The organism is Vibrio sp. 1F255, assembly GCF_041439145.1.
Classification (GTDB): Bacteria; Pseudomonadota; Gammaproteobacteria; order Enterobacterales; family Vibrionaceae; genus Vibrio; species Vibrio crassostreae_C.
In genome coordinates this window covers 1-44,683 of the sequence record NZ_JBGONQ010000036.1, presented here as the reverse complement: position 1 = coordinate 44,683, position 44,683 = coordinate 1, and the positions used below count along the sequence as shown (strand labels likewise).

Annotated in this window: 35 protein-coding genes and 2 pseudogenes; 14 read left to right on the top strand and 23 right to left on the bottom strand. The window is 43.0% G+C overall.

Annotation, left to right across the window (positions count from 1 at the left end; translation table 11 throughout):
* Nucleotides 1–234: 234 nt before the first annotated feature.
* Entirely contained in the window at nucleotides 235–780 is a 546-nt protein-coding gene (gene orn / locus ACED41_RS18320; RefSeq protein ID WP_010434065.1) for an oligoribonuclease, read from the bottom strand.
* A 150-nt stretch (nucleotides 781–930) separates the two neighbouring features.
* Here orn and rsgA point away from each other — a divergent pair, with 150 nt between their 5' ends.
* The 4 genes from rsgA to ACED41_RS18300 all read left to right on the top strand — a co-directional run bounded on the left by rsgA (nucleotide 931) and on the right by ACED41_RS18300 (nucleotide 5,757).
* Entirely contained in the window at nucleotides 931–1,986 is a 1,056-nt protein-coding gene (gene rsgA / locus ACED41_RS18315; RefSeq protein WP_017061306.1) for a small ribosomal subunit biogenesis GTPase RsgA, read from the top strand.
* A 125-nt stretch (nucleotides 1,987–2,111) separates the two neighbouring features.
* Nucleotides 2,112–3,032: an archaetidylserine decarboxylase gene (gene asd / locus ACED41_RS18310; protein WP_017063172.1), complete on the top strand. Its 921-nt coding sequence runs from the start codon at nucleotides 2,112–2,114 to the stop codon at nucleotides 3,030–3,032.
* Between the two features lie 308 nt (nucleotides 3,033–3,340).
* Entirely contained in the window at nucleotides 3,341–4,756 is a 1,416-nt protein-coding gene (locus tag ACED41_RS18305) for a DASS family sodium-coupled anion symporter (RefSeq protein WP_017061303.1), read from the top strand.
* 113 nt (nucleotides 4,757–4,869) lie between these two features.
* On the top strand, nucleotides 4,870–5,757 hold the full coding sequence (locus ACED41_RS18300; RefSeq protein WP_371725429.1) for a DMT family transporter: 888 nt from the start codon (nucleotides 4,870–4,872) through the stop codon (nucleotides 5,755–5,757).
* 85 nt (nucleotides 5,758–5,842) lie between these two features.
* On the opposite strand, the gene epmA is transcribed toward ACED41_RS18300, so the two are convergent.
* Nucleotides 5,843–6,814 (bottom strand): elongation factor P--(R)-beta-lysine ligase, encoded by a 972-nt coding sequence (gene epmA, locus ACED41_RS18295; RefSeq protein WP_371725427.1) that lies wholly within the window; start codon nucleotides 6,812–6,814, stop codon nucleotides 5,843–5,845.
* A 450-nt stretch (nucleotides 6,815–7,264) separates the two neighbouring features.
* Here epmA and frdA point away from each other — a divergent pair, with 450 nt between their 5' ends.
* From frdA to frdD, 4 genes are read left to right on the top strand one after another with little or no spacing between them, the layout of a single operon-like run.
* Nucleotides 7,265–9,106, top strand: coding sequence for a fumarate reductase (quinol) flavoprotein subunit (gene frdA, locus ACED41_RS18290; RefSeq protein WP_102332660.1), 1,842 nt, complete (start codon nucleotides 7,265–7,267; stop codon nucleotides 9,104–9,106).
* Nucleotides 9,106–9,870, top strand: coding sequence for a succinate dehydrogenase/fumarate reductase iron-sulfur subunit (locus ACED41_RS18285; protein ID WP_009847917.1), 765 nt, complete (start codon nucleotides 9,106–9,108; stop codon nucleotides 9,868–9,870). The genes frdA and ACED41_RS18285 overlap by 1 nt, the downstream gene beginning before the upstream one ends.
* 1 nt (nucleotide 9,871) lies before the next feature.
* Nucleotides 9,872–10,255: a fumarate reductase subunit FrdC gene (gene frdC / locus ACED41_RS18280; protein WP_048607793.1), complete on the top strand. Its 384-nt coding sequence runs from the start codon at nucleotides 9,872–9,874 to the stop codon at nucleotides 10,253–10,255.
* A gap of 12 nt (nucleotides 10,256–10,267) precedes the next feature.
* Nucleotides 10,268–10,654: a fumarate reductase subunit FrdD gene (gene frdD, locus ACED41_RS18275; RefSeq protein WP_017067166.1), complete on the top strand. Its 387-nt coding sequence runs from the start codon at nucleotides 10,268–10,270 to the stop codon at nucleotides 10,652–10,654.
* Between the two features lie 74 nt (nucleotides 10,655–10,728).
* Here the strand turns inward: frdD and ACED41_RS18270 are convergent, their stop codons facing one another.
* Nucleotides 10,729–16,545 carry a hypothetical protein gene (locus ACED41_RS18270; RefSeq protein ID WP_371725426.1) on the bottom strand — a complete coding sequence of 1,939 codons (5,817 nt, stop codon included), beginning with the start codon at nucleotides 16,543–16,545 and terminating at the stop codon, nucleotides 10,729–10,731.
* A 416-nt stretch (nucleotides 16,546–16,961) separates the two neighbouring features.
* Nucleotides 16,962–17,528: an elongation factor P gene (efp, locus tag ACED41_RS18265; RefSeq protein ID WP_017067165.1), complete on the bottom strand. Its 567-nt coding sequence runs from the start codon at nucleotides 17,526–17,528 to the stop codon at nucleotides 16,962–16,964.
* Nucleotides 17,529–17,561: 33 nt separating this feature from the next.
* Between efp and epmB the strand changes: the two genes are divergently transcribed.
* Together epmB and ACED41_RS18255 are read left to right on the top strand one after the other, a co-directional pair.
* Complete coding sequence (epmB, locus tag ACED41_RS18260; protein ID WP_104216255.1) at nucleotides 17,562–18,584, top strand: EF-P beta-lysylation protein EpmB; 1,023 nt, start codon at nucleotides 17,562–17,564, stop codon at nucleotides 18,582–18,584.
* Between the two features lie 203 nt (nucleotides 18,585–18,787).
* Nucleotides 18,788–19,276: an MgtC/SapB family protein gene (locus tag ACED41_RS18255; RefSeq protein ID WP_102270925.1), complete on the top strand. Its 489-nt coding sequence runs from the start codon at nucleotides 18,788–18,790 to the stop codon at nucleotides 19,274–19,276.
* 65 nt (nucleotides 19,277–19,341) lie between these two features.
* Here the strand turns inward: ACED41_RS18255 and ACED41_RS18250 are convergent, their stop codons facing one another.
* Nucleotides 19,342–20,820 carry a diguanylate cyclase gene (locus tag ACED41_RS18250; protein ID WP_371725425.1) on the bottom strand — a complete coding sequence of 493 codons (1,479 nt, stop codon included), beginning with the start codon at nucleotides 20,818–20,820 and terminating at the stop codon, nucleotides 19,342–19,344.
* Nucleotides 20,821–21,057: 237 nt separating this feature from the next.
* Nucleotides 21,058–21,615 (bottom strand): VC2662 family protein, encoded by a 558-nt coding sequence (locus ACED41_RS18245; RefSeq protein ID WP_017061293.1) that lies wholly within the window; start codon nucleotides 21,613–21,615, stop codon nucleotides 21,058–21,060.
* 507 nt (nucleotides 21,616–22,122) lie between these two features.
* On the opposite strand from ACED41_RS18245, the gene ACED41_RS18240 reads away from it, so the two are divergent.
* Nucleotides 22,123–24,477, top strand: coding sequence for an ATP-binding protein (locus tag ACED41_RS18240; RefSeq protein WP_241823902.1), 2,355 nt, complete (start codon nucleotides 22,123–22,125; stop codon nucleotides 24,475–24,477).
* Between the two features lie 152 nt (nucleotides 24,478–24,629).
* Here ACED41_RS18240 and groL read toward each other — a convergent pair whose 3' ends face one another.
* Both groL and ACED41_RS18230 read right to left on the bottom strand, forming a co-directional pair.
* Nucleotides 24,630–26,276, bottom strand: coding sequence for a chaperonin GroEL (gene groL, locus ACED41_RS18235; protein WP_017061290.1), 1,647 nt, complete (start codon nucleotides 26,274–26,276; stop codon nucleotides 24,630–24,632).
* Between the two features lie 206 nt (nucleotides 26,277–26,482).
* Complete coding sequence (locus tag ACED41_RS18230) at nucleotides 26,483–26,773, bottom strand: co-chaperone GroES (RefSeq protein ID WP_010433998.1); 291 nt, start codon at nucleotides 26,771–26,773, stop codon at nucleotides 26,483–26,485.
* Nucleotides 26,774–26,991: 218 nt separating this feature from the next.
* On the opposite strand from ACED41_RS18230, the gene ACED41_RS18225 reads away from it, so the two are divergent.
* The 3 genes from ACED41_RS18225 to ACED41_RS18215 all read left to right on the top strand — a co-directional run bounded on the left by ACED41_RS18225 (nucleotide 26,992) and on the right by ACED41_RS18215 (nucleotide 29,236).
* The gene (locus ACED41_RS18225; protein WP_371725424.1) at nucleotides 26,992–28,341 is read left to right on the top strand and encodes an MATE family efflux transporter; all 1,350 of its coding nucleotides are present in this window, start codon (nucleotides 26,992–26,994) and stop codon (nucleotides 28,339–28,341) included.
* A 112-nt stretch (nucleotides 28,342–28,453) separates the two neighbouring features.
* On the top strand, nucleotides 28,454–28,939 hold the full coding sequence (locus tag ACED41_RS18220; protein ID WP_371725423.1) for a methylated-DNA--[protein]-cysteine S-methyltransferase: 486 nt from the start codon (nucleotides 28,454–28,456) through the stop codon (nucleotides 28,937–28,939).
* A gap of 171 nt (nucleotides 28,940–29,110) precedes the next feature.
* Nucleotides 29,111–29,236, top strand: a complete 126-nt coding sequence (locus ACED41_RS18215) for a hypothetical protein (protein ID WP_260302023.1) — start codon at nucleotides 29,111–29,113, stop codon at nucleotides 29,234–29,236.
* A gap of 15 nt (nucleotides 29,237–29,251) precedes the next feature.
* Here ACED41_RS18215 and ACED41_RS18210 read toward each other — a convergent pair whose 3' ends face one another.
* The 15 genes and pseudogenes from ACED41_RS18210 to ACED41_RS18140 form a co-directional block, all read right to left on the bottom strand.
* Entirely contained in the window at nucleotides 29,252–29,575 is a 324-nt protein-coding gene (locus tag ACED41_RS18210; protein WP_371725422.1) for a nucleotidyltransferase family protein, read from the bottom strand.
* The gene (locus ACED41_RS18205) at nucleotides 29,565–30,011 is read right to left on the bottom strand and encodes an HI0074 family nucleotidyltransferase substrate-binding subunit (protein ID WP_017093683.1); all 447 of its coding nucleotides are present in this window, start codon (nucleotides 30,009–30,011) and stop codon (nucleotides 29,565–29,567) included. Before ACED41_RS18205 ends, ACED41_RS18210 begins: the two co-directional genes overlap by 11 nt.
* Before the next feature lie 350 nt (nucleotides 30,012–30,361).
* Nucleotides 30,362–31,894: a 2,3-bisphosphoglycerate-independent phosphoglycerate mutase gene (gpmM, locus tag ACED41_RS18200; RefSeq protein WP_017067156.1), complete on the bottom strand. Its 1,533-nt coding sequence runs from the start codon at nucleotides 31,892–31,894 to the stop codon at nucleotides 30,362–30,364.
* A gap of 226 nt (nucleotides 31,895–32,120) precedes the next feature.
* Complete coding sequence (locus ACED41_RS18195; RefSeq protein WP_017063154.1) at nucleotides 32,121–32,303, bottom strand: hypothetical protein; 183 nt, start codon at nucleotides 32,301–32,303, stop codon at nucleotides 32,121–32,123.
* A 137-nt stretch (nucleotides 32,304–32,440) separates the two neighbouring features.
* Nucleotides 32,441–34,378 carry a polysaccharide biosynthesis protein gene (locus tag ACED41_RS18190; RefSeq protein ID WP_371725421.1) on the bottom strand — a complete coding sequence of 646 codons (1,938 nt, stop codon included), beginning with the start codon at nucleotides 34,376–34,378 and terminating at the stop codon, nucleotides 32,441–32,443.
* A gap of 306 nt (nucleotides 34,379–34,684) precedes the next feature.
* Entirely contained in the window at nucleotides 34,685–35,851 is a 1,167-nt protein-coding gene (locus ACED41_RS18185; RefSeq protein WP_371725420.1) for a nucleotide sugar dehydrogenase, read from the bottom strand.
* 97 nt (nucleotides 35,852–35,948) lie between these two features.
* Complete coding sequence (locus ACED41_RS18180; protein WP_371725419.1) at nucleotides 35,949–37,124, bottom strand: DegT/DnrJ/EryC1/StrS family aminotransferase; 1,176 nt, start codon at nucleotides 37,122–37,124, stop codon at nucleotides 35,949–35,951.
* 11 nt (nucleotides 37,125–37,135) lie between these two features.
* Nucleotides 37,136–37,561: a MaoC family dehydratase gene (locus ACED41_RS18175; protein WP_371725418.1), complete on the bottom strand. Its 426-nt coding sequence runs from the start codon at nucleotides 37,559–37,561 to the stop codon at nucleotides 37,136–37,138.
* A pseudogene (locus ACED41_RS18170) lies at nucleotides 37,558–38,184 on the bottom strand (NeuD/PglB/VioB family sugar acetyltransferase); the annotation flags it as partial. The pseudogene ACED41_RS18170 and the gene ACED41_RS18175, both read right to left, overlap by 4 nt.
* A 36-nt stretch (nucleotides 38,185–38,220) precedes the next feature.
* Nucleotides 38,221–38,808, bottom strand: a pseudogene (locus tag ACED41_RS18165) (sugar transferase); the annotation flags it as partial.
* Complete coding sequence (locus tag ACED41_RS18160) at nucleotides 38,789–40,027, bottom strand: glycosyltransferase family 4 protein (protein ID WP_371725417.1); 1,239 nt, start codon at nucleotides 40,025–40,027, stop codon at nucleotides 38,789–38,791. The pseudogene ACED41_RS18165 and the gene ACED41_RS18160, both read right to left, overlap by 20 nt.
* Nucleotides 40,028–40,038: 11 nt before the next feature.
* Nucleotides 40,039–40,611: a hypothetical protein gene (locus tag ACED41_RS18155; protein ID WP_371725416.1), complete on the bottom strand. Its 573-nt coding sequence runs from the start codon at nucleotides 40,609–40,611 to the stop codon at nucleotides 40,039–40,041.
* Nucleotides 40,612–40,635: 24 nt separating this feature from the next.
* Nucleotides 40,636–41,769, bottom strand: a complete 1,134-nt coding sequence (locus ACED41_RS18150) for an O-antigen ligase family protein (RefSeq protein WP_371725415.1) — start codon at nucleotides 41,767–41,769, stop codon at nucleotides 40,636–40,638.
* The gene (locus ACED41_RS18145) at nucleotides 41,770–43,203 is read right to left on the bottom strand and encodes a hypothetical protein (protein ID WP_371725414.1); all 1,434 of its coding nucleotides are present in this window, start codon (nucleotides 43,201–43,203) and stop codon (nucleotides 41,770–41,772) included. It lies immediately after the preceding gene.
* Nucleotides 43,196–44,467 carry a lipopolysaccharide biosynthesis protein gene (locus ACED41_RS18140; RefSeq protein WP_371725413.1) on the bottom strand — a complete coding sequence of 424 codons (1,272 nt, stop codon included), beginning with the start codon at nucleotides 44,465–44,467 and terminating at the stop codon, nucleotides 43,196–43,198. The genes ACED41_RS18145 and ACED41_RS18140 overlap by 8 nt, the downstream gene beginning before the upstream one ends.
* Nucleotides 44,468–44,683 lie beyond the last annotated feature (216 nt).

Here is a 44,683-nt window from a genome sequence, read left to right as displayed (position 1 = left end):
ACCGATGACCTCAACCTTGGCAAGGTTGCGCTCTACCAACTGAGCTAGTATCGCAATCTGAAAACGTCTTTCTCCGTTCAGGGCTGCGAATTATAAGAGCATTTTTTTGTGATGCAAGTCCTTAATGCAAAATTACGAAACTTTTTACTCAACTGCTGTAAAAGCACACAGATTTGCAAAAAAAACGGCTCTTATGTCCCTGAAAAGTTAGATAAACGTGATCATTTTATTCGACTAGATGTTAATAATCGTTTTTCGGTAGTACTGCAGCTCGGCGATCGACTCTCGAATATCGTCTAACGCAAGGTGACTTCCCGACTTAGAAAAACCATCTAACACTTCAGGTTTCCAACGACGAGTCAGCTCTTTCAGAGTGCTTACGTCAACATAGCGGTAGTGGAAGTACTCTTCTAACTCTGGCATGTGCTTGTATAGGAAACGACGGTCTTGACCAATGCTGTTGCCACAAATTGGTGACTTACCTTTTGGTACCCATTTTTCAAGAAACTCAATGGTTTGTTGGATGGCATCTTGCTCTGAAACCGTGCTTTCTTGAATTCGCTTCACGAGGCCGCTGCCAGTGTGAGTCGTTGTACACCACTCGTCCATCTTGTCCAATTCACTCTGAGGTTGGTGAATAGCCAAAACAGGTCCTTCAGCCAGGATGTTAAGCTCACTATCAGTAACGATAGTAGCAATTTCAATGATTTTATGAGTTTCAGGATCAAGTCCTGTCATCTCTAGATCAACCCAAATAAGGTTCTGATCGCTAAAGGACATAAGGCGTCGCCTATTTGTTTATGTGTAAAAGAGGTACTATACCCAAATAACTATACTCAAACTAGCTTTAGGACCATCGAAATCACGTGGTACCAGCAACATCCTGTTTGAGTCCCCAATCATCAAGTTAGATGTGTTAAGTGAAAAATTGTGGCTAAAAAAAAGAAGTTAACCAAAGGTCAAGTACGTCGTGTACGTAGCAACCAGAACAAGCGACTCAAGAAAGAAGATTCTATCCAATGGGATGAGAACATGCTTGGCGGAACCAAAAGCGGACTCGTGATTACGCGCTTTGGCCAACATGCTGATATCGAAGATCTTGAAACTAACGAAGTTCATCGTTGTAACTTACGCCGTAGTATCGAGACTTTAGTTTCTGGTGACCGAGTGACTTGGCGCGCAGGCTTAGAATCAATGGCCGGTATTTCTGGCGTTGTGGAAGCGGTTGAGCCGAGAACTTCAATGCTGACTCGCCCTGATTACTACGATGGCCTAAAGCCAGTAGCTGCGAACGTCGACCAAATGGTTATCGTATCGGCTGTGCTACCAGAGCTATCACTTAATATTATCGACCGTTACCTAATTGCTTCAGAAACGGTAAACATCGCGCCGCTTGTTGTACTGAACAAGGTCGATCTACTGACTGATGAGCAGATTGCTGAATACCGTGAAACACTTAAAGAGTACGAGAAGATCGGCTATAAAGTGATGTTCGTGAGTAAAGAGTCTGGCTACGGCATCAAAGAGCTGGAAGCTGAACTCAAAGACCGCATCAACATCTTTGTTGGTCAATCGGGTGTGGGTAAATCAAGCCTAGTGAATGCATTAATGCCTACGCTAGACATTGAAGAAGGCGAAGTCTCTGAGAACTCAGGTCTTGGTCAGCACACAACCACGGCAGCTCGTTTATACCACTTCCCTTCTGGTGGTGATCTGATTGATTCACCAGGAGTGCGTGAATTCGGCCTATGGCACCTAGAGGCCGACGAAATCACTGAAGCCTTTATCGAGTTCAAGCCTTACCTTGGCGGTTGTAAGTTCCGTGACTGTAAACACATTGATGACCCAGGCTGCATCCTGCGCGAAGCGGTAGAAAACGGAAAGATCAGTCGATTACGTTTCGACAACTACCACCGCATCATTGAAAGCATGGCGAGTAACAAAGATAACCGTCAGTATTCACGCAACAAAAAAGCCGATCTCTAATCGCGTTTTTGTGAACAAATGTGTGCATTTACTGACAATTGGCGCGAATTTAAGTAACATCTCGCGCCCTAAACCGTCATCGACAGATTTAATTGAAAAACAATTAGCATTGGAAAATTAATACAATGGATAAGATTAAAGTTGGATTGCAGTACTGGATTCCACAACATGGATTAACTCGCCTAGTCGGCAAACTTGCGTCTGCTAAAGCGGGCGGCTTAACGACAGCGATCATCAACTGGTTCATCAAGCAATACAAAGTGAACATGGATGAAGCTCTGCATAGCGATCCAAAACACTTTAAAACATTCAATGAATTCTTCGTGCGTGAATTGAAAGAAGGCATGCGTCCTATCGCTGAAGGTGAGTCTGTTATTGTTCACCCTGCAGATGCACGTGTGAGCCAATTTGGCCCAATTACTGACGGTCAACTGATTCAAGCGAAAGGCCATAACTACTCAGCTCGCGAGCTATTGGGTGGTGATGCTGCGCTAGCGGATGAATTTAAAGACGGTGAATTCGCAACGCTTTACCTGTCTCCAAGTGATTACCACCGCGTGCACATGCCATGCGACGGCACACTGCGCCAGATGATCTACGTTCCAGGTGACCTTTTCTCAGTTAACCCGTTAACGGCAGAAAACGTTCCAAACCTATTCGCACGTAATGAGCGTGTCGTTTGTATCTTCGATACGGAATTTGGCCCAATGGCACAAGTGCTGGTTGGCGCAACGATCGTAGGTAGCATCGAGCAAGTATGGGCAGGTACCATCACCCCACCTCGTGGTAACTCGGTTTACAAATGGGATTACCCTGCACAAGGTGACAAAGCAATCATCTTGAAGAAAGGCGAAGAGATGGGCCGCTTTAAGCTTGGTTCAACCGTTATCAACCTGTTCGCTAAAGATGCGATCAAGTTTGACGACACTATGCAAAATGGCGAGAAAACGGTTCTTGGTACACCTTTCGCGCACATTGCTGGCAAAGAAGCGCAAGCAAATGACGATGTTGTTACCGATTCTGCTGAGAACACTGACCAAGCTTAACAATTTGAGTTAACTCATTTAAGCTTTCAAGGCGCGTTACTTTTTCTATTTCAGAGAAGAACGCGCCTTTTTCTTAACTCTACCGATTCATTTGCTACTCAAGCTCTAACAACTCAATCTTTCAAACCCTGCCCAGCCACCTGCTGCTTCTCACTCTTGTCTCTAATTGCCCAGATAAAAGATTGACCAAAAACAAAACAACTGTCGAAACCTTAAACAACTTTTTGATTTTCCAACCCGTCTCCAAGTACCAGAAATCCAGATAACTTACTCTATTTGAAGATATTTTATTTATAGGGTCTTTGTACATGCCTAAACTCAATGTTGGCGTTCTGGTCAAGCTGTTGATTTGTTTTGCGATTCCCTTAGGCGTGTTATTCATGCCGATAGATTCAATACCAATCGATGATCTCACGCTGATTCAACACCGCCTGTTGGCGATATTCTTATTAGCAGCCCTGCTGTGGGTGCTTGAACCTGTTCCGGTATTCGCCACTTCCATTTTGATCATTGCGCTTGAACTGGTGATGATATCTGACAAAGGTTTACACCTATTTAGAAATCCACCAGCGGGGCACGATCTCGGTGAGTTAATCAAATATACCGACATCTTCGGTGCATTTTCGTCACCGATCATCATCCTTTTCATGGGTGGTTTTGCTCTTGCGATATCCGCATCCAAGTACGAACTCGATAACAACCTAGCTCGAGTGCTTCTCAAACCATTTGGTACAGAGCCGCGCTTCATTATGCTCGGCTTAATGCTGATCACCGCCGTGTTCTCAATGTTCATGTCAAATACCGCAACGACGGTAATGATGCTTGCGCTGCTCGGCCCTATCGTGGCATCTGCACCAAAAGGCGATATGGGTATCAAAGCGCTCGTGTTGTGTATTCCCATTGCTGCCAATACTGGCGGTATCGCAACCCCAATCGGTACACCGCCCAATGCCATCGCGCTGCAATACCTAACGGGTGAAAATACCATCGACTTCCTCAGCTGGATGATGATGGGCTTACCCTTTGTGATCATCCAACTCACCATCGCTTGGTTTCTTCTACAAAAACTCTTCCCTTCTAAAGAAAGAAACATGGTGCTCAAGCTTGATGGACAATTTAGAAAGAGCTGGCGAGCGATTGTGGTTTACATCACCTTCGCTGCGACAATCTTATTGTGGATGACCACCAAACTGCACGGCATGAACACCTATGTCGTGTCTATCATTCCACTGGCTGTGTTTACGCTCACTGGCATCATGGGCAAAGAAGAACTCAAGCTGATTAACTGGGATGTGTTGTGGCTGGTCGCAGGTGGTATTGCGATTGGTATTGGCTTAGATAAAACAGGCTTAGCCGCTGCACTCGCACACGCAATTGACTATGAATCGCTGTCACCTGCAGCTGTGGTACTGACATTGTCTATCGTGTGTTGGTTAATGGCGAACTTCATGTCAAACACTGCGACGGCCAACTTGCTGATGCCGATAGCCGCTGCAATTGGTGCTTCCATGGAAAGCCTAGTTGCGATTGGTGGTCTGCAAGGCTTGCTGGTTGTGGTCGCCTTCTCTGCGTCACTTGGCATGATTCTGCCCGTATCGACACCACCAAACTCACTGGCCTACTCGACCGGGCTTATCGAAAGCAAAGACATGGCGAAGATGGGCATCATCTTAGGTATTGTGGGCTTGCTGATGGTTTACCTCGCCCTGTTTATCATCACCTAGCACGTTAATCCCTACTAATGCCCTTCCAGATAGTAATCACGTCTTTGCTATCTGGAAGGTTTAGTGCATATTGAATCCCCCACTTCTACATTTTGACACGGACGTACACTTCAATGGGATTCGAATGGCTGGCTCTTGCTGCCGCTTTTCTTTGGGCCATCGCGAGCCTGATGTCAGTAAAGCCTGCTCAACACTTAGGTTCTTTCGCCTATAGCCGTTGGCGCATGGGTTGCACCGCTATCATCTTATCGAGCATGGCTTGGTTTACTGGTGGCTGGTCAACTGTCGAAGCAGACCTAGTCACGCCGATGATGCTATCTGGGCTAATTGGCATCTTCATTGGTGATACCGCTCTATTTGCCTGTTTGAATCGAATGGGACCGCGCCAAGCAGGTTTGCTATTCTCTTGTCACGCCGTGTTCTCGGCGATTCTCGGTTACTTCCTGTTTAGCGAAAGTATGACTTCGGTTGAGCTGATTGGATCGGCATTGGTATTTAGTGGTGTATTAACTGCGATATTCTTTGGTCGTAGAGGACAAGCCAACAACCAACTCGAAACCATCAAGGGCACCGTGTGGATTGGCGTTGCTCTTGGAATCACAGCTGCGATTTGCCAAGCACTGGGTGGCATCATCGCCAAACCCGTGATGCAAACCAGTATCGACCCAATTGCTGCCTCTGCCATTCGAATGATCACCGCCTTTTTTGCCCATTCCGCATTTCGCTTAACGGGCGCCAAGCTCTCACGCGCAATCAACCCGATGAATGGTCAAATATTTGCGATTACCGCAGTTAACGGTTTTTTAGCGATGGCGGTGGGAATGACGCTGATTTTGTATGCGCTGCAGGAAGGTAATGTCGGCATGGTCGCTCTGTTATCTTCAACCACGCCAATCATGTTGTTACCAATACTTTGGCTGTACACCAAACAGAGACCAAATGCCTACGCTTGGATCGGTGCCATTGTTGCCGTAGTGGGTACTGGTATTCTAGTCAGCTAGCTAGTGAAGTTAATTGGCAGCTGATTGGAAACTGAGAGTGAATAGCTAATGACTATTCACTCTCAGTAAAAACAAAAGCAAAAAGTTAAGAACGTGGGAAAGGAAAAGCCGTCACGTCATCGATGTGGTCATAACCTAACGCCAGCATGATCAGACGATCAATACCTAAAGCAACACCCGCACAGTCTGGTAAGCCCGCTTTTAATGCCTCAATCAAGTGATGGTCAATCGGTTGAGGCGATAAGCCCATCTCAATACGTTTGGCATTGTCATCTTCAAAGCGCTTGAGCTGCTCTTGTGGTTTATCTAGCTCATGGAAGCCGTTTGCTAACTCGATGCCTTTGAAATACACCTCAAAGCGATCCGCCACTCGCGAATCCTCAGGGTTAATCTTGGCCAATGCCGCTTGTGAAGCCGGAAAGTCATAAACAAACGCAGGCACTTGTTGCCCTATCTTCGCTTCCACCCCAATACTAAACAGCAACTGCAGCAAGGTGTCACGGTCTTGTTCTGGATCTGCAATGTCGCTGAGCCCAAGTTTTGCTGCGGCTTGCTTTAGCGTAGCCATCGAATCTTCCAGGGGACACACACCTAACACGTCAATAAAGGCTTGTTGGTAAGTCATTCGCTCTGCTGAGCCCGATTTAAGTACCTGCTGTAACAGCAAATCCATTTCATCCATCAGGTCATGGTGATCAAAGCCAACGCGATACCACTCCAACATGGTGAACTCAGGGTTGTGGTAACGGCCATTTTCTTCGTTACGGAAAGACTTACAAATTTGGTAAATACAGCCACTGCCCGCCGCTAATAGACGTTTCATATGAAACTCAGGGCTAGTCATAAAGAATAGAGGCTGACCGTGCGCATAACCCGGCCCTACGAATTCAGTTTTGAAAGTATGCAAATGCACGTCCGTCACCGTGGCGTGGCTCATCGCAGGCGTATCCACTTCCATCACGTTTCGCTCAGCAAAGAACTGACGGATTTGATTAAGGATATCAGCACGTTGCTTTAACTGCTTAATGGTTGCGGCTGGTTGCCATGTTGAGTGCATTATTAAGTTCCATATTACTGAATTCTAGGCGACGGAAATTACCACCTTTCGCCTCTTTTGTAAGCTTCTATCTTTCTATAGATGGAAGCAAAATGTTGCTTTAATGAAGCCAGAAAATTACGTTCTACAATACAATTATCAATACAGCTTTCACATCCACATTGATAACAAAAATCATACTCAACAAGCCGTTAACACAAGTCTTGTGGGTTAATCGTTATCAACAATTCATTGCCGTGATTGCAGTCACATAACCTATAATTTCTATGCCTCCATATGCACTACCGACCTAAAAACCCAAATGCATCAACTTTTCGAATACCTTCCTCTCTTACACTGAACCTACCACTTAAGGCTTAGGGGTGATAAACGGTTGATGCCGTTTAAGTACTCTCTAAATGCTTTTTATAATAACAAGCGGAATACTCCGCATCACACTGGAGAATAACTGTGAAGACAATTACCACAGATATCGCAGTCATCGGCGCAGGCGGCGCTGGTCTTCGTACAGCAATTGCAGCAGCTGAAGCTAATCCTGAATTGGAAGTAGCACTGATTTCTAAAGTTTACCCAATGCGTTCGCACACGGTGGCAGCAGAAGGCGGTTCAGCAGCGGTAATTAAAGACGAAGATAGCCTAGATAACCACTTCAACGATACTGTTGGCGGTGGCGACTGGCTATGTGAACAGGATGTTGTTGAATACTTTGTTGAAAACTCGACTCGCGAAATGATCCAAATGGAACAATGGGGCTGCCCATGGAGTCGTAAAGAAAACGGTGAAGTAAACGTACGCCGATTCGGCGGTATGAAGGTAGAGAGAACGTGGTTCGCAGCGGATAAAACCGGCTTCCACATGCTTCATACTCTGTTCCAGACTTCGATGAAGTACGACACAATCAAACGATTTGATGAGTACTTTGTGGTGGACCTTCTCGTAGAAAACCAGAGCGGCGTTGAAGATGGCGAAGTACAAGGCCTAATCGCGATTCACATGTCTGAAGGTGAGCTTGTTACCATCAAAGCAAAATCTGTTGTTCTAGCAACCGGCGGCGCAGGTCGTGTTTACCACTGTAATACCAACGGCGGCATCGTAACTGGCGACGGTATGGCAATGGCTTATCGCCACGGTGTACCACTGCGTGATATGGAGTTCGTTCAATACCACCCAACAGGCCTACCGGGCACTGGCATCTTGATGACCGAAGGTTGTCGTGGTGAAGGCGGTATCATCGTCAACAAGAACGGCTACCGTTACCTGCAAGATTACGGCATGGGCCCTGAAACTCCAGTGGGCGAGCCGAAAAACAAATACATGGAACTGGGTCCTCGTGACAAAGTTTCTCAAGCATTCTGGCACGAGCAGCAAAAAGGCAACACCATCAAGCACCCACTTGGTGATGTCGTACACCTTGACCTTCGCCACCTTGGTGAAGAGTACCTGCAAGAGCGTCTACCGTTCATCTGTGAGCTTGCAAAAGCGTACGTAAACGTAGACCCAGCAAAAGAGCCAATCCCAATTCGTCCAACCGTTCACTACACCATGGGTGGTATTGAAACTAACGGCACGTGTGAGACTCGCATTAAAGGCCTATTCGCCGTTGGTGAATGTGCTTCAGTTGGCCTACACGGTGCAAACCGCCTAGGTTCTAACTCTCTGGCTGAGTTCGTGGTATTTGGCCGCGTTGCTGGTGAAGAAGCAGTGAAACGCGCTGCTGAATTCAAAGGCTGGAACGAAGAGTCTATCGCTAAGCAAGTGAAAGCGGTTGAAGATCGCATCGCAGGCATCTTGGCTCAAGAAGGCGACGAGAACTGGGCTGATATCCGTACTGAAATGGGTCACACCATGGAAGCGGGTTGTGGTATCTACCGTCAAGAAGACTTGATGCAAAAGACCATCGACAAACTCACTGAACTGAAAGCTCGCTACAAGAAGATCAGCATTAAAGACAAAGGCAAAGTATTCAACACTGACCTACTTTACGCTATCGAAGTGGGTTACGGTCTTGAAGTTGCAGAAGCGATGGTTCACTCAGCGATCCTTCGTAAAGAGTCTCGCGGTGCACACCAACGTCTAGACGACAACTGCACAGAACGTGATGACGTGAACTTCCTGAAACACTCTCTATCTTTCTACAACGAAGATGCAGCACCAACCATCGACTACAGCGGCGTTAAGATCACCAAATCTCAACCTAAAGCTCGTCTGTACGGTGAAGCTGCAGAGAAAGCCGCTGCCGCTGAAAAAGCAGCAGAAGAGAATGCTAAGAAGAGCGAAGAGGAGCAAGCATAATGTCAGCGAATCGAATCCAAAAAATTGAAATCCTGCGTTATGACCCTGAGCACGATGCAGAACCTCACTTTCAAACCTTTGAAGTTCCGTTTGATGAAACCATGTCAGTACTTGATGCGATCGGTTACATCAAAGACAACCTAGATAAAGACCTGTCTTACCGTTGGTCTTGTCGTATGGCGATTTGTGGTTCTTGCGGCATCATGGTTGATGGCGTGCCAAAACTGGCGTGTAAGAGCTTCTTACGTGACTACCCGAATGGCTTCAAGATTGAGCCTTTAGCTAACTTCCCAATCGAAAAAGATTTGATTGTCGACATGACGCCGTTCATCGAGCGCCTTGAAGCGATCAAGCCTTACATCATTGGTAACGACCGTAAGCCAGAAGACGGCACCAACATCCAAACTCCAGAGCAAATGGCGAAATACAAGCAGTTCGCTGGCTGCATCAACTGTGGTTTGTGTTACGCAGCATGTCCTCAGTTTGGTCTAAACCCTGAGTTCATCGGCCCTGCGGCACTTGCTCTTGCTCACCGCTACAACCTAGATAGCCGTGACAATGGTAAAGCCGAACGTATGAAGCTTATCAATGGCGACAATGGCGCTTGGGGCTGTACGTTTGTAGGTTACTGTTCTGACGTTTGTCCGAAGAAAGTAGACCCAGCGGCTGCAGTAAACCAAGGTAAAGTTGAGTCTTCAATGGACTTCGTTATCTCGATGTTCAAGCCTGATGGATCGCAAGTAAAAACAGCAGAGGAGGCATAATATGAGCAATCGTAAGCCTTATGTTCGTGAGATGAAGAGAACGTGGTGGAGCAACCATCCGTTCTACCGCTTCTACATGCTACGTGAAGCGACTGTACTGCCTTTGATTTTATTCACTCTGTTCCTAACCTTCGGTTTGGGTGCACTAGTGAAAGGGCCTGAAGCTTGGGCTGGTTGGTTGAGCTTTATGGCTAACCCTATCGTCGTTGGTATCAACATCGTGGCACTGCTAGGCAGCTTGCTGCACGCTCAAACCTTCTTCAGCATGATGCCTCAAGTAATGCCAATCCGTCTTAAAGGCAAATTGGTTGATAAAAGAATCATCGTACTGACTCAGTGGGCAGCGGTGGCTTTTATTTCTTTAATCGTTCTTGTTGTGGTGTAAGGAGCTTTCGTTATGAACACAAATTACAAAGTAAAACCTGTTAACCACAACCCACAACGCTCTGATGAGCCAATCTGGTGGGGTCTATTCGGCGCTGGTGGTACTTGGTTCGCGATGATCACACCAATCACGATTCTAGTGTTAGGTATCTTAGTGCCAATGGGCATCATTGATGCTGACGCAATGAGCTACGAGCGTGTGTCTGAATTCGCCACCAGCATTATCGGTGCGCTATTCATCATCGGTACGCTAGCACTGCCAATGTGGCACGCAATGCACCGTCTTCACCACGGCATGCACGACCTTAAGTTCCATGTCGGTGTTGCGGGTAAAGTTGGCTGCTACTTCGTTGCAGGCCTAATCAGCGCATTGTCTGTTATTTTCATCTTTATGATTTAAGAGTTAAATAGAAAACGCCTAGGTTTGACCCTAGGCGTTTATTCTATGCTAGATGATAAGTCTATGCGTTACGGCTATTCAAACCCCACAAATCGCATCACACCCGAGAATATCTCAGCTTCTCCCTCTGCCGGCGCAGGGTTGCTCCAGGTTGGATCGCTCCAGAAGGATTTAGTCGTAATATACTCTCCATCTTGATCAACCTTATTCCAGGTGTCTTTGGCTCCTATAAATTCCTCTTCGGTTATGGTTAAGGTCACCTCACCATTCAAAATCACCCAATCGAACCCGAACAATCCCTCATCATCGTCAAAGTAGCCAGTACCGTTACTATGGAACACAACCTCTTCTTCAACTACAGCCATGACGGTGCCATTTATCTCCCAAAGATCGATGAGCTCCCAACGAGAACTTTCACTGCCATTACCTGTGAAATCAGACTCTATAAACTGAGCACCACCAACGGTACAGTTGGCGACTGCGCTGTCATAGTCCGAACGAGTGCCAAAGTCAGAGGGTTGGTCCGTAAAATCATCCCACGGTGAATCACCATCCTCACAGACCGTTACTGTTCCCTCGTAGGTAACATTTGTAAGCACCTCCTCGGAACCATCCCTAGAGATACTTAATTCGTCATCAGTTTGTGATACAAGTACCCATTGCTCGGTTGAGGTATCTTCATAAGTTACCACCATGGTATTAGCTGAAGTTTTCATCCAACTGTTCCCATAGGTCTCAGTGCCATCATTGCCGATATAGCTCATACTGCCGTTATCATGGAAAAAGAGGGTGTTACCATCATACTCCATCAATACCAAGTTAGTCGGGTCAAACTGCAGAGCGTTTCTATCTTGTTGCACCACGGTATCTGCCCATATCCAACTTTCAGTCACACCGCCTAACGTTTCTTCCTCGAAGAACTTAATTGACCAAGTTTGCTCCATTGACTCTAATAACGCCCAGTAAGTCGTGAAGCTCTCCGATTCATCAGAATAGCTAACCTTAATAAAGCCATCTTCTATGGCCCAGTCATCGATATAGTCACCACCCTCACTCTTCAATACATGTACAGTACCATCAGCATTGAACAAGTAATCACGAGTATCTCCATTGCCTTTAACGCGTTGGAAGTTTAGACCCTCGACCATCTCACTGGTAATGTGAGTTCGACCGCCACAATCCGTGATCGCCGTTTCGTAGTCACTCATACTCGGGATAGGTTGCCCCTCAACAGGTTCTGCATCACCGATGTAGCACTCTTCAAGCACAATCGGACGATCTTGTTGAATAATAGTATCCATCCAGATATAGCTACTTGATTGACCGTCCACAACTTCGTTCTCATAGAACTTGATTGACCACGTATCATCCAACGAATCTAACAGTGCCCAGTAAGTCGTGAAGCTCTCCGATTCATCAGAATAGCTGATCTTAACCAAGCCATCTTCTATGACCCAATCGTCAGTATAGTTACCGCCCTCTCCCTTCAATACATGCACTGTGCCATCAGCATTGAACAAGTAGTCACGAGTATTTCCATTGCCTTTAACGCGTTGGAAGTTTAGACCCTCGACCATTTCGCTGGTAATGTGAGTTCGACCGCCACAATCCGTAATCGCAAGCTCATAGTCAGCCATGATTGGGCTTGACTGATCATCGCTATCACCCAAGTAGCAGGTAAATAGGTAATCGCTCAACACTACACCATCTTCTATAGACTGTGCGGCAATACCATTGAAAGCGTACATAGTATCGTCCGACGGTTCAGCACTTGGCGCCTCAATCTCACCTACCGTAAGTTCACCATTGTACATGCTAAAGATCATGGTAGGCGTATCCCCCTCTCCCATGTAGGGCATAGCCTCAACTGGTACGGTAAATTCGACGATATCTTCACCGTGTAATGTGTAACGTAAGTAATCCGCAGTAGCGACGCGACTTGCCGTTCCTGCGTCCCAATCAAAGAAGTAATAATGCGCCGTGCCATCACTCACTAACTCGATATCAAAGTCTAGATAGAGGCCAACAGAGGTAGTAAGATCTGTGGAAACCGACTCACCGGCCGACTGCGACACAATAATGTCGTCCAGACTTGTAATAGAGCTACCATCCGTATCATAACCGACGTCAGAGAACCTCACGTACGGACTACCACCCTCCCATAGGAAGTACTGGTTTACGGCTGGAGAGAAGGTAAACATTACCGCTTGTGAGCCTTCAGCGAACCTCGCCTCTTCCATGAAGTCGAACCACTCAAAGTAGACTTCATACAATGCCATACCCGATAGGTTTACCACTTCTGATTCTACTGAATAATAGAAACTGGAATTGTCTTCTGGATAGGCAATAAGTTGCTCTCCAGAGAAGTCTATCGTATAACCTACCGGAGTTTGCCAGCCGTTTTCAGTGAGCTGTACGTCCCCCTCAGCTTCAAGTGGTAGCTGGATAAAGGATTGATCACCACGGTACTGTATGAGTTCCGTAAGGGTTAACGTATCACCGCCATAACTCAAGGTTTCTTTAAACAGAATATCTACGAACGATAGTTCGCTCCAATCGCTGAAGAATCCGTAAAGAGTCCCCTCTTGCTCCGCAAACTCTTGGGCGGTAATAGTCCACTTATTTGGGTCGGTTGGATAAAGGTCTTCACCGTCATAAACGCCGTCTTCATCTGAATCAGCATTATTCGGATCTAAACCTTCGGTTGCATTCTCATGGTTATCGCCTAAACCATCACTATCAGAATCCGCCCACTCTAATGAGTCATAAGGGAAGGCATCGCTATTGTCGCCAACATAGTCACCATCACTATCATCCCATTCATTTGGATCATTAGGGAAAGCATCCTCGTAGTCTTTAAAGCCATCGTCGTCGCTATCTTGATTTAAAAACTCTGCAAGATAATCTTGCGCAGCTGTCTCGTCTAAGAAGAACACTCCTAGACTGTTATGCCAACTAAACGCTTCCTCCGTTAGGTCCATGCTCCAAGTGTCTATGCCCCTGCGATAGTAAGCATTGTGCCAAGGCCAAGGATTCTCAACATCCGGGACCATAAGCACCATATCAACGTCATTCACTCCGGTGAACGAACCAGGAACCACACCACTATCACCAAGGTTCAATGTAACCAGTGTTGGAATACCCGTATAAGTCAATAGGTAGTCTTGCGTTACAACGTGCCATTGAATTGGCCCATTGTCATCGTATTGGAAGCTGCTTGTAGGTAACAGCGTAGCGTATCGGCTCAGGCCTGGAATGATTTGGTCATCAATAAGCTCCAACTCTGTGCCAGCAACACGGGCATCCTCTACCTGTTGTGGTAGATCAACAACCGCTTGTGTTCCCCACTCATCAAATGAGGTAGCAACCCAAAGGCCATTAGATTGTTTCTGGTAAACGCGATAGGCCTGTCCGACATTATCAGTGTCAGTCGTAAATGAATAATCCGCTAATGGGTAGTGCTGCCACTCTATGTGTTTATTTTTTTCCACATCACTGACAGAACGAGACACGGCATTCCATTCTTGGAACAAGGTATTGATTGGATCACTATCGACAATGAGTAGTGTGTTCGTTTCCTCGTTTAGAACCGAACGCTCTCCACTTTCAAGAACATCACCATTGATTAGCACCTCTTTGCGGTAATAGTTCCAGTACGAGGTGAGATCGTCCCATTTGCCATCATTAAAGTTAAAGTCTGCGTACTCATGGAATTCACCATCTTGTGGGTTTGCCCATATTGGTGTCGAATATTCGTAGACATAGCTACCATCAGGGATATTATTAAATCGAAGTTCAACATTGATGTAACCGTCTGCACCCCAGTCCTGCTTAGACTCCACGAAACTCTGCACGTAATCCTGCGTTACAGTGGTTAAAGTCTGAGCCCATTGAGCTTGATGGGTTTGAACATCGTCGATATCAAAGCCATTTACCGTGTATTCGGTTAACGTTTCGACCGCTTGAACGCCCTCTGCGACGTCCTCAAATTCCACTGATACACTATGTATTGTATCTATTTGAGATAAGTCATTTGGGTGAACTCTAGATGTTAAGGCTACGCCTTGTTCATAGACACGACCATTACCGCCGAAACCGCCCTCAAGAGATGCATCACCCTCATCGATATAGCGCCAATACGTCTCGCTTGTTTCGGTTCTAGTACCAATTTCAAGAGACATGCCTTCGTAACGTGCAGTACCATCGAGGTTATAGTCGTACGCAAAGGTCTGGATACGAGTAAAGTCATCATTTAACAGGTGATCGACACTTTGTGTCGTGCCATATACCACGTCATCAGCAGTGATATATTGAGTAGTTATGGTGGTAACAATCTCTCCGCTATTCAGTGTCTCAACCATTTCTTCGACCTCAATATCCAGTGTAATGATATCGCGATCTGTTATGTTGAAAATTGCTACATCAGTTGCACTAACATTGGCCACAACATCAGCAATTGACTTATTTCCATCCTCTGGATGAACATCGGCATTATTACCAACGCCATCACCGTCCACATCGACCCATTCGGTCGCATCGGTTGGGAATTCATCAACATCATTGTTGTAGCTGTCGTTATCCGTATCGTTTGGATACGGGTCATCCTCGTTATCGCCTAAGCCATCATCATCCGTATCTGCCCATTCGGTCGCATCGGTTGGGAATTCATCGGCATTATTACCAACGCCATCACCGTCCGTATCTAAGGACTCGTTGGGATCCGATGGGAATTTATCGGCATTATTACCAACACCATCACCGTCCGTATCTGCCCATTCGGTTGGGTCATTATCAAATACATCTTGATTGTCACCATAGCCATCAGAGTCATTATCAGCCCACTCAGTTGGATCTTGTGGGAAGACATCATCAATACTGTCTACCCCATCCGAATCATGGTCACCAGCACGAGAACGATCCGTTGGAAACGCATCATTGGCATCAGGGTAGATGTCATCTTCTCCGTCCACCGTATCATCATTTAGGTCGGCATTATTACCGATCTCATCACCATCGGAGTCCAGACTTTCATCGGGATCATTCGGAAAGTCATCTAAGTCATTGGGGACGCCGTCATCATCTGTGTCATTAGAAAAATCGACACCCTCTGTCGCACCACCAACATTATCAAATGTCTTATCGCTATCACCTGCAACTTCTTCAATTTTCTTTTTGATTTCATTATTCACAGATGCAATCACAGAGATAAACTTAGTCCCTTTATCTTCACTTTCAGCAACTTCTTGCAACTCTTGAGGAGATGAAGGCAAAACATTTGAATCAACCAAGTTTTCAGCGGCATAAGCGGCAGCCTCAACACCTGACTCAACAAAATCACCTAAGATTTCATCTTCATCTAAGCCTAGCTGATCAGCGACTTGCTGAATGGCAGCTTGCTTTGCTGCTTCAACCGCAGCAGCATCGTCAGAATCTGTAGTGTTTTGCTCGATCAATACGTGAACTAGCGTACTCAAAGGGGTGACATCTTTTTCACCTGGAGGGGCTGACATAATATAGTCGTCAGACACCGTAACATCAGGTTCATCTTCATCAATCGTCTGCCCGGAGATCGCTTGCACAACGACAGGGTACTGTTCAGGGTTGTCGACATCGGTGACGTCTAAATCTGCAACACCACCCTCACCAGAAATAGCATTAGGCTCACCGTCGTCTAAAACATAGTTGCCGTTAAGGTCTAACCAAATTCGAGCATGACGTAAATAACCATCAATGGCAGTCACACTGTATTTAGTCGTTTCAGATGGGGAGTTGGGAGTCGAGGGAGTCTCACTCGGAGTCGTGGTTGACACGGTTGTATCATCGTCATCACATCCTGAAAGCCCGACGATACTAACCAAACCAAGAGCCAACGTAATTGCATTAAGTCTCATATCAATATCCACATAGTTGCTTAATAACATCGCGTATAAAGCTAGTAGACTCTACTCATTCTAACAATATTGTAATCAGATTCCCTTCCCTTCATACACATTCACAAAATCAATGCCAAACAGTCACATATTGAATTGAGAGATTTTTGTTGCGATATATAAACGCCAACAACACCTTGTAAATCTATAAGTTAGATAAAATTTTTGATTTTCATCCAGAATACAACCAAAATATGACACTGGTCACATAATGTAGCCTTGTAACCATTATGAATCGCATCTGGCTTACTCACTCTTGATTTTCAAGCTCTTCGTATCCCGAATCTCGTTTACGCGTGTCTGCTCTTCTGCTTTTCCCCGATCTCCAGATACAAAAAAGGCCGCCTAAGCGACCTTTTTCAGATACTTGAAGTCAATTACTTCACACGACCAACGTATTCGCCAGTACGAGTATCAACTTTAACAACTTCACCGATAGCGATGAATAGAGGTACGCGAACTACCGCGCCTGTTGCTAGAGTTGCAGGCTTACCGCCAGTACCTTGTGTGTCGCCTTTAAGGCCAGGATCGGTTTCTGTTACTGCGATCTCAACAAAGTTTGGTGGAGTTACTGTGATAGGGTTATCATTCCACAACGTTAGAGTACATACGTCGTTTTCAACTAACCATTTAGAAGTCTCGCCTACTGCTTTTGCATCAGCAGCGATTTGCTCGAATGTTTCGTTGTTCATGAAGTGGTAGAATTCGCCATCGCTGTATAGGTAGCCTAGTTCAACGTCTACAACGTCCGCTAGTTCTACTGTATCGCCTGACTTAAATGTTTTCTCTAACACTTTGCCTGACAGCAGTTTACGAAGTTTAACACGGTTAAACGCTTGGCCTTTACCTGGCTTAACGTATTCATTTTCGATAATTGAGCAAGGCTCGTTATCCATCATGAATTTTAAACCGCCTTTGAATTCATTGGTGCTTACTGACGCCATGATTTTCTCTTCCACATCTTTGAGTTAATTTCAATGCCGCATATCATAACCCGAAAAGTCGAATCTGTTGAGCAAAACTGGCTCAAACAACTATCGAATGCGATCTCTGACCCGACAAAACTGCTTGAGGCATTGGAAATAGACCCAACACCATGGCAAGCAGGCTTCGCTGCTCGTGAGTTATTTGCACTTCGGGTACCTCTTAGCTTTGTCGAACGAATGGAAAAAGGCAACCCACACGATCCATTGCTACGACAAATTTTACCGCTAAGCGAAGAGTTTGAGGTACACCAAGGCTATTCCGCTGATCCACTGGAAGAGCAAGACAACGCCATTCCTGGGCTACTGCACAAATACAAGAACCGTGCACTGATGATTGTGAAAGGCGGTTGTGCGATTAACTGCCGCTACTGCTTCCGTCGTCACTTCCCTTATCAAGATAACAAGGGCTCGAAGTCGGTTTGGCAAACCAGTCTCGACTATGTGGCGGCTCACCCAGAGATCAACGAAGTTATCTTGTCGGGTGGTGATCCACTGATGGCAAAAGATAGCGAACTAGAGTGGCTAATTCATGCTATCGCACAAATTCCACATGTGAAAACAGTTCGAATTCATAGCCGATTACCGGTTGTGATTCCCGCTCGAGTAACGGATGAACTATGCCAATTGTTAGCTCAAACTCGCCTTAATGTGGTGATGGTGAGTCATATTAACCATGCCAACGAAATTAACTTAGAGCTCAAACAAGCTTTCCACAAGCTTAAGTTAAGTGGTGCTACTCTGCTCAACCAAGGCGTGATGCTTAAAGGCGTAAACAACAGCGCTAACTCATTGAAAGAATTAAGCGAAAAGCTATTCGACGCCGGTATTTTACCTTACTATATGCATGTACTTGATAAGGTTCAGGGCGCAGCGCACTTCTATATTTCAGATGAAGAGGCGAAGCGTCACTTTAAGGGATTAATCTCTGAGGTTTCTGGCTACCTCGTACCTAAGTTAACTCGTGAAATTGGCGGCCGCACTAGTAAGACACCACTCGACCTACATATTGAATAACTCTATCTAGAGCAATGGTCGCTTCTTATCGTATTGAGTACCAAGAAGCGACAGAGACCACGACACTAGCCTTCACCTTAACAACAAGCGGCTGCTAGGTTTTAAGTAATCTTTATCAATCGTTAAGACAAAAAGTTTTTGTTCGATCGTCCGGTCTATTATTAGCATACTCGGCTCTATTCTAAATTTTTAGGAGGGGTGATATGTCACAATTTATAGAACAAACTCTCAACCTTGCCCCCTTTAGCTGGGCAGGTCTTGCAGTATGCATGCTGTGTGGTTCGTTAATCGGAATCGAAAGGCAAACACGCGGTAAACCCGTCGGAATCCGAACGTCGATTCTGATCATCAGTGGTACCTATTTCTTCCTCACCATGGCGATCAGCCTATCCCCCAACACACTCGATCAAGCTCGTGTGCTTGGTCAGATAATTACGGGTGTTGGATTTCTTGGGGCTGGTGTAATGATGACACTGGATGGCAAGATTCATGGCGTGACTTCAGCCGCAATTATCTGGGTACTCGCAGCATTAGGTATGATGATCGCACTAGGGCATCTTTCCCAATCGGTCATTATCACGCTAATGGCGCTAGTGATTCTGCTTGGTGTCGATAAAGTGGAAAACAGCTTCCAGAGCCTGCGTCGTGGTGTGCATCAGAAGTGGATGAGAAAAGGCCGCGTGAAGAAGTAACCTCAACCTGAAACAGACATTAAAAAGGCCTAGTCACACGACTAGGCCTTTGTGTATCCAACTAATTAATACACCTGAATACACACCTGATTCTTACCCGCAGCCTTTGCCTTATAGAGCTGCTCATCAGACGAACGAATACTCTGGTTTTCCCACAAGTGCCCTACGCTGTCGAACTTATACAAAGAGTAAAGCGTCGCGCCACCAGACACTGAGATACTAATCTTGTCACCCGTAGGGCATCGATAACTCTGTAGGCTAATGTCGTTTTGAATTCGCTCAAAGATCGATGAAAGCAACTCAGACGATTCACCCGTAATCGCGACAACAAACTCTTCGCCACCAAATCGAGCCACGATATCTTGCTGTCTAACGCTGTTCAGCATCAACCGAGCAACATGGCAAATCACCTCGTCCCCCACTTTATGGCCATGCTGATCATTAACGACTTTGAAATCATCGATATCAAACACGCCAACACCAATAATCGGCTCTTCATCTTGCGCCAGTAATCGAGCCTCAAAACCACGTCGATTCAGCAAGCCCGTTAATGGGTCGCGCATTGCTAGCTCATTTAAACGCTGGTGCTCTTGTCTTGTATAGAAGCGCCATAGCCATAAAACCGAGAGCAGATACAAAACCAACAGTATCGAAAGCTGAATCTTCTCCATCTCCAATACATGCAGAAAGTGCTCGCTCTTATCTTCTTCAATACTCAGATATAGCTGGGTGTTAATGTCATCAACATACAGAGGCTTGGAATACGTAAAATCCATAAACCCGTATTTGTTTGCGCCTCGAGTACTGGTGACTTTATAGCCATGGGTAGGGTTCGATACTAGGTTCGAGACATAACCATCGACACCCAACACCCCTTTAAACTCACCATTAACGTAGATTCCTTTGGTTAAGGTCACCACTTTCTGACCTGTTAAGTAATCATCATATTGGCTGGTATACACCACTTGGTCTTGCCCTTGAGCTAAGCCAAAGCGAATCGTGTTCACCCAATAAGGCCTGCTATTCACAACCGAATCAAAGGTGTCGCCCTTAATGTAACTGGCAAAATCAGAAGGCGAAGAGATAATGAATTTCTCTTTTGAAATGAAATAAATCGCAGAGATGGTATCAATGGTATTGGCAAAATAAGCCATGGTCGGCGCGATGAACAGGCGCTTACCCGCTTCGGTATAAAGGTCCGATTCCGGGTTGCACATCTCGCGAGGGCCAGAGAACATAAAATCAAAACGAGGGGCATGTTGCTCCTCACTGGTGAAGTAACACGTCTCACCCTCGATCTTTTTGTCATGCGAGAATACGTAGGTATCTCCATGCAGTGGATAAAGCGCAGTGATGTTGTACTCAAGCGCATTTATGATCTGTGTGAGCTCCGCTAAAGAGCGTGTTACGCCTTGGTTTTCCATTCCATACTGTTTATCTGATTCTTCCGCTGAATCAACGAGCAACAAGCTCAAAACTACTAAAAAACTGGCGGTCAGGCCTAAGAAAGCCTTTTTAAAATCGACGGTATGGTGGTTAATCAAAGCATATAAATCATCATTGGGAATTTATCGCACATTGTACCTATAAATTCAAACATCGCAACAACAAATATAAAACAACATGCTTATTGGGTAATTTGAGAAGTTTATCGTGGAAGTAGAATTGAATGTAATAACGCCCAAACAAGGGTTTAGGCGTTGATAGGCTTAGCGCTTAAAAGCTAATGCACTAACTGAACGTTGCTCGCCAATGGGAGAACCAAAGGCTAAACGACAGCGTTATTTAGCAAAGTTTACAATCGGGAAGCACGGGAAGAAACCGTTGTCAGCACAGTTGATCAGACCAACTTGTACGCCTTCGATTTTGTTGGTTTTGTTGAAGATACCAACCTGAACCGTAGACACTTCTGAAAGGTTCGCAGCGCCAACATCAACCATAGTGTTACCTTCTGAGTAGTTGACGAAACTCACGTTCGCGCCTTTCACATCATTAGTAATGTTCACAGCACCAAGGTTAACACCCGTTGTTTTACCCGTGTTCCAGTTGAAGAAACCTAGAGATGCACCGGTCATTTCTTGGTTCACTTTTGATGCACCCAAAATACCCAGGTTCACACCTGTGGTCGTTTGCGTCTCAGACATACCAACAACAGCAAGATCAAGACCTTTAAGGTCGTTCACTTGTCCGTGAAGTAAAGCCAAGCGCACACCGCCAACAGCATCTGAGTCAGGTGCGTTGAAGCCATTGATCGTTGAAAACATAACAGGCGAAGAAGCAAATGCCGCCGGTGCCATTACTGCTGCCGACACAGCAAGTACTGAAAGTAGTTTTTTCATTGGGGAGTCTCCACTGACTTATTGTTCACTTGATTAATCCATTTTTAATCAAGCATTTATTGTCCTTTATTCAACAGCTACCCATGTTAAATCAATGTAATAACTGTACTGTTGAATATAAGCCGCTAAATCATAAAGAGCAATGGTTAAGAGCAGGTGCGGGATTCGAGTGAACGAGATGCGAAAAGCAAAAAAAACAGAGACCGAAACCTCCGCTCTAACGCTTATTATTCCAAACAAAAATCTAGGCGAGAAAATCAACATGTTTCACAAGCTTATAGCCCACACACTTATTGCCGCATCTAAAGCGATGTCATCCTAAAAAATTTATTGATAAAAGCTCAACAGACCTCAGGTATTCAAAAACTAATGTTCGTAAAATTCTGAAAATAAACTAAATTCTAATATAGGAATAGAACGATATGAAACAGTGGGAATAGCATGATTAAGGAACCTACGAATAAACAGACCATTAAAGCGATTATTTCGCGTGGTTTTTTGGCTATCGTGTTATTTTTAGGCCTCTATATCTATGTTAGCCATGCTCTGAAGAACAAAGAGCAGGACATGATTAATCTCCAGCTCAGTCTTTCTGAAGCTTATAGCGTTATGCTCTCTGTCAGACGACAAGAGCAGCAGTTTGTTTCCACAAGGCAACCAGAGATTCAAGAACAACTCAATATAAAGCGAAGTCAGCTGATCGAAAAGCTGGCTGAGATCGATGGGAAAATCGTACGAAGCGACCTCAATATTTCTTTTAATTATGCCAAAGTTGTCGAGTATCTCGACGAGTACCACACCGCCTTTACATTATTAGCCCTTGAGTTAGTCAGCATACATGGCAAGAGGGACCAAATTGGGCTCATTGAGAAACTAAAAAATGCAGCGTTGACACTTGAGCGCTTCGTACATGAATCCAATAATGTGCAGCTTGAAGAATTGACTTTAGAAACACAAGATCTCATGTATCAGTTCTTTACCGATTTTGATCAGACAACATTAGATAAGATTGTCGATTCATTGTTCAAAATCCAAGATGAAATAGAACAGAATTCCCGAACGATCAGTGCATTAGCTTCGTTTAATAATTTTAAACGCCACTTTTGGCGATTGCAGCGAGGGTTAAAGAGTGTCGGGTACAGCTCTGATAGCGGCCTCAAAGGAGAACTCACCAGCAGTATTTATCATGTTGAAGATGAGCTCAACTTACTTTTCACCGAAACACCCAAGCAGATCGCAGAGAGCCTGACGCAGATAAAGTCGTACAGCTACTTATCGACAGCCGCATTAGGAGGGGTGACGTTACTGGTGCTGCTTTATGTTGTGTGGCGTGCCAGTCAACTTGAAACTCAATTGATTGTTTCACAAGAGAAAGCACGACAAGCAAACCGCGCAAAAAGTGCCTTTCTTGCCAATATGTCTCATGAGATACGGACACCGCTTAATGGCGTGATTGGTATGTCAGAAATACTGGCAGAAACCAAACTATCCGCAGAACAGAAAGACTGCCTTGGGACTATCTATACCTCTTCTCAAACCTTACTTATGTTGATCAACGATGTTCTCGATCTGTCCAAAATTGAATCGGGTAAACTGGAAATTAATCCACATACGACAGACTTAAGAGAGCTGCTGTTTGATAGCGTGACTCTGATTTCTTCTAAAGCTTATCAAAAGCAGATTAAGTTGGAAGTTGAAATTGATGGCGAGCTCCCAGAGTACATTCATGTTGATGGGAATAAAATTCGCCAAGTGTTGATGAATTTAGCCTCAAATGCGATCAAATTTACAGAACAAGGCTCTATCGTATTCACCGCTAAACGGCTTCCATCATTGGAAACAGAGTGTGTGGTCGAGTTTTCTGTTCGAGATACGGGTATTGGTATCGCAGCAGACCAACAAGAGCACATTTTCAAAGCGTTTTGCCAAGAAGATACCAACATCACCTCCAATATTGCGGGGACCGGATTAGGGCTTAGTATTTCGTCACGTATGGTGGAAATGATGGGAGGCTCGATAAACGTTGAGTCAGAGAAAGACGTGGGCAGTTGCTTTCATTTCCAATTAACCGTAGTGCCATCAGATCATTCTGAACATAAAAATCGTAAACAAACCGTTGTCTATTATTCAGATGCGCCATCGAAACTTTTACTCGATGACTTGTTCCGCCTTGGTTACTCACCACAACTAAAATCAATCGAAACAAACTTGGCGGCAACTGACCTCCCAGAGATCGCTTTGATGGAAGATATTAACCAAGCCAAAACACTGCATCGCTTAGCACCAGAGGTGAAAATCATCATAGTGAAAGATAATCTTAGTGATCCTATGAGTGAGTGTCATTTTATCTCAGGCTATGTGACTCTTCCTATGCTCGGTTCCCGCTTAAGTAGCATGTTGAACTCCGTGCTTGAAAGGTCACAGCCACAACCCCCTCAACATCAACCTGAGCCGATAGAAGCGACTGTACGTCAAAAAGTCCTCGTAGTTGAAGATAACCGCGTAAACCAGAAGGTGGTATGTATCAATTTAGATAAGTTAGGGATTGAATATTGGGTTGCCAATGATGGACAAGAAGCGATTGATTTATATAAAGGGCATCATCAAGACATCGGCCTTATCTTGATGGACTGCATGATGCCGAATGTAGATGGCTTTGAGGCAACAGAGCGAATCAGGCGCTATGAAGAAAACCTGCAACTTCAGGCAACACATATCCTCGCTTTAACGGCATCCGTGCTCGATGATGATATTAAACGTTGCTTCGAGTGTGGAATGAACGATTATCTTCCAAAACCATTTAAGCGTGACATGATGCTGCAAAAAATTGATGAACAACAGTTTACGCACAAGGCAGGCTGACCAAGGAGCTTTGGGGAAAAGGGTGATGGTGAAGCTGAAATACAGATACGGGATGCGAATAAATAAGGCTTAAGAGCAAAAAAACGGAGACCGAAGTCTCCGTTTTCTAAAGCTTATGTGTGACTTTCTCTGCTATAGAGAAAGGGGGATGATTACATCATGCCGCCCATGCCACCCATACCGCCCATGCCACCCATATCAGGCATTGCAGGGCCAGAATCTTGTGGCTTATCAGTGATCATCGCTTCTGTTGTGATCATAAGACCAGCAACTGACGCTGCGAACTGAAGTGCAGAGCGAGTTACCTTAGTTGGATCTAGGATACCCATTGCAATCATGTCGCCGTATTCGCCAGTCGCCGCGTTGTAACCGTAGTTACCTTCGCCAGCACGAACGTTGTTAGCAACAACAGATTCTTCATCACCTGCGTTCTTAGTGATTTGACGGATAGGCGCTTCCATTGCACGTAGTGCAACACGGATACCGACGTTTTGCTCTTCGTTGTCGCCTTCAAGGCCAGCAACTTTAGATGCAGCGCGGATAAGTGCAACACCACCACCAGCAACCACACCTTCTTCAACGGCAGCGCGAGTTGCGTGAAGTGCATCTTCAACGCGGTCTTTCTTCTCTTTCATCTCAACTTCAGTTGCAGCGCCCACTTTGATTACTGCAACACCGCCAGCTAGCTTAGCTACGCGCTCTTGAAGTTTCTCTTTGTCGTAGTCAGACGTTGCATCTTCGATTTGTTGACGGATTTGAGAAACACGACCTTGGATCATTGTTTCTTCGCCCGCGCCATCGATGATGGTTGAGTTTTCTTTAGTGATAGTTACACGCTTAGCTTGACCTAGGTCTTCTAGCGTTACTTTCTCTAGGTCTAGGCCGATCTCTTCAGAGATAACCGTACCGCCAGTTAGGATAGCGATGTCTTGCAGCATAGACTTACGACGGTCACCGAAACCAGGCGCTTTAACAGCAGCCACTTTAACGATGCCACGCATGTTGTTCACAACTAGAGTTGCAAGCGCTTCGCCTTCTACATCTTCAGCGATGATAAGAAGTGGACGAGATGCCTTAGCAACTGCTTCTAGAGTCGGAAGAAGTTCACGGATGTTCGAAACTTTCTTGTCGATAAGAAGAATGAATGGGCTTTCTAGATCAACAGAACCCGCTTCTTGGTTGTTGATGAAGTAAGGAGATAGGTAACCACGGTCGAACTGCATACCTTCAACTACGTCTAGCTCGTCTTGTAGAGCCTGACCTTCTTCAACCGTGATTACGCCATCACGACCTACTTTTTCCATCGCTTCAGCAATGATGTTACCTACTGTCGAATCAGAGTTCGCAGAGATAGTACCTACTTGCGCGATAGCTTTTGTATCTGCGCATGGAACAGAAAGGCCTTTTAGCTCTTCAACTGCAGCGATAACTGCTTTGTCGATACCGCGCTTAAGATCCATTGGATTCATGCCAGCAGCAACGGCTTTTAAGCCTTCAGTGATGATTGCTTGAGCAAGAACTGTTGCTGTAGTCGTACCGTCACCCGCCGCGTCATTCGCTTGCGAAGCCACTTCTTTAACCATTTGCGCGCCCATGTTTTGGAACTTGTCTTCAAGTTCGATTTCACGTGCAACTGAAACACCATCTTTAGTGATCGTTGGTGCGCCAAATGATTTGTCTAGAACAACGTTACGGCCTTTAGGACCTAGCGTTACTTTTACTGCGTCAGCCAGAACGTTTACACCTTCTAGCATTTTAATACGTGCGTCATTACCAAATTTAACGTCTTTAGCAGCCATCTTAATTTCCTTTCAAATTCTTTGTTTCGGGGCGTCTCAGCGTTATCGCGTCATTCTGAACAGTGAGGGACGAACGTGATTCAGAATCTACTCAAATCGCACTCTGTTTAGATTCCAGATAATTCGTTCCTCATTTCTGGAATGACGATATGAATCATCCAATACTGGCTCTGATAACTTTTACTGAGAGTTAAATGAAAAATAGATTACTCGACGATCGCCATGATGTCGTTTTCAGACATAATCAGAACTTCTTTGCCGTCGATTTTTTCAGTTTTCGTGCCGTAACCTTCAGCAAAGATAACGGTATCGCCAACTTTTACGTCCAACGGTTGCACTGAACCGTTTTCTAGAATGCGGCCTTTGCCAACAGCTAGAATGATACCGCGAGTCGATTTTTCTGCGGCAGAACCAGTTAGAACGATGCCACCAGCAGATTTAGATTCAACTTCTTGGCGCTCAACGATAACTCGGTCATGTAGAGGACGGATATTCATCGGTCTTATCTCCTGATAATTTCCATTTAAATTTTGATAGTTGCCACGATTAGCGTGGGTCAAACAATATGTTGGGGGCGATGTGAAAGATCCCAAGGGGGGAACGAAAAAATTGTGAGCTAAAGTGCAGATTCTCACCCCTCATCTTTCCCTGCTTTTCGTTTACTCGTATCTCGCATCTGTTTATCCTACGCTTTTGGTTTCTATCGGCGTTTTGCATGCAAGATAAGCACGGGCTATTAACTGCCCCAATTGAGAGTACATTGCGTACCATGACCATACCGACCATATTCGGTATGGTGGCGATCTTGATGTTTAACCTCGTCGATACTTTCTTCATCTCATTGCTTGGCACCCAAGCCTTAGCCGCGGTGAGTTTTACCTTTCCAGTCACCTTTGCCATCAACTGCATCACCATGGGGATTGGTATTGGCTTATCGACATGTATCGGTCGATTGCTTGGCCAAGGCAGCGCACAAAATGCAGCACGCTTTACCTGCCATGGATTATTACTCGCGCTACTTCTGGTCTGCTGCGCGTCTACATTAGGTATTATCGCCTTAGAACCTATGTTTACCCTGCTAGGAGCAAAGCAAGAGTTGTTGCCGCTGATATCGGAATACATGTCGGTGTGGTATCTCGCGATCCCATTGTTGGTCATCCCCATGGCAGGCAACAGCGCGATTCGAGCGACCGGTGATACGAAAACACCCGCCAAGATCATGCTACTGGCTGGCCTTATCAATGGCGTTTTAGATCCGCTACTCATCTTCGGGTATGGGCCTTTTCCTGAACTGGGGATTCAAGGCGCTGCGATTGCCAGTGGTTTCAGTTGGTTTGGTGCGTTGTGTGGCTCACTCTACGTATTGATGGTGCGAGAAAAACTGCTTGCGCCGCCTAAGCTGACAAACATCGTCAGTGACTGGCGACAGATCTTAAAAATAGGCACCCCAGCGGCTTTGTCTAACGCTCTGAACCCACTTGCCGGCGCTATCATCATGATGATGCTGGCCAAACAAGGGACTGAAGCCGTGGCGGCGTATGGCGCAGCGCAACGTATCGAGTCCATTCTTATCATTGTGTTGATGTCTCTTACTTCGGCGCTTACGCCTTTCATGGCGCAGAACTTTGGCGCAAACAACCCACAACGCAGTTTTAAGGCACTGTTTCTGAGTATGCGTTTTGCTGTGATGTTCCAAGGTTTGATTTTCTTAATGATGGTGCCGTTGAGCATTCCTTTGGCTGCCCTGTTCTCTCAAGAAGAATCCGTCCGAGGCATATTGTGGCATTACCTGTTAGTCGTGCCCTTTAGCTATGGATTCCAAGGCATTGTGATGATGCTGATCAGTGGGATGAACGCCATGCACCAACCACTTAAAGCCTTCCAATGGAGCTTCATGCGTCTGTTTGTGTTTACCTTACCCTTTGCGTGGATAGGCAGCCAAATCGACGGCGTAGAAGGGCTGTTTATCGGCTTAGCCTTGGGGAACATTGTCGGCGGTATTTCAGGGTACTTGTTTGCGCTTCGTGTAAGGGGTAAAGCAGATGCGGGATACGAAAAGATATAAGAGCAGATACGAGATGCGAGTAACCGGGATGCGAAAAGATTTAAGAGCTTAAGAGCAGTTACGAGATTCGAAGAGCTTGAGAGCAGAAAAAGACTAAAAAAAGGAAGATGACATGGAAGACACCACTTACAAAATGTTCTATGACGCACCAATTGGCAAGATGATCATTGTTAGCAATGGTGTGTCGCTTATTGAAATTGACCATGTAAATCACGAAGAGCTAATGATTAGCAACCCAGATGACCTTTGCCAACTGGCAGCGAAACAGTTAGATGAGTACTTCGCAGGTCATCGAATAGAATTCGATTTGCCATTAAGAGCGATAAAAGGCACTGACTTTCAAAAAGTAGCTTGGCAAGCTTTAACAACCATTCCTTATGGCGAAACCATCAGTTACGGTGAACAAGCAAAGAGAATGGACAACCCAAAAGCAGTAAGAGCTGTGGGTGGTGCAAATGGCAAGAACCCATTTAGTATTGTTGTGCCTTGCCATAGAGTCATCGGCGCGAATGGAACATTAACCGGCTACACCGGCGGTATGAATCGCAAAGAGTGGTTGTTAGATTTTGAGCGTTCGATCTTAAATAAAAAGAAGTAAACCTTATCTCACTAGATCAATAATATAAAATTTCGCCATCAAGAAGCGCCATTATCACCAGACAACATATAGTCTATATTTAAAATTTCATACAAAGAGGTGATGGTAATGTCCACTGATACGATTGAATCTTATGAAGATCGAAAGCGTAGAGATGGAGCTATAGCGCTAATGAAACTATTATCGTTTTCTATTGATGATAAAAAACATGACCGAGTCAATTCAGGTACTCAGATTCGAGATAAACTGGCAAAACGTAAACAATCGGTTCAAGAATCAACATCACCGTTACGCTGATAATAATACGTTCGGTTACTTTAGTTTAATCCCATAAGTGTCAATATGGGCAAGTAACTCGCTTGATGTAATTCTATGCTTAACGAGCAAGTCAACCTTGAATGGAAGCGACGACTGTTCTAAACGATCTTGCAAGCCTGCGACGACACTTAACGAAATCCCATGCCCCTCGATAACAATATCGATGTCGGAGTTATCTTTATAAGTTCCAAGGGCTCTAGAACCGAATACCCAGGCATGAATGACTAAAGCATGACTCAAAACAATATCCTCAATCAGCTGATACTGATGAGGCTTAAGGCCGACCGAGTCTGGTTTAACCAAATAACTATCGATCACATTTAACCTCTTGTTCGCATTGACCCTCTTGATCACATTTAAGCTTTAAATAGAGTGTGACTTGCCCTATCACTGGTGAAAATGACTCTAAGATCAGTGACTGAGCTTCAAGGACATTTTCCTCATCATAGGTGTGGGACAATAAATTTCGTTTTATGAGTGCTTCAAGCATAATCTCACACTGCTCCGAAGACAGGTGCTTAGCTTCTAAGGCCGTACGAAAAACGCTCCTCGGCGAAGCCACATCAAACCCTTCAAACTCAAGTAAGTCTTTAAGGGTCTTCCATGTCAGTTCGAAAGAAAATTCAAAAGTTTGTACTAACCCAGCGAGCTCTAACTCATTGTAGCTATCTTGTGAGCACGCTCTCTCAAGCCTTTGCTGCGCTTTCATTAAGTTTTGCAGTCGTTGCTTCCAACGGTCTGGGTTTGAGTTCATATAAACAGCCTAGAGATAAGGTAAAAGATAAGTATAGTATGAGCCTTAAGCTACCTAATCATTCAAGCAATGTCACTCTTTCGATATTCATCAAGACTGTTCTTTTCGTCTTTTGTTTAAGGTCGTGCCCTTATGTTCTCCCCTGCATGTTTTTCTTACCCAATACCTGTCCTTAAGCTCTTCGCTACTCGTTTACCCGTATCTCACATCACGCATCCGTTCTTAAGCTCTTCTCATCTCGCTTACTCGTATCTCACATCTATAAAAAAGCCCGCACTTTGAAGTGCGGGCTTTCAAAATCGTTAAAGCTCAACGTGAGCCGCTGAGCCAAACAACTATTTAACTACTGACTATTTAACGATCACATCACCTGACATTTCTGCCGGGATTGCGATACCAGATAGAGAAAGCATCGTTGGTGCTAAGTCAGACAGCTTACCGCCCTCTTTGAACTCAACGTCTTTGCTGCCCACGTAGATAAGTGGCACTGGTAGGTTAGTGTGCGCCGTGTGGATGCCGCCCGTTTCTGGGTTAACCATCATTTCTGCGTTACCGTGGTCTGCAGTGATAAGCAGTTGGCCGTCAGCTTCTTTGATTGCTTCAACCACTTTACCAAGACATTCGTCTAGCGACTCTACCGCTTTAACCGCTGCATCATAAACGCCAGTGTGGCCAACCATGTCACAGTTAGGGAAGTTACACACGATCGCGTCGTATTTGCCGCCTTTGATCGCTGCAACTAACTTTTCAGTTAGCTCTGGTGCGCTCATTTCTGGCTGTAGGTCGTAAGTTGCTACTTTTGGAGAAGCAACAAGTTGACGCTCTTCACCTTCGAACTCGTCTTCGATACCGCCATTGAAGAAGAAAGTAACGTGCGCGTATTTCTCTGTTTCAGAGATACGTAGCTGCGTTTTACCTTCCTTCGATAGCCATTCACCGTAAGTGTTCTCTAGAGAAGCCGGTGGGAATGCACATAGAAGCGGGATGTCTGCTGCGTATTGAGTCAGCATAACGAAATCGATCGCTGGGAATACGTTACGAGCAAAACCGTCGAAATCAGGAACGAATGCACGTGTAATTTCACGAGCACGGTCAGCACGGTAGTTCATGAAAATAACCGCATCGCCATCAACGATAGCGGCAGACTCTTCGCCTTCCGCTTTGATTTCAGTCGCTTTAACGAACTCATCGTTTTCGTCACGAGCGTAAGCCGCTTCTAGGCCAGCCACAGCAGTGTCGAATGTGAACTCTGCTTTTGCTTGAGTCAGCAGGTCGTAAGACTCTTGAACGCGATCCCAGTTGTTATCACGGTCCATTGCGTAGTAACGACCAATAAGCGAAGCCACACGGCCTTTACCTAGCTTAGCGAACAGTTCTTGGAAGCGTGCTAGTGTATTTTCAGCGCTACGTGGCGGCGTATCACGGCCGTCTAGGAATGCGTGTAGGTAGATTTTCTCTGCGCCACGTTCTGCTGCCATTTCAACCGCTGCGTAGATGTGATCTTCATGAGAGTGAACGCCACCTGGAGACATAAGGCCCATGATGTGAACCGCTTTCTCAGCTTTCACCGCTTTATCGATAGCGTTCACTAGCGTTTCAGTTTGGCCGAACTCACCATCTGAAATTGACTTAGTAATACGAGTAAGATCTTGGTATACCACGCGACCCGCACCAATGTTGGTGTGACCCACTTCAGAGTTACCCATTTGGCCATCAGGTAGGCCTACATCTAAGCCAGAAGCCGAGATTAGCGTGTTAGGTTGGTTAGCAATAAGACCGTCTAAAACTGGAGTCTTAGCGTTCGCGATAGCGTTGTCTTGGTTGTCTTCACGGTAACCGTAACCGTCAAGGATCACTAGAGCCATTGGCTTCTTAGCTGACATAGGACTGACCTCGTTCAATTCAAAATAAATCGGTATAAAAACAAATTAGCGTAATTTTACTACAGTTTACAGTCAAAACTGTAGTGGAAGATCAAGAAAGGGCGCAGGTAGGATGATCGAATGTGAAAAAAAGCGTCATTTTAGGAGGGAGTAAAGTAGGGATATGAATACTTATATCCCCACCATCCATATTGAAAAAGCGGAACAACGGTAGCCTCACGGCTCTTCAGTTTAGAAGATTAATTTCAGTGTCATGCTCTTCATCATCGTCCTGTGACTTTAGATCATGCACCGCTGGTTGCTCTATCACTGTGGTTTTGTTGGTAACATATTGAAAGCTAAAATCATCCCACAATATTTGATCCAAGCTTTCTTCAATTTCTTGATTAGATGAAATATCTATTATCATGATTACTGCCTCATATCGCTATTAAAGCTCATAGTAATTATGGACAATAAACAGAACACCTTCGAAAGAATTGTGTAAAAAACACGCTAACGGAAGGTCATAATTCAAATAACCGAACCCAATATCGGTTCTAGGCTCTAGGCTCTAGGCTCTAGAAGGAGCTCTTCTTGGTTCTGAGCAGCATTCCAAACCAAATCCCCTACCCCATCTGTCGGCTTAAACCCGGTTGGTGCATCGAGAAGAAGCTGGCGAATCGCATCATGTTGTAGGTTATGACAAGCAAAATCCAAAGATTCAAGTAGCGTGTCATATTCATTAATCGGTAAGAACACTTCTTGCGCGGTCATGATTCGCTCATGAGCGGTTGGGGATACGTTATCGCCAATCAATAACTCTTCATAGAGCTTCTCACCAGGGCGCAGGCCAGAGAATTGGATTTCAATATCACCATGAGGGTTCTCCTCATTCTTAACAGACAGCCCTGAAAGATTAATCAAGTTTGCTGCAAGGTCTGTGATTTTGACCGATTCGCCCATATCAAGAACAAACACATCACCGCCTTTACCCATAGCGCCCGCCTGAATCACCAATTGCGCCGCTTCAGGAATGGTCATAAAGAAACGGGTAATATCGCGGTGGGTAACAGTAAGTGGGCCACCGGCTTTAATCTGCCTTTTAAACAGAGGAATAACCGAGCCAGACGAGCCAAGTACATTGCCAAAACGAACCATACAGAAACGTGTGCCGTGCTCTTTTTGGTTCTCTTGCTCAGCTAAAGCTTGCAGGCCTAATTCCGCCATACGCTTGGTGGTGCCCATCACGTTAGTTGGGCGTACCGCTTTGTCTGTCGAGATAAGCACGAAAGACTCAACACCCGCTTCAATAGCGGCTTTAGCCGTATAGTAAGTGCCGTAAACATTATTACGCACACCTTCTACCACGTTGTACTCGACAAGAGGAACGTGTTTATAAGCCGCGGCATGATAAACCGTTTGGACACCAAAAGACTGCATTGAGGTCAATAAGCGATGTGAGCGCTGAACGGAACCTAGTAAAGGCACGATTTCAACATCGTAACCTTTGGTTTCTTTAACTAAAGAAAGCTCACGATCAATTTGGTACAAGCCAAATTCAGACACTTCAAACAACACTAATGTTTTAGGTTGTTGTTTAAGGATCTGACGACAAAGTTCAGAACCAATAGAGCCGCCAGCACCGGTCACCATCACCACTTTGCCTTTGATGTTGGCTTCCATCAGAGCTTGCTGAGGTGCAACTGCATCACGACCGAGCAAATCTTCGATAGGTACATCGGTAAGCTCATCAATTTTTGCTTTACCTGACACAATATCCGCCATTTCAGGAACGGTTTGAATCTCAACGGGCAGCTGCGCCAGCAAATCCAATACTTGCTTACGGCGAGCGCGAGAAGCGCTTGGGATCGCGAGCAAGATTTTAGAAACATCGTGCTTCTCAATCAACCTTTCCGCTTTGTCTAATACAATAACGGGCAAACCCAAAATCATCGTATTGGTGAGCGTTTTATCTTCATCAATGAACGCGCGTACTCGATAGTTTTCAGACGCTCTTAACGCGACAGCCAACTGTCGGCCGCCTGAGCCCGCACCGTAAATTAATACTTCTTGACGTGAATCTTTCGACGTCGTCGCGACAAGATTGCGAACCACCAAACGAGAGCCGCCACATAACAAAGCTAAATAAGCACCGTAAATAATAGGCACCGTACGAGGGACTGGTTCTTGCAGGTAATACGCAAACAGAGCCAAAGAGATTGCCGACAATATTGCGCCTGCCGTTACCACAAACAGCGCTTGAAAGGTGAGATACCTAAGTACTGCTCGATAAAGCCCAATTTTTGTAAATATAAGCACCGTCATTATTACTGTTAAGCCTGTCAGTAATAAATTATCGCCATCATTCAAAAATTGGAAATCGCCTAGCCTTGTCCACAACGCAATGTGCAGAGCAAATATAATGAGTAAAGAATCAATAGAAACACTGATAACCCGCTTTTTAAAACGAGAAAGGTGCCATATAAAGTTTAGACGTTGCATAAGTTTATTCTTATTTATGAGTATTTAATAAACCACAAAAACTGCATAAGTGGATGTGTTGAACATTCTTTAAATTCGCAAATAGAACTTGCAAAAGATAACCCGAACATTTAATTCGCGCTTTAATTTGTTATTGATATTAGTGCCCCAGTTCGATCTATTAAGGGGTTGTGAATAATTAAGAAAGAAACTTACACGAGTTTCTGTTTGATGTTTAATACGAAAAATCTAGTAAAGCCATTAATAATTAATGGAGAACAGAATTTATAAAACAACCGCCGTTACCAAACTCATGTTATTTAGTCCTTAGTCAGAGCCAAATAAATCGCGCGTGTACACTTTATCTTTCACATCCGCCAACTCTTGGGCCATACGGTTGGAAACAATCACATCACAGCTTGATTTAAACTGTTCGAAATCGGTTAACACCAGTGAACGAAAAAACTCTTTCTCTTTAAGCTCCGGTTCAAACACCACCACTTCAATACCTTTTGCTTTCAAGCGTTTCATGATGCCTTGAATACTTGAAGCACGGAAGTTATCAGAGCCCGATTTCATAACTAAACGGTAGATACCAACACGCGTTGGATTACGTTTGATGATGGAATCAGCGATAAAATCTTTACGTGTGGTATTCGAATCAACAATAGCACCAATAATGTTATTTGGTACATCTGAGTAGTTCGCACGCAGCTGCTTGGTATCTTTTGGTAAACAGTAACCACCGTAACCAAATGAAGGGTTGTTGTAGTGTGAACCAATACGCGGGTCTAAACAAACGCCATCAATGATTTGACGCGTGTCTAACCCATGTGATTCGGCATACGTGTCTAGCTCATTAAAGTAAGCAACACGAAGCGCTAAGTAAGTGTTAGAGAACAGCTTTACCGCTTCGGCTTCGGTTGAATCGGTATACAGGATTTCAACGTCTTTTTTAACCGCCCCTTCTAACAACAAGTTCGCAAAAACTTGTGCGCGTTCAGAACGTTCACCCACGACAATACGTGATGGATGCAAGTTGTCGTATAAGGCCTTACCTTCACGTAGAAACTCAGGAGAAAACATGAGATTTTCACAGTCTAGCTCTTGTTTAATACGCGCGGTATAACCCACTGGTACAGTCGATTTAATTACCATCACCGCACTTGGGTTAATCGCCATCACATCTTTAATCACGGCTTCAACCGATGAGGTATTGAAGTAATTCGTTTCAACATCGTAGTCAGTCGGTGTCGCTATGATGACGTATTCTGCATTGGAATAAGCCAACTCTTTATCGAGTGTCGCGGTGAAGTTTAATGGTTTATTAGCCAAGAAGTCTTCAATTTCCGTATCAACGATTGGAGATAATTTATCGTTAAGTAATCTTACTTTCTCTTCGATAATATCAACCGCGACAACATCGTGATGTTGGGCCAGTAACATCGCATTTGATAAGCCTACATAGCCGGTACCAGCAATTGCAATTTTCATTTTATTTTTTCTTCGCTGACGTTGTAATTTGTATAATTAAAAATTTGATATGAAAATAATTAGGGAAAGCTCTAACCCTCCCTATCATAATATTTGATTAGATTTGAGCTTCTAGTAAAACAGCACGAAGTACTTCCGCCGTTTTCTCAATCTCATCCTGCGTTAAGGTTGGATGTACTAAAAACATTAAGCTGGTTTCACCTAACTCAACTGCGTTCTTTAATGGTATTTCTGGCCTGAAGTTTGTGCCATCAAATGCTTTTTCTCGGTAAACTTCAGAACAACTGCCTTGGTATGCAGGCACACCTTGCTCAACAATCGCATCGACAATTTTATCGCGAGTCCAACCTGGCTTTAAATGTTCAGGGCGGATAAACATATAATGCTTATATTCGGCATGTTCAATGTGTTCAGTAATATCCACACTACGAATAATTGGCAGATCAGAAATAGCTGCTTCAATCACAGCTGCGTTTGCTTGACGCTTTTGCGTCCATTCAGCCATGCGTTGAATTTGGATACGACCAATAACCGCTTGCATTTCTGTCATGCGCCAATTGGTACCAAAGCTTTCATGAAGCCAACGGAAACCCGGTGGGTGCTCGCGGTTGTAAATAGCATCATAGCTTTTACCATGATCCTTATAAGACCACATAAACGACCACAGATCTTTGTCGTTAGTGGTTACCATGCCACCTTCACCGCCCGTGGTCATGATTTTATCTTGACAGAAAGACCAAGCACCAATATGACCAATCGTACCGACACTGCGACCTTTGTATTTCGCACCATGCGCCTGAGCACAATCTTCAATAACCTTAAAGCCATGCTTTTCAGAGAGAGTCATGATTGCATCCATCTCTGCAGGCATACCTGCAAGATGAACAACAATCACAACCTTGGTTTTTGGCGTAAGTACCGCTTGTATCGATTCAGCAGTAATATTTTGGCTGTTCAGATCAACATCTGCAAAAACAGGTGTCGCACCTGCAGTGACAATAGACGAAGCAGAAGCTAGAAAAGTACGTGATGTGGTGATCACCTCATCACCCTGACCAACCCCAAATGCCTTCAATGCGACATCTAACGCTAGCGTGCCGTTACCCAAAGCTACTGCGTATTCACAGCCAACCCAAGCCGCAAACTCTTTTTCGAATTCACGCCCTTCTTGACCCGTCCAATAGTTTACTTTATTTGAAAGTAAAACCTTATTAACAGCATTCGCTTCTTCTTGAGTGAAGGAAGGCCATGGGGAAAAAGGAGTATTTAACATTTTATATCTCTCTAAGGAACATAAAGCTCTGCAACACCATCGATAACTGTCTTATTTCTCACTTTACAAACGGTATCAAAAAAGACTCGACGCTTTTTCTCGTCAATTTTCGTAACCGTTGCTGTTGCTGTAACAGTATCACCTAAATAAACAGCGCGCTTAAAATTAAAAGACTGAGCAACATACACACAACCAGGGCCCGGAAGCCTAGTACCAAATAAAGCTGAAAAAAAGCTACCCGAGATCAACCCATGAGCAATACGTTTTTTGAAACGTGACTCTTCAGCAAAATGATCGTCAACATGAACGGGATTATGATCGCCAGATAATCCGGCAAAATTCTTTACATCTGCGTCAGTTATTGTCTGAGAGTAAGAAGTTGACATCCCGATTTTAATATCGTGAAACGGGACTCCCAGTTTTATTTCTTGAGTCATTTTGAGGTTCTCTTAATCGACTTAGCTGGCACTCCAAAAACTACATCCCCAGCCTTCACATTTTTGGTTACAACAGACCCCATACCGACAACTGCACCTTCACCAATAATTAAAGGTTTACTGGGGGAACCTTGTTTAATAATTGCACCAGTACCAATATAAGCATGATCCTTTATATGAACATTACCGTTACACATTACATTAGGTGCAAATGTTACATAATCCCCAATAATGCAATCATGGGCAACATAACTATATATATTTGAATGAAAACTCTTCCCAACTTTTGAATTGGAGGTTACTGTAGAAAAAGGGCAAAGAATTTCCCCCTCAGAAATTTCATTGAAATCCAGCACAACACTATTCCCTGCACGCACAGATGCAATTTCAACATTATCGCTGGCTAGCCGCTCTGTTAACATCTGTCTAATTTTACTATCAGCAATAGCCACTACCGCACTTTTAGCAGCTTGTGGTGAAGATAAAAATTCCTCATAGGTCAAAACAGCAACTCCATTTAACTCATTTAGGGAACTACTATCATCAATGAAAACGAGCTCACTTCCGGAGTCAATAGTACTTTGTCTTAATAAAGGTAAGACTTCTTTACCAAATCCACTAGCACCATAAATTCCAACTAAACAATCTTTTTTCATAGTGTTACCACTAAATGCGGACATTGTTACCTCCCCCTCTCCACTAATACCTTCTTTAATAAAAACTTTCTTGATCGTTAGAAATAAAATCTTAATATCAAGCAACAAAGATTGGTTTTCGACATACCAAGCATCGTATTCGAATTTTTGTTCCCAACTAATCGCATTCCGTCCATTGACTTGCGCCCAACCGGTGATGCCTGGCCGTACATTATGTCTAGTTGCTTGCCGCTCGTCATAAAGTGGCAGGTATTGCATTAACAGTGGGCGAGGGCCAACTAGGCTCATATCACCTTTCAACACCGATATTAACCCTGGGAGCTCGTCTAAGCTTGTAGATCTAAGTTTTAAACCAAACGCTGTCAAACGCTCTTCGTCAGGAAGTGGATTACCATACCTATCAGCTGCATCCTTCATACTTCTGAATTTCAGCATGTTGAAAGGTTTTCCGTTAAGACCTGGTCTCTGTTGTTTGAAAAGGACAGGTTGTCCCAAGTTTTTAGCAACCTTTATTGCAACAACTATAAGAATGGGAAGAAAAATGATTAAAGCAACTAAAGAAAACACAACATCAAGAGTGCGTTTGATCATTGATAGCCTCCATTAATGTGTTTTCTATACGTTCCGCCATCATGTCTCTTGAGAACTTCTTGTAAGCCAAATGTTTACACTGCGACACAGCTTCACAATACCTCTCCTTATCATTCAAAAATAAGGACAGTTCCGTTGCTGACTTAGTATGATCCTCGGGGTTTAATACCACTCCACAATGATATTCCTCTATGAACTCTTTTTGCCAGCCCCCGTAATTAATTGCAATAGGAGTGCTTGATGCTAAAGCATCAAAGAGCTTATTTGCCGAGTTATGCCACATTTCAGGAATTGGACCAAATAAAGAAATAGACATATCAGCAGCCGACAACAACTTAACAATCTCAGTTTTGGGTACTGGGGGAAGTATGTATAAGTTGTCATTAAGGACCTTAAGCTGGTCTGCTTTTTCTATCACTACTTGTTTTTCCATGCCATCACCAATCGCAACAAAACAAATCTGACTATCTATTTTTTTTATACTTTTAGCGAGTTCAGGAAGATAAGCCACATTATTAATCAATCCAAAAGTGCCTGTATAAACAACTAACTTTCTTCCTTTCAAGAAACTCAAATTTTCTTGCTTATAGCTTTCACCAATAGACTTAGAAACATCAAATAACTCAGTATCACAACTGTTTGTAGCAAGTGTCACTTTATCTGAGCTAATACCATGACGAGTAATGCCATCACACATACCAGGAGAGAGACCAATCAACCTCTTTGAATTTCGATACGTATATTTTTCAAACCATTCAGCCAATCTAATTAATAGCGAATTTTTAATTGCACCAACAGCTACAGGTAATTCAGGCCATAGGTCTCGAATTTCAAAAACTAGTGGGATTTTTCTAATTTTAGAATAAATTAACCCTGGGATGGCAATCGTTAATGGGGTACTCGTAGCGAGTACCACATCGCTCTTTATACCCAAAGATTTTATAGAAGACTGCCATGAAAATTGTAAGAATTTAAATATCCGCTTTATAAATGAATCACGATTAGAATAAGGTAAATGCAGGATATGTAGCTTGATACCGTGTATATTTATTTCGTTCCAACCTGCATTTAATTCATAACTACTAGAGAGGAATGCAGATGACGTAACAAAAGTCACTTCATGCCCTTTTGCAACTAAACGCCTCGCCATTTCGTAAGAGCGCGTACCCGCGTTTGAGGACGGTGTTGCAAAGTACTGATGTAAATATAGAATTTTCATATATTATCTTTTTAGTTTTTAATTGTAACCAAATTAATACTACGTCGTTTGATTTCTTTTAAAAGAAACTCCATCCATTTATTTGACACCATGAACTCATCTGTAGAACAAGTATTGAAACGATGTTTCCTCACCCTTTCATCAGCCCGTTGAGTTAATTTTTCAACATCGGTTATTATATAATACACATGAGAAGGGGTATTTATAACATCAAGTAGGTTGCTAACTAATTTCATGTTATTTTCACTTAATGGTAAAGTGTTCAACCACCCCCAAAGAGATTGAAAAACCCCCTCTTCGACACAAAATTTATTTTGAAACTTAAAAATACCAAGTCTCGACATCAATATAATGCTTTTCTTTACATTATATTTAAAAGTATTTTTATTGGAATTACTCAACTTAATCAAAAACCAAAGAACATTTATTTTTTTCGGAGAAAAAATAACATGACACATTTTTTTAAAATTAGAATGGTTGTGGTGGTATATTTTTTTTCCACAGTGTTCTTCTTCTAAAACATTACTTAGAACCCATGATTTACCTGAACATGGAAATCCTAAACATTCTGATTCACTTAACATTACGCCCTCATATTAAACAATGTTTCATTCAAAATATTTCTTGTTAACTCCAAATGATAATAGTGAAAACAACAATAACCACCTAGCATCTGATATATCACCGCTTACTTGATGTGATATTAAAAAAAATAGCGGTAAGACAAATATCTTGTTAGTGGGTCTAACCAAGAAGCCAATATACGGTAATAATAAAATTGCGCCAAAAATAATACCAAGGTCGGAAAAAACTTCGATAAAAATATTATGTGGGTACGTAAATGGATAATTTAACACACTCTGCCAATTACCCGCACCAATACCAAGAATTAGGTTGCCATTTATTATCATTATAGTGTCAGCTATCATTTCACTTCTAATGCCCACACTTCCTGCAGCTGAAGAAGAATTGGATATACCTAATAGCGCTTGAAAGCCAATTTGTATTCGGTGTAATGGCGTATCCGACAAGTCAATAGATGTATATAATAGGAATAGCATTGAAATAAATATAGAAACAACAAGTAACAAAAAGGAAGGCTTGTTTTTCTGGTATAAAAAATATAGCGATGAAGCAGCAAGAGCAATTATTGGGCCTTTAGACATACTCCATAATACACCAAAGAAAAAAATCAACAGTAATATAATGTTAATTTTTTTTCCAAATGGAAGGAATATTGCTGTCAGGAAAAAACCTACAGCCATATTTCTACCAAAAACTATTGGACCATTCATAAAGTAGTTAATGTGCCTAAGCCAGAATCCATATTTAAGCTTCCAAATAACTGCAGCAACAAACAGCACAAGAATAAATAATATCGATAATTTTAAAATATACTCCTTTAAGCTGTAATTAATTGCATTTATAACAATCAGGTACCCCAACAAACCAAGAAATAACGAGTTTAAGTATTTCTCCATCCCTTGAAAATTAGCATTTGATGAAAGAATTAATATAGGAATAATAATTATCACCCCAGATAAACACAATGTCATCTTACTTCGGAATATAAAATATCGGGGATAATAGGATATATAAACAAGCATAACTGATAAAAAAAACATTATAGTGTTAATGCTTACATCTAATACCACTAACCTATCTTCATAAAAAACACCGCCGATCACCATTAATGGTAGATAGATCAAAAACGAACCAAGTATACAATATTTATTTATCATTTAGTGTGACATTTCTTTAGATAAAATTTTATTAATCTCTAGATCTACTTCTTCAATAGAATTATTAGCATTAATTGTAAATACTGTGGATCCATTCCATTTTAAATCTTTGATTTTCTCCCCCAAATAAAAAGCTTGATCGTAAGTCAAATCATTTGGTTTTCGTTTAGTTGAATTTTCAGCATTCACTTCCATAATAATAATTATTTCAGGTGGATTAGCCTTTGCCAGTTTATAAACTTCACGTTCCTTTCTATAAAGAAATCTAGTAATTAAAGTTTTGGCAGACTCCTTAGGAACTCTAGGGGAATCAATAAAGTCATCAACTTCTTCTTGTAACCAACGGTCAATAATCACTATTTCCCCTTGGTTTGCCTTAGATATTCCTCTTTGCAGCTGATTTTTCTTATCAAATAGACATAGTAATAGCCATAATGAGTAGAGTAATGGGTATTTTTTATCTTTGGATTTTTCTTTTCTATTCTTGATATGACTCGGAGATTTCGCTTTATTCCCATAAACATTGAATATCAACCTTCGATACCAAGATGCTCCGCTGACCCCAGACCCAACACTAATAGTTGTTGTTGATAATTGTTTTTTTAGTTTTCGACTTAGTCTTTCTATAGCGGAAGATTTCCCCGAACCATCAATACCGACAAACGCTATTTTTAATCCTTTATTCATTAGTTTTTTATTCCCTCTTTGATTTGACGCTCTCATGATTATTTTTTCTTTAATTAAAGAAAATAATCTATAAACATATACCAAATTTTGAAAATTACTATTGTCTTTAAAAACATTGATTGAATTGGTTATTTTTTTTCTATTCCTGTTAACTATATCGGAACTTTTGTAATTGTTTTTTTTAATTAAATCATTCAAAACATTAGGATACGGATTATCAAGTTGAAGTTTTAATTCATTTGTTTTTATATAATGATTTTGTAAGTTTTGTAAATCTTTATCTAGCGATGCATAACCAAAAAACGACTTCTTCCGTGATGAATATCGTAAAATAGATAAGGCTACATCGTCAAATGGAGAAATGATTTTACATCCATAAGCTGAATTTTTTACTGCATTGTTAATTAGGTATTTGGTTATTGGCATTCGATAGTTTCTTGTAACACTATTGCCAAAAATAACATTGTAATGTAAATGAATATGGATCCATATGCCTGATTCTGTGAAATATAGATAATCACTAGTGCCATAATCACTTTTCAACCAAGAGTTTTCTACTTTAACAAACCCAATAGAAGATAAAATCATCTCAGCTTTTAGGCTTGACTTAATATCAAGCAAAACATCTAAGTCTTCCTCTCCAGTTTCAACTGCATTTAATTTAGAAATACCTTTCCAAATGGCATATTTAACATCATTTTCATTCCAAAACTCAAATAGTTTTTTTATCATCAGGGCTTCATCCATAGAATGTTCCATGTAAAATGGTTGGTAGCGTTCTTATTTTTATTATTTTATATACTTTGTAAGATATTAGCGAGTTCTGAATAATCATTCCCATGCTGGTTGCAACAACAGCACCTGTTAGACCGTATCCACTAGTTAATAAATAAAATGAAACAATGCTAATAGAAGTACTAAATAACATAGTTTTCATCACTTCATTTTGATGGCCAGTCATATTAAGTAGTATTGCTACAGAACCAGTTAACACATTAACAGATTGCCCTATAATTAGTATTACTAAAGGTACCACTGCGTTATTCAAACCAACATATTCGAAGTAATATATTGAAATAATTATAGTTATAGGCACAACAAAAATAAGCGCACCTAACATATAATTTGATGCTTGAACTGAGAGCGTTTGAATTTCTTCTATTTTATTTTGTGTATAAAGGATAGAGAACTTTGGAGCTAGTAACATATTACAAATAATTAAAACAAAATTTATTATATATGAAAATCGCTGTAATGTACTATATACACCAGCCAGGTTGGGCTCCAAAATAGAGCCTATAATAAAAACAACTCCCCATTGCATTAAATAATGTAAAAATGAGGGTATAAAATAAGCATGAAGAGATGTAGTTAGTTCCTTGTATTTCACGTTGTTTAGTTCAAGTTTACTGTCAGGCCTAGCGTAGTAAATTAGTATTAATATAAAAATAAAAAGCAAGAAAACCGAGACCAGTAGTAGAACTCGAATAATATCATCTTCCAGTAAATCAAACCCCAAAAAAAATGAAACAAAAATAACAATAGTCGTTAATAATGTTATTGAACCTATTTCTAACAAGGCGGAATATTCGGCTAGCTCCATCGATTTCAATATCGCACTTGAACAATACAAAAGACTAATTATAGGTATAATTGCTATTATATAAACATCGTATTTTCCCACCCAATTATTTATATAAAAATGTATAACAAACCACGACAATACAGATACAACAATAGAAGAGAGTATTATTAACATTAAAGCCGACTTAATATAAGAATAGAAATCAGACAACTTTTCATCTTGATATGCAATTGCACAATACCTTGTTAGTGCAATATCTAAACCATATTTAACAAACAAAGATGCTCCAAGAATAAATGATATTATCATCATGTATTCCCCTGTAACTTCTACACTAAAAAAATGGTTGACAGTAATAATAAAAAATATAGTTCCAAGAGATAAGGACGCCTTACTAAATATTGTAAATAGTATTTTCTTAATCATAAATATTAACTAATTGAATGTGTGGAATTTTAAATTTATCGAGCTTTTAGAATAGACTGGCAAGTCAGATCAAGATTACAATACCGCTTTTCTGTAAATACTTACTACAGTTTCTTCTGCTTTCTTTTTATCCCAACTTGGAAATTGGTTTCTTCCGTCAGCAGGGCAAGATTACGAAGCCCCTTGCCCTGCAAGGACTTGCGAAAGGTAAGCGTT

Excerpts from the sequence above, each read along its gene's own strand:
- ACED41_RS18205 (WP_017093683.1), bottom strand. The coding sequence starts at position 30,011 with ATGAACTCAAACCCAGACCGTTGGAAGCAACGACTGCAAAACTTAATG.
- efp (WP_017067165.1), bottom strand. The coding sequence starts at position 17,528 with ATGGCGTCAGTAAGCACCAATGAATTCAAAGGCGGTTTAAAATTCATG.
- ACED41_RS18220 (WP_371725423.1), top strand. The coding sequence starts at position 28,454 with ATGGAAGACACCACTTACAAAATGTTCTATGACGCACCAATTGGCAAG.
- ACED41_RS18175 (WP_371725418.1), bottom strand. The coding sequence starts at position 37,561 with ATGACTCAAGAAATAAAACTGGGAGTCCCGTTTCACGATATTAAAATC.
- ACED41_RS18140 (WP_371725413.1), bottom strand. The coding sequence starts at position 44,467 with ATGATTAAGAAAATACTATTTACAATATTTAGTAAGGCGTCCTTATCT.
- ACED41_RS18160 (WP_371725417.1), bottom strand. The coding sequence starts at position 40,027 with ATGAAAATTCTATATTTACATCAGTACTTTGCAACACCGTCCTCAAAC.
- ACED41_RS18195 (WP_017063154.1), bottom strand. The coding sequence starts at position 32,303 with ATGATAATAGATATTTCATCTAATCAAGAAATTGAAGAAAGCTTGGAT.
- ACED41_RS18300 (WP_371725429.1), top strand. The coding sequence starts at position 4,870 with ATGGGATTCGAATGGCTGGCTCTTGCTGCCGCTTTTCTTTGGGCCATC.
- groL (WP_017061290.1), bottom strand. The coding sequence starts at position 26,276 with ATGGCTGCTAAAGACGTTAAATTTGGTAATGACGCACGTATTAAAATG.
- ACED41_RS18145 (WP_371725414.1), bottom strand. The coding sequence starts at position 43,203 with ATGGATGAAGCCCTGATGATAAAAAAACTATTTGAGTTTTGGAATGAA.
- frdD (WP_017067166.1), top strand. The coding sequence starts at position 10,268 with ATGAACACAAATTACAAAGTAAAACCTGTTAACCACAACCCACAACGC.
- ACED41_RS18190 (WP_371725421.1), bottom strand. The coding sequence starts at position 34,378 with ATGCAACGTCTAAACTTTATATGGCACCTTTCTCGTTTTAAAAAGCGG.
- ACED41_RS18150 (WP_371725415.1), bottom strand. The coding sequence starts at position 41,769 with ATGATAAATAAATATTGTATACTTGGTTCGTTTTTGATCTATCTACCA.
- gpmM (WP_017067156.1), bottom strand. The coding sequence starts at position 31,894 with ATGTCAGCTAAGAAGCCAATGGCTCTAGTGATCCTTGACGGTTACGGT.
- orn (WP_010434065.1), bottom strand. The coding sequence starts at position 780 with ATGTCCTTTAGCGATCAGAACCTTATTTGGGTTGATCTAGAGATGACA.
- ACED41_RS18285 (WP_009847917.1), top strand. The coding sequence starts at position 9,106 with ATGTCAGCGAATCGAATCCAAAAAATTGAAATCCTGCGTTATGACCCT.
- ACED41_RS18245 (WP_017061293.1), bottom strand. The coding sequence starts at position 21,615 with ATGAAAAAACTACTTTCAGTACTTGCTGTGTCGGCAGCAGTAATGGCA.
- ACED41_RS18255 (WP_102270925.1), top strand. The coding sequence starts at position 18,788 with ATGTCACAATTTATAGAACAAACTCTCAACCTTGCCCCCTTTAGCTGG.
- ACED41_RS18155 (WP_371725416.1), bottom strand. The coding sequence starts at position 40,611 with ATGTTAAGTGAATCAGAATGTTTAGGATTTCCATGTTCAGGTAAATCA.
- frdC (WP_048607793.1), top strand. The coding sequence starts at position 9,872 with ATGAGCAATCGTAAGCCTTATGTTCGTGAGATGAAGAGAACGTGGTGG.
- ACED41_RS18180 (WP_371725419.1), bottom strand. The coding sequence starts at position 37,124 with ATGTTAAATACTCCTTTTTCCCCATGGCCTTCCTTCACTCAAGAAGAA.
- ACED41_RS18215 (WP_260302023.1), top strand. The coding sequence starts at position 29,111 with ATGAAACTATTATCGTTTTCTATTGATGATAAAAAACATGACCGAGTC.
- ACED41_RS18270 (WP_371725426.1), bottom strand. The coding sequence starts at position 16,545 with ATGAGACTTAATGCAATTACGTTGGCTCTTGGTTTGGTTAGTATCGTC.
- ACED41_RS18230 (WP_010433998.1), bottom strand. The coding sequence starts at position 26,773 with ATGAATATCCGTCCTCTACATGACCGAGTTATCGTTGAGCGCCAAGAA.
- asd (WP_017063172.1), top strand. The coding sequence starts at position 2,112 with ATGGATAAGATTAAAGTTGGATTGCAGTACTGGATTCCACAACATGGA.
- ACED41_RS18225 (WP_371725424.1), top strand. The coding sequence starts at position 26,992 with ATGCAAGATAAGCACGGGCTATTAACTGCCCCAATTGAGAGTACATTG.
- ACED41_RS18185 (WP_371725420.1), bottom strand. The coding sequence starts at position 35,851 with ATGAAAATTGCAATTGCTGGTACCGGCTATGTAGGCTTATCAAATGCG.
- ACED41_RS18305 (WP_017061303.1), top strand. The coding sequence starts at position 3,341 with ATGCCTAAACTCAATGTTGGCGTTCTGGTCAAGCTGTTGATTTGTTTT.
- epmB (WP_104216255.1), top strand. The coding sequence starts at position 17,562 with ATGCCGCATATCATAACCCGAAAAGTCGAATCTGTTGAGCAAAACTGG.
- epmA (WP_371725427.1), bottom strand. The coding sequence starts at position 6,814 with ATGCACTCAACATGGCAACCAGCCGCAACCATTAAGCAGTTAAAGCAA.